This window comes from Mycobacterium shunyiense (genome assembly GCF_058270035.1).
The window spans coordinates 166,849-221,967 of the sequence record NZ_JBZDPT010000001.1 but is presented as its reverse complement, the minus strand read 5'-3'; the positions used below and the strand labels follow the sequence as shown (position 1 = coordinate 221,967).

At 67.5% G+C, this 55,119-nt stretch carries 60 protein-coding genes (2 of these 60 cut by a window edge); 28 read left to right on the top strand and 32 right to left on the bottom strand.

Going from position 1 to position 55,119, the window contains the following annotated elements; all coding sequences use genetic code 11:
• Positions 1-539, top strand: partial view of a macrolide-binding ATPase MABP-1 gene (locus AC4ELS_RS01160; RefSeq protein WP_064878835.1) — the final stretch only. Its footprint begins 796 nt before the window's first position; the window shows 539 of its 1,335 coding nt (coding positions 797-1,335); the start codon falls outside the window, past its left edge; it ends in the stop codon at positions 537-539.
• Between the two features lie 79 nt (positions 540-618).
• On the opposite strand, the gene AC4ELS_RS01155 is transcribed toward AC4ELS_RS01160, so the two are convergent.
• From AC4ELS_RS01155 to AC4ELS_RS01140, 4 genes are all read right to left on the bottom strand, one after another.
• The gene (locus AC4ELS_RS01155; protein ID WP_082941506.1) at positions 619-930 is read right to left on the bottom strand and encodes a WhiB family transcriptional regulator; all 312 of its coding nucleotides are present in this window, start codon (positions 928-930) and stop codon (positions 619-621) included.
• Between the two features lie 158 nt (positions 931-1,088).
• The gene (locus AC4ELS_RS01150; RefSeq protein ID WP_254358780.1) at positions 1,089-1,310 is read right to left on the bottom strand and encodes a hypothetical protein; all 222 of its coding nucleotides are present in this window, start codon (positions 1,308-1,310) and stop codon (positions 1,089-1,091) included.
• 105 nt (positions 1,311-1,415) lie between these two features.
• Entirely contained in the window at positions 1,416-3,530 is a 2,115-nt protein-coding gene (locus AC4ELS_RS01145; protein WP_499045568.1) for an ATP-dependent DNA helicase UvrD2, read from the bottom strand.
• A 54-nt stretch (positions 3,531-3,584) separates the two neighbouring features.
• Complete coding sequence (locus tag AC4ELS_RS01140; RefSeq protein WP_064878831.1) at positions 3,585-4,340, bottom strand: SDR family oxidoreductase; 756 nt, start codon at positions 4,338-4,340, stop codon at positions 3,585-3,587.
• Positions 4,341-4,412: 72 nt separating this feature from the next.
• Between AC4ELS_RS01140 and AC4ELS_RS01135 the strand changes: the two genes are divergently transcribed.
• Entirely contained in the window at positions 4,413-4,889 is a 477-nt protein-coding gene (locus AC4ELS_RS01135; RefSeq protein ID WP_064959489.1) for an RrF2 family transcriptional regulator, read from the top strand.
• Positions 4,890-4,914: 25 nt separating this feature from the next.
• Here the strand turns inward: AC4ELS_RS01135 and AC4ELS_RS01130 are convergent, their stop codons facing one another.
• Genes AC4ELS_RS01130 through AC4ELS_RS01120 form a run of 3 tightly spaced genes read right to left on the bottom strand, consistent with a single transcriptional unit; the run spans position 4,915 to position 7,091 of the window.
• The gene (locus AC4ELS_RS01130; RefSeq protein ID WP_499045344.1) at positions 4,915-5,355 is read right to left on the bottom strand and encodes a hypothetical protein; all 441 of its coding nucleotides are present in this window, start codon (positions 5,353-5,355) and stop codon (positions 4,915-4,917) included.
• A gap of 11 nt (positions 5,356-5,366) precedes the next feature.
• Positions 5,367-6,251 (bottom strand): dihydrodipicolinate synthase family protein, encoded by an 885-nt coding sequence (locus AC4ELS_RS01125; protein WP_064878824.1) that lies wholly within the window; start codon positions 6,249-6,251, stop codon positions 5,367-5,369.
• A gap of 54 nt (positions 6,252-6,305) precedes the next feature.
• Positions 6,306-7,091, bottom strand: a complete 786-nt coding sequence (locus tag AC4ELS_RS01120) for an aldolase (protein ID WP_463790022.1) — start codon at positions 7,089-7,091, stop codon at positions 6,306-6,308.
• Between the two features lie 153 nt (positions 7,092-7,244).
• Here AC4ELS_RS01120 and AC4ELS_RS01115 point away from each other — a divergent pair, with 153 nt between their 5' ends.
• Together AC4ELS_RS01115 and AC4ELS_RS01110 are read left to right on the top strand one after the other, a co-directional pair.
• Entirely contained in the window at positions 7,245-8,183 is a 939-nt protein-coding gene (locus AC4ELS_RS01115) for a carbon-nitrogen hydrolase family protein (protein WP_499045341.1), read from the top strand.
• Positions 8,184-8,327: 144 nt separating this feature from the next.
• Entirely contained in the window at positions 8,328-8,639 is a 312-nt protein-coding gene (locus AC4ELS_RS01110) for a hypothetical protein (protein WP_463790020.1), read from the top strand.
• 7 nt (positions 8,640-8,646) lie between these two features.
• Here the strand turns inward: AC4ELS_RS01110 and AC4ELS_RS01105 are convergent, their stop codons facing one another.
• The 3 genes from AC4ELS_RS01105 to AC4ELS_RS01095 all read right to left on the bottom strand — a co-directional run bounded on the left by AC4ELS_RS01105 (position 8,647) and on the right by AC4ELS_RS01095 (position 11,435).
• Positions 8,647-9,174 (bottom strand): helix-turn-helix domain-containing protein, encoded by a 528-nt coding sequence (locus tag AC4ELS_RS01105; protein ID WP_064888253.1) that lies wholly within the window; start codon positions 9,172-9,174, stop codon positions 8,647-8,649.
• A gap of 114 nt (positions 9,175-9,288) precedes the next feature.
• Entirely contained in the window at positions 9,289-10,302 is a 1,014-nt protein-coding gene (locus AC4ELS_RS01100) for an acyl-CoA dehydrogenase family protein (RefSeq protein WP_499045339.1), read from the bottom strand.
• A complete protein-coding gene (locus AC4ELS_RS01095; protein WP_499045336.1) occupies positions 10,299-11,435 on the bottom strand; it encodes an acyl-CoA dehydrogenase family protein in 1,137 nt (378 codons plus the stop codon). The genes AC4ELS_RS01100 and AC4ELS_RS01095 overlap by 4 nt, the downstream gene beginning before the upstream one ends.
• A 101-nt stretch (positions 11,436-11,536) precedes the next feature.
• Between AC4ELS_RS01095 and mrx1 the strand changes: the two genes are divergently transcribed.
• Entirely contained in the window at positions 11,537-11,782 is a 246-nt protein-coding gene (gene mrx1, locus AC4ELS_RS01090) for a mycoredoxin Mrx1 (protein WP_054601722.1), read from the top strand.
• Between the two features lie 5 nt (positions 11,783-11,787).
• Here mrx1 and nudC read toward each other — a convergent pair whose 3' ends face one another.
• Together nudC and AC4ELS_RS01080 are read right to left on the bottom strand one after the other, a co-directional pair.
• Positions 11,788-12,732, bottom strand: a complete 945-nt coding sequence (gene nudC, locus AC4ELS_RS01085; protein WP_448442659.1) for an NAD(+) diphosphatase — start codon at positions 12,730-12,732, stop codon at positions 11,788-11,790.
• A complete protein-coding gene (locus tag AC4ELS_RS01080; protein WP_055112111.1) occupies positions 12,729-13,823 on the bottom strand; it encodes a potassium channel family protein in 1,095 nt (364 codons plus the stop codon). Before AC4ELS_RS01080 ends, nudC begins: the two co-directional genes overlap by 4 nt.
• 75 nt (positions 13,824-13,898) lie before the next feature.
• On the opposite strand from AC4ELS_RS01080, the gene AC4ELS_RS01075 reads away from it, so the two are divergent.
• Together AC4ELS_RS01075 and AC4ELS_RS01070 are read left to right on the top strand one after the other, a co-directional pair.
• Positions 13,899-14,288 (top strand): DoxX family protein, encoded by a 390-nt coding sequence (locus tag AC4ELS_RS01075; protein WP_064888262.1) that lies wholly within the window; start codon positions 13,899-13,901, stop codon positions 14,286-14,288.
• Between the two features lie 130 nt (positions 14,289-14,418).
• On the top strand, positions 14,419-15,132 hold the full coding sequence (locus AC4ELS_RS01070; RefSeq protein WP_064959656.1) for a VIT1/CCC1 transporter family protein: 714 nt from the start codon (positions 14,419-14,421) through the stop codon (positions 15,130-15,132).
• 11 nt (positions 15,133-15,143) lie between these two features.
• Here AC4ELS_RS01070 and AC4ELS_RS01065 read toward each other — a convergent pair whose 3' ends face one another.
• Together AC4ELS_RS01065 and AC4ELS_RS01060 are read right to left on the bottom strand one after the other, a co-directional pair.
• Positions 15,144-18,470, bottom strand: a complete 3,327-nt coding sequence (locus tag AC4ELS_RS01065) for an ATP-dependent helicase (protein WP_499045333.1) — start codon at positions 18,468-18,470, stop codon at positions 15,144-15,146.
• Positions 18,467-21,622 carry an ATP-dependent helicase gene (locus AC4ELS_RS01060; protein ID WP_499045331.1) on the bottom strand — a complete coding sequence of 1,052 codons (3,156 nt, stop codon included), beginning with the start codon at positions 21,620-21,622 and terminating at the stop codon, positions 18,467-18,469. Before AC4ELS_RS01060 ends, AC4ELS_RS01065 begins: the two co-directional genes overlap by 4 nt.
• 132 nt (positions 21,623-21,754) lie before the next feature.
• Between AC4ELS_RS01060 and AC4ELS_RS01055 the strand changes: the two genes are divergently transcribed.
• Entirely contained in the window at positions 21,755-22,528 is a 774-nt protein-coding gene (locus AC4ELS_RS01055; protein ID WP_499045328.1) for an alpha/beta fold hydrolase, read from the top strand.
• 1 nt (position 22,529) lies between these two features.
• Positions 22,530-22,826, top strand: a complete 297-nt coding sequence (locus tag AC4ELS_RS01050) for an MGMT family protein (protein WP_064959500.1) — start codon at positions 22,530-22,532, stop codon at positions 22,824-22,826.
• A 76-nt stretch (positions 22,827-22,902) separates the two neighbouring features.
• Here AC4ELS_RS01050 and AC4ELS_RS01045 read toward each other — a convergent pair whose 3' ends face one another.
• From AC4ELS_RS01045 to AC4ELS_RS01035, 3 genes are all read right to left on the bottom strand, one after another.
• Positions 22,903-23,757 (bottom strand): TIGR02569 family protein, encoded by an 855-nt coding sequence (locus tag AC4ELS_RS01045; protein ID WP_055112101.1) that lies wholly within the window; start codon positions 23,755-23,757, stop codon positions 22,903-22,905.
• A gap of 36 nt (positions 23,758-23,793) precedes the next feature.
• Positions 23,794-24,972, bottom strand: coding sequence for an adenylyltransferase/sulfurtransferase MoeZ (moeZ, locus tag AC4ELS_RS01040; RefSeq protein WP_088304606.1), 1,179 nt, complete (start codon positions 24,970-24,972; stop codon positions 23,794-23,796).
• A 187-nt stretch (positions 24,973-25,159) separates the two neighbouring features.
• Positions 25,160-26,197 carry a DUF3152 domain-containing protein gene (locus tag AC4ELS_RS01035; protein ID WP_499045325.1) on the bottom strand — a complete coding sequence of 346 codons (1,038 nt, stop codon included), beginning with the start codon at positions 26,195-26,197 and terminating at the stop codon, positions 25,160-25,162.
• A 199-nt stretch (positions 26,198-26,396) separates the two neighbouring features.
• Between AC4ELS_RS01035 and fasR the strand changes: the two genes are divergently transcribed.
• Entirely contained in the window at positions 26,397-27,053 is a 657-nt protein-coding gene (gene fasR, locus AC4ELS_RS01030) for an HTH-type transcriptional activator FasR (RefSeq protein ID WP_055119841.1), read from the top strand.
• A gap of 3 nt (positions 27,054-27,056) precedes the next feature.
• Here fasR and AC4ELS_RS01025 read toward each other — a convergent pair whose 3' ends face one another.
• Complete coding sequence (locus tag AC4ELS_RS01025) at positions 27,057-27,296, bottom strand: DUF3107 domain-containing protein (RefSeq protein ID WP_064878179.1); 240 nt, start codon at positions 27,294-27,296, stop codon at positions 27,057-27,059.
• Between the two features lie 231 nt (positions 27,297-27,527).
• Between AC4ELS_RS01025 and AC4ELS_RS01020 the strand changes: the two genes are divergently transcribed.
• Positions 27,528-28,304 carry an MmpS family transport accessory protein gene (locus AC4ELS_RS01020; RefSeq protein ID WP_064878173.1) on the top strand — a complete coding sequence of 259 codons (777 nt, stop codon included), beginning with the start codon at positions 27,528-27,530 and terminating at the stop codon, positions 28,302-28,304.
• A 39-nt stretch (positions 28,305-28,343) separates the two neighbouring features.
• Here the strand turns inward: AC4ELS_RS01020 and AC4ELS_RS01015 are convergent, their stop codons facing one another.
• The gene (locus AC4ELS_RS01015; protein ID WP_499045322.1) at positions 28,344-29,042 is read right to left on the bottom strand and encodes a ferritin-like fold-containing protein; all 699 of its coding nucleotides are present in this window, start codon (positions 29,040-29,042) and stop codon (positions 28,344-28,346) included.
• Positions 29,043-29,341: 299 nt separating this feature from the next.
• Here AC4ELS_RS01015 and AC4ELS_RS01010 point away from each other — a divergent pair, with 299 nt between their 5' ends.
• Positions 29,342-30,841: a DEAD/DEAH box helicase gene (locus tag AC4ELS_RS01010; RefSeq protein WP_064878169.1), complete on the top strand. Its 1,500-nt coding sequence runs from the start codon at positions 29,342-29,344 to the stop codon at positions 30,839-30,841.
• Positions 30,842-30,868: 27 nt separating this feature from the next.
• Complete coding sequence (locus AC4ELS_RS01005) at positions 30,869-32,095, top strand: Rv3212 family protein (RefSeq protein WP_499045320.1); 1,227 nt, start codon at positions 30,869-30,871, stop codon at positions 32,093-32,095.
• 14 nt (positions 32,096-32,109) lie between these two features.
• On the opposite strand, the gene AC4ELS_RS01000 is transcribed toward AC4ELS_RS01005, so the two are convergent.
• Positions 32,110-33,186: a MerR family transcriptional regulator gene (locus AC4ELS_RS01000; RefSeq protein ID WP_499045317.1), complete on the bottom strand. Its 1,077-nt coding sequence runs from the start codon at positions 33,184-33,186 to the stop codon at positions 32,110-32,112.
• A 45-nt stretch (positions 33,187-33,231) separates the two neighbouring features.
• Complete coding sequence (locus tag AC4ELS_RS00995; protein ID WP_055112086.1) at positions 33,232-34,059, bottom strand: ParA family protein; 828 nt, start codon at positions 34,057-34,059, stop codon at positions 33,232-33,234.
• Positions 34,060-34,087: 28 nt separating this feature from the next.
• On the opposite strand from AC4ELS_RS00995, the gene AC4ELS_RS00990 reads away from it, so the two are divergent.
• Genes AC4ELS_RS00990 through AC4ELS_RS00980 form a run of 3 tightly spaced genes read left to right on the top strand, consistent with a single transcriptional unit; the run spans position 34,088 to position 36,266 of the window.
• Complete coding sequence (locus AC4ELS_RS00990) at positions 34,088-34,699, top strand: acid phosphatase (RefSeq protein ID WP_499045315.1); 612 nt, start codon at positions 34,088-34,090, stop codon at positions 34,697-34,699.
• Positions 34,696-35,781: an isochorismate synthase gene (locus AC4ELS_RS00985; protein WP_499045312.1), complete on the top strand. Its 1,086-nt coding sequence runs from the start codon at positions 34,696-34,698 to the stop codon at positions 35,779-35,781. The genes AC4ELS_RS00990 and AC4ELS_RS00985 overlap by 4 nt, the downstream gene beginning before the upstream one ends.
• On the top strand, positions 35,778-36,266 hold the full coding sequence (locus AC4ELS_RS00980) for a GNAT family N-acetyltransferase (RefSeq protein ID WP_064959505.1): 489 nt from the start codon (positions 35,778-35,780) through the stop codon (positions 36,264-36,266). The genes AC4ELS_RS00985 and AC4ELS_RS00980 overlap by 4 nt, the downstream gene beginning before the upstream one ends.
• Here AC4ELS_RS00980 and AC4ELS_RS00975 read toward each other — a convergent pair.
• Together AC4ELS_RS00975 and aroQ are read right to left on the bottom strand one after the other, a co-directional pair.
• Positions 36,263-36,640 (bottom strand): hypothetical protein, encoded by a 378-nt coding sequence (locus AC4ELS_RS00975; RefSeq protein WP_055112079.1) that lies wholly within the window; start codon positions 36,638-36,640, stop codon positions 36,263-36,265. The genes AC4ELS_RS00980 and AC4ELS_RS00975 overlap by 4 nt on opposite strands.
• Positions 36,637-37,077 (bottom strand): type II 3-dehydroquinate dehydratase, encoded by a 441-nt coding sequence (aroQ, locus tag AC4ELS_RS00970; RefSeq protein WP_499045309.1) that lies wholly within the window; start codon positions 37,075-37,077, stop codon positions 36,637-36,639. Before aroQ ends, AC4ELS_RS00975 begins: the two co-directional genes overlap by 4 nt.
• 208 nt (positions 37,078-37,285) lie before the next feature.
• Here aroQ and AC4ELS_RS00965 point away from each other — a divergent pair, with 208 nt between their 5' ends.
• From AC4ELS_RS00965 to whiB1, 3 genes are all read left to right on the top strand, one after another.
• Complete coding sequence (locus AC4ELS_RS00965; RefSeq protein WP_499045306.1) at positions 37,286-37,672, top strand: YchJ family protein; 387 nt, start codon at positions 37,286-37,288, stop codon at positions 37,670-37,672.
• A 35-nt stretch (positions 37,673-37,707) separates the two neighbouring features.
• Positions 37,708-38,670, top strand: coding sequence for a diacylglycerol/lipid kinase family protein (locus AC4ELS_RS00960; RefSeq protein WP_499045304.1), 963 nt, complete (start codon positions 37,708-37,710; stop codon positions 38,668-38,670).
• 258 nt (positions 38,671-38,928) lie between these two features.
• Positions 38,929-39,183 (top strand): transcriptional regulator WhiB1, encoded by a 255-nt coding sequence (whiB1, locus tag AC4ELS_RS00955; protein WP_003882795.1) that lies wholly within the window; start codon positions 38,929-38,931, stop codon positions 39,181-39,183.
• A gap of 184 nt (positions 39,184-39,367) precedes the next feature.
• On the opposite strand, the gene pdtaS is transcribed toward whiB1, so the two are convergent.
• On the bottom strand, positions 39,368-40,867 hold the full coding sequence (pdtaS, locus tag AC4ELS_RS00950) for a two-component system sensor histidine kinase PdtaS (RefSeq protein WP_064959507.1): 1,500 nt from the start codon (positions 40,865-40,867) through the stop codon (positions 39,368-39,370).
• A 64-nt stretch (positions 40,868-40,931) separates the two neighbouring features.
• Entirely contained in the window at positions 40,932-41,147 is a 216-nt protein-coding gene (locus AC4ELS_RS00945) for a biotin/lipoyl-binding carrier protein (RefSeq protein ID WP_003882798.1), read from the bottom strand.
• A gap of 135 nt (positions 41,148-41,282) precedes the next feature.
• Here AC4ELS_RS00945 and AC4ELS_RS00940 point away from each other — a divergent pair, with 135 nt between their 5' ends.
• A complete protein-coding gene (locus AC4ELS_RS00940; protein ID WP_003882799.1) occupies positions 41,283-41,375 on the top strand; it encodes a 50S ribosomal protein bL37 in 93 nt (30 codons plus the stop codon).
• Positions 41,376-41,457: 82 nt separating this feature from the next.
• Here the strand turns inward: AC4ELS_RS00940 and rsrA are convergent, their stop codons facing one another.
• Positions 41,458-41,772 carry a mycothiol system anti-sigma-R factor gene (rsrA, locus tag AC4ELS_RS00935; RefSeq protein ID WP_055112068.1) on the bottom strand — a complete coding sequence of 105 codons (315 nt, stop codon included), beginning with the start codon at positions 41,770-41,772 and terminating at the stop codon, positions 41,458-41,460.
• The gene (locus AC4ELS_RS00930; protein ID WP_055112066.1) at positions 41,769-42,413 is read right to left on the bottom strand and encodes a sigma-70 family RNA polymerase sigma factor; all 645 of its coding nucleotides are present in this window, start codon (positions 42,411-42,413) and stop codon (positions 41,769-41,771) included. The genes rsrA and AC4ELS_RS00930 overlap by 4 nt, the downstream gene beginning before the upstream one ends.
• Before the next feature lie 226 nt (positions 42,414-42,639).
• Between AC4ELS_RS00930 and ybaK the strand changes: the two genes are divergently transcribed.
• The 6 genes from ybaK (at position 42,640) to AC4ELS_RS00900 (ending at position 49,552) form a co-directional block, all read left to right on the top strand.
• Positions 42,640-43,128, top strand: a complete 489-nt coding sequence (gene ybaK, locus AC4ELS_RS00925) for a Cys-tRNA(Pro) deacylase (protein ID WP_064878151.1) — start codon at positions 42,640-42,642, stop codon at positions 43,126-43,128.
• A gap of 122 nt (positions 43,129-43,250) precedes the next feature.
• Positions 43,251-44,369 carry an acyl-CoA dehydrogenase family protein gene (locus AC4ELS_RS00920; RefSeq protein WP_499045301.1) on the top strand — a complete coding sequence of 373 codons (1,119 nt, stop codon included), beginning with the start codon at positions 43,251-43,253 and terminating at the stop codon, positions 44,367-44,369.
• 2 nt (positions 44,370-44,371) lie between these two features.
• A complete protein-coding gene (locus tag AC4ELS_RS00915; protein WP_064959510.1) occupies positions 44,372-45,568 on the top strand; it encodes an acyl-CoA dehydrogenase family protein in 1,197 nt (398 codons plus the stop codon).
• Positions 45,569-45,571: 3 nt separating this feature from the next.
• A complete protein-coding gene (locus tag AC4ELS_RS00910; RefSeq protein WP_499045298.1) occupies positions 45,572-47,977 on the top strand; it encodes a CaiB/BaiF CoA-transferase family protein in 2,406 nt (801 codons plus the stop codon).
• An 80-nt stretch (positions 47,978-48,057) separates the two neighbouring features.
• The gene (locus tag AC4ELS_RS00905; RefSeq protein ID WP_499045295.1) at positions 48,058-48,978 is read left to right on the top strand and encodes a LysR family transcriptional regulator; all 921 of its coding nucleotides are present in this window, start codon (positions 48,058-48,060) and stop codon (positions 48,976-48,978) included.
• Between the two features lie 133 nt (positions 48,979-49,111).
• Positions 49,112-49,552 carry a M15 family metallopeptidase gene (locus tag AC4ELS_RS00900; protein ID WP_082941473.1) on the top strand — a complete coding sequence of 147 codons (441 nt, stop codon included), beginning with the start codon at positions 49,112-49,114 and terminating at the stop codon, positions 49,550-49,552.
• Between the two features lies 1 nt (position 49,553).
• On the opposite strand, the gene mymT is transcribed toward AC4ELS_RS00900, so the two are convergent.
• Complete coding sequence (gene mymT, locus AC4ELS_RS00895; RefSeq protein WP_082941470.1) at positions 49,554-49,703, bottom strand: copper-binding metallothionein MymT; 150 nt, start codon at positions 49,701-49,703, stop codon at positions 49,554-49,556.
• A gap of 91 nt (positions 49,704-49,794) precedes the next feature.
• Between mymT and AC4ELS_RS00890 the strand changes: the two genes are divergently transcribed.
• Positions 49,795-50,643 (top strand): SDR family oxidoreductase, encoded by an 849-nt coding sequence (locus tag AC4ELS_RS00890; protein ID WP_064878141.1) that lies wholly within the window; start codon positions 49,795-49,797, stop codon positions 50,641-50,643.
• A 105-nt stretch (positions 50,644-50,748) separates the two neighbouring features.
• The gene (locus AC4ELS_RS00885; RefSeq protein ID WP_499045292.1) at positions 50,749-51,558 is read left to right on the top strand and encodes a class I SAM-dependent methyltransferase; all 810 of its coding nucleotides are present in this window, start codon (positions 50,749-50,751) and stop codon (positions 51,556-51,558) included.
• On the opposite strand, the gene AC4ELS_RS00880 is transcribed toward AC4ELS_RS00885, so the two are convergent.
• The 4 genes in view from AC4ELS_RS00880 to AC4ELS_RS00865 are tightly spaced (at most 42 nt apart) and all read right to left on the bottom strand, a layout consistent with a single transcriptional unit that may run on beyond the window.
• A complete protein-coding gene (locus AC4ELS_RS00880; RefSeq protein ID WP_174554264.1) occupies positions 51,555-52,400 on the bottom strand; it encodes an enoyl-CoA hydratase/isomerase family protein in 846 nt (281 codons plus the stop codon). The two genes, AC4ELS_RS00885 and AC4ELS_RS00880, sit on opposite strands and share 4 nt — an antisense overlap.
• The gene (locus AC4ELS_RS00875; protein ID WP_463805785.1) at positions 52,400-52,990 is read right to left on the bottom strand and encodes a TetR/AcrR family transcriptional regulator; all 591 of its coding nucleotides are present in this window, start codon (positions 52,988-52,990) and stop codon (positions 52,400-52,402) included. Before AC4ELS_RS00875 ends, AC4ELS_RS00880 begins: the two co-directional genes overlap by 1 nt.
• A 42-nt stretch (positions 52,991-53,032) precedes the next feature.
• Complete coding sequence (locus tag AC4ELS_RS00870; RefSeq protein WP_499045289.1) at positions 53,033-54,550, bottom strand: DUF7782 domain-containing protein; 1,518 nt, start codon at positions 54,548-54,550, stop codon at positions 53,033-53,035.
• Positions 54,547-55,119 carry the 3' portion of an SOS response-associated peptidase gene (locus AC4ELS_RS00865; protein WP_448442978.1) on the bottom strand. It continues 225 nt past the right edge of the window, so only the last 573 of its 798 coding nucleotides appear in the window; its start codon lies beyond the right edge, outside the window; its stop codon occupies positions 54,547-54,549. Before AC4ELS_RS00865 ends, AC4ELS_RS00870 begins: the two co-directional genes overlap by 4 nt.

Below are 55,119 nucleotides of genomic sequence, written 5' to 3'. Positions count from 1 at the left end.
GCACCCGACTGTCCGAACTCACCTTCGACGCGCCCAAGCGCTTGCAGATGATGCACGGCGATGCCCATCCGGGGAACTTCATGCTTCTGCCCGACGGGCGGATGGGCGTCATCGACTTCGGTGCTGTCGCGCCACTGCCCGACGGCTTCCCGACGGCGCTGGGTGAGTGCATCCGGCTGGCCCGGGACAAGAACTACGACGACCTGCTGCCCACCATGGAGGAAGCCGGTTTCATCCAGAAGGGCCAACAGGTTTCGATCGAAGAAGTCGACGACATGTTGCGCCAGTACGTCGAACCGATCGAGGTCGACGTGTTCCACTACAACCGCCGCTGGATTCAGCGGATGGCGGCCGGTCAGATGGACAACTGGGTGGCCCAGATCAGGACAGCCCGCCAGCTCGATCTGCCGCCGAACCTGGCCATTCCGCTGCGGGTGATCGCCTCGACGATCGCCATGTGCTGTCAGCTGGACGCGCATGTGCCGATGAAAGCCATTGCCACCGAACTGGTTCCGGGCTTCGCGGACGAAGCAGCCTAGAACCGTCGAGCCTGCGCTCAGGGCGCGTTCTTCTCGAACTTTCGCACCCTGAGCGCAGAATCGATGTCGGCGGCCGGCTTCACGCGGCGGCCGGGTTACCTGCGGCGTTCTTCCGCGGACGGCCACGCGGCCGCTTGCGGGCCACAATGGTTCCGCGGTCGAGGATCTCGCCGCCCCAGACGCCCCACGGCTCCTGCCGTTCCAGCGCGGCGGCCAGGCACTCGTTACGGATCGGGCAATCCGCGCACAGTGCCTTGGCCTGCTCCAGATCGACTGGGCTCTCGGCGAACCACAGATCGGGATTCCCGATGTGGCATGGCACCGCCGGCAGCCGCTCTTCGCATGTCATCGGCGCGACGCTCATCTCCGGAGCGGTCATCGCAATGGACATGTGTTTGTCCCCCTGCTTCCTGGTCGTTGTTGTCGGCGATCTGTCTCTTCGAGGGATCTGCGACCAGGTTTCGAGGGTTGGAACAACTCCCAAAAACATTGGCCACGGATCCGGTTGACTGCGGGTCCGTGGCCATTTGGCTGTGATGGGAGCTCTACCTAGTAGGGGCTCCGATCCACGGACGCGCCAGTCGCAGCGGCGGGGCGGCGCTTGTGCTGCGGTGCAATAGCAGCAGCGGCGGCCAGCCATCCAGCGGCGGCGGGGGCAGCGGGTGCGGCATGCCGACGTGCCTCCGGGGCAACCGGGGAAACGACGACAGCGAGCACGGACGACGGCATGCCTGCAACCGCTACACCGCTGAATTCGATGTTGTTATCCATTGCGGGCACCCTCCTTCCGTCTCGTCACCAGAGCTGTGTTACGAGGCTAAAGCCTAACAGCCAGATCGCACAACCTATTTTCTACCTGCGGTTTTGGCACGATCTTTACGAATCTTGGCGGCCGCGTACCAACTCGAGGACGTCCGGGCCGTACTGCTCGAGCTTGCGCGCACCGATCCCGGGAAGCGCCACCAGTGCGGCTTCGTCGGTCGGCAGGGACTCGGCGATCGCGATCAGAGTGTTGTCGGTGAACACCACATACGCCGGCACTTTCATCTCCTTGGAGACGCGTAGCCGCCATTCCTTGAGCTCGGTGAGCAGCTCCTCGTCCAAGTCCGACGGGCACGTTTCGCAGCGACGCAACATGATCGCGGGTGGAGTTGTCAGCGCGGCATTGCAGACCCGGCAGCGCGGCGCAGGCCCTCGCTGACGACGCGACCGGTCCGGGCTTGAGCCGGCCCCGTTCTGCAGCTGCGGCGCGATGCCGTTGAGGAACCGGGACGGCCGGCGGCCCTGCCGCCCGCCCGGGGTCCGGGCCAGCGCCCAGCTCAGCCCCAGGTGTACCCGGGCGCGGGTGACCCCGACATAGAGCAGCCGACGCTCCTCCTCCACCGGTTCACTGTCGGGTCCGTGCGCGAGCGCATGGGAGATCGGCAGAGTGTTGTCGGCCAGGCCGACCAGGTACACCGCATCCCACTCCAGCCCCTTGGCGGCGTGCAGCGACGCCAGCGTCACGCCCTGCACCACCGGTGGGTGGCGCGAGTCGGCCCGCTGGCGCAATTCGGCGACCAATGCCCGCAGATCCAGTTCCGGGCGCACCGCAACCTCTTCGTCGACCAGTTCGGCCAACGCCGTCAACGCTTCCCAGCGTTCCCGCGCCTTGGTGCCGGCCGGCGGCTCGGCCGTCAGCCCCAGCGGTTCCAAAAGCTCACGCACGAGGGCGGGCAGGTTGTCCTCGGGAATGTCCCGTTCGGCGAAGCGTTGCATCGCCACCAGTGACTGGCGGATCTCCTGGCGGCTGAAGAAGCCCTCGCCGCCGCGCACCTGGAATGCGACCCCCGTCTCGGTGAGCGCCTCCTCGTAGACCTCGGACTGCGCATTGATCCGGTAGAGCACCGCGATTTCGGCCGGCTCCGTTCCGTTTTCGATCAGCTTCTTGATGGAGCGGGCGACGGCATTGGCCTCGGCGACCTCGTCGGGATATTCGGAGAACGTCGGCTCGGGGCCAGGATCGCGCTGCCCCACCAGATGCAGCTTGCTGCCGGCCATCCGGCCGCGTGCGGCGGCGATCACCCGGTTGGCCAGCGACACCACCTGCGGCGTCGAGCGGTAGTCGCGCTCCAGCCGCACCACCGCGGCATCGGGGAAACGTCGCGAGAAATCCAGCAGGAACCGCGGGGTGGCCCCGGTGAACGAGTAGATCGTCTGATTGGCATCACCGACCACGGTGAGGTCGTCGCGCTCCCCCAGCCAAGCGTCGAGCACCCGTTGCTGCAGGGGCGTGACGTCCTGGTACTCGTCGACGACGAAGCAGCGGTAGCGGTCGCGGAACTCCTGCGCGACCGCAGCGTCGTTTTCGATGGCCGCGGCGGTGTGCAGCAGCAGGTCATCAAAGTCCAGCAGTGCTGAGCCGTCGCGCCGAGCCTTGAGCGCCTCGTAGCCCGAATAGACCGCCGCCACCTTCGAGGCGTCGAACGGGATGTCTCGCCCCGTCTTCGCGACCGCCGTGCTGTAGGCCTCGGGGGTGATCAAAGATGCCTTGGCCCATTCGATTTCGCCGGCCAGGTCACGGACATCGTCGGTGCTGGTCTGCATCCCGGCCCGGTTGGCGGCCTGTGCGACGACGGAGAACTTGCTGTCGAGCAACTCCCATCCCGTGTCGCCGACCAGCCGCGGCCAGAAGTACTGCAGCTGCCTGCGCGCCGCGGCGTGAAACGTCACCGCCTGCACTGCAGCGGTGTTCACCCCCGACTCCTGGCCCAGCACGCGCAACCGGCTGCGCATCTCCCCGGCCGCGCGCGCGGTGAACGTCACCGCCAGCACCTGGCTGGGCGCCACGTGGCCACCGGCCACCAGATGCGCGATCCGGCGAGTGATGGTGCGGGTCTTGCCGGTGCCTGCACCGGCGAGCACGCACACCGGACCGCGGGCGGCCAGGACTGCCTCCCGCTGCTCATCGTCCAGATCGCCCAGGGCGGGCGAGGGAGCCTCCAACGGCATGCCGTCCATGATGGCAGGAACCTGTGACATCACCGGGCCCGGCGTGCCCCCGACCTACCGCTGCCGGCTCAGCCACTGGTCGAAGGTGGTGGGCGCGATGCGGGCGTTCTCACCGGGCAGCAAGGCATTGCCCGACATCGACAGCCCGAAGATCGACGACCACGTCGGCACCAGCATCACCTCACGGCCGCGCACAGCCAGGGTCCGGCGGGCCAGGTCCACCAGATCCTGGGTCTGCGGACCCGCCACGTCGACGTGGCGGCCCTGCGGGTCGCCCACCACCACCTCCGCGAGCACGGCCGCCACGTCGTCGGGATCGATGGGCTGAACCAGCAGCGGGGCGATTTCGGCGCTGGCACCTTCGGGGCCGGACTGCTCGGTCCAACTCACCACCATCTCGGCGAAATCGTGGAACTGGGTGGCCGGCACGATCGTCCACGGCACGGCCCCGGCCTCGATCAGCCTCTCCTGCTCGCGTTTTCCGGCGTAGTGCGGATTGCCCTCGATGTCGTGAATCCCCACGATGGACAGCAGCACATGATGCGCCACGCCCGCACGCGCTTCGGCCGCCAGCAGGTTGCGGGTGGCGGTGCCCAGATAGTCCACGGTGCTGTCGCGGTCGGCGGGCGGAGCACTGATCGCGTCGACGACAGCCTGCACCCCGGCCAGCGCCGCATCGAGGCCCTCTCCGGTGGACAGATCCACCCCGTTCGAGCGGCTGATAGCCACCACGTCGTGTCCGGCGCCCTGCAGCGCCGCGACCACGCGCGCCCCGATGTTCCCCGTAGCCCCGGCAACTGCGATCCGCATGACGACTCCTGTCCTGGCCGATAGATATCTCGGACTATATAGGTCCTTAATATCTGTAATAAACTACGGGCCGTGAAACTTCCCGTGGCCACCGAGTGGGCGCTGCACTGCGCGACGTCGCTGGCGCAGCTCGAGTCCGGGACCACCGCATCGGCCGCCGATCTCGCCGAATACTTCGACCTTCCCGCGGCCTACCTCGCCAAGCAGCTGCAGGCGCTCACCCGGGCGGGCGTGCTGACCGCGACGACCGGCCCGCGCGGCGGGTTCCGGCTCGGGCGGACACCGGCCGACATCACGCTGCTGCAGATCGTCGAAGCCGTCGACGGCGCGGCCGCTCCCTACGAATGCCGCGAGATCCGCAGGCAGGGCCGCGGTGCCCTACCTGCGGCCTGGTGCCGTCATGAGTGCATCCTGGCGGTGAAAATGGCTGACGCCCACCAGGCTTGGCGGGCCAGCCTCGACGGCGTCACGCTTGCCGACATCCTCGCCGACATCCCGGCCGCGGCGCCGGCACGCACCCGAAAGTTGTTGGGCAGGAGGGACACCTAGCCGGATCGCGCCCCGCCCGGGCAACTCAGCCCCATTGTCCGACCACGAATCCGACGAGCAGAACCGCGAATCCGCCGATCTCACCGACGATCAGCAGCGCCATCGAGACGTGCAGCCCGGCACCCGGGTGTTCGAACTGATTCGTCGTGTCACGCCGGGCGCCGTGCACGATGTAGCTGATGATCGCGGCGAGGAAGAAGAACACCAGCACCATCGCCGAAGTCAGGTTGACCCAGTCCGGCCACGCACTGAGTTCGACGAACACCGCGGTCAGCAGCGTCGCGAACGCGTACAGCAGCGATGCACGATGGGCGATCTCGACATACGGATGGGCGACGTGCTGCGCGGAAGTGGCCATCTGCCGGTACTTCCACACTCCGAGTGCCAATGCCAGCAGGAAGATCAGCCCGGCTGCGAGCAACGTCGTCGCGGTGGCATTGCCCAACGCCGGGGTGGCGCAATCCATGCCGCCGCCCCTCACGACACGGCGAGGAGCCGGCTCAGTTCCTCGCGCCCCTCGCCGTCGAGCGGGAGCAACGGCAACCGCGGCACGCCGACGCCCTGGCCCACCAGTTCCAGGCCGCCCTTGATCGTCGTGGGCAGACCACCGGCGACGATGAACTCCAGGAAGGGCTTGAGTTCGGTGTAGATGGCCTCGGCCTTCGTCCAGTCTCCGACCTGTGCCGCTGCGTAGAGATCCAGGCACGGCTGCGGCAGCAGGTTCGGCGCCGCTGTACACCAGCCCCTCGCTCCCGCCTTGAAGGCCTTGAGAATCATGGGATTACTGCCGTTGTAGAACGGCAACCTGCCGTCGGTGAGCTCGGACAGGCGCTCCATGCGGGTGATGTCACCGGTCGATTCCTTGACCATGGTGACGTTGTCGATGTCGTTGAACATCTGCACCAACAGCTCCGGTCGCATGTCGATGCCACTGGTCGCCGGGTTGTTGTAGACCATGATCGGAATGCCGATCGCAGCGCCGATGGACGCATAGTGCTGGACGATCTCCCGTTCGGACAACTTCCAATACGAGATCGGCAGCACCATGACCGCATCGGCACCGGCCCGCTCGGCATATTGCGCCCGGCGGATGGTGTTGGCGGTGGTCAGATCTGAGGCGCCGATGATGACGGGCACCCGCCGGTTGACCACCCCGATCGTGGTGTCGATGACGGCATCGAACTCGGCTTCGGTGAGGTACGCCGACTCACCGGTGCTGCCCAGCGGGACGATACCGTGCGCTCCCCCGGCCACCAGGCGTTCGACCAGGGCAGCCAGCTTGCCCGTGTCAATCTGATGGTCGTCGGTGAACGGGGTCACCGGATAGGCGAGAATTCCGTGGATCTCAGTGTTGGCGGTCATTCTGGTTGTCCTTTGCGGTTCGAATCCGAATCGGGCTGGGGCGTGCTGGGATGCTCAACTGGTGAGCGCGTCGGGGTGGTTGCGCAGCGCGCGCCGGGCGTAGTAGGCGAAGTTGGCCTGGCTGCGTTTGGGCCGCAGCGTCCAGTCGTGGGCCTCGCGCGCCAGCCGCGGCGGCAATTCGGCGATCGTGCCCGCCGCCATCGCAGCCAGTTGCAGCTTGGCGCCGCGCTCGATCAGCATCGCCAGCGAGCATGATTCCTCGATGCTCGCTCCGGCGATCACATGACCATGGTGGGCCAACAGGATCGCCTTCTTGTCCCCCAGTGCGGCGCTGATGATCTCGCCCTCTTCGTTGCCGACCGGAACACCGGGCCAGTCGGCCAGGAAGGCGCAATCGTCGTACAGGGGCGCGATGTCCATTTGCGATACCTGCAGCGGGACTTCCAGCATGGACAGCGCCGCGACGTGGAACGGGTGCGTGTGCACGATGCACTGGACGTCGGGCCGGGAGCGGTAGATCCAGGTATGGAATCGATTGGCGGGGTTGGCCATTCCCTCACCCTCGAGGACGTTGAGATCTTCGTCGACCAGTAGCAGATTGTCTTCGGAGATCTCGTCGAAGCCCAGCCCCAGTCGTTGGGTGTAGTAGGTTCCGGGCTTGCCGGCCCGCGCGGTGATCTGACCGGCCAGGCCGGAGTCGTGGCCCGCATCGAAAAGTGCTCGACACGTCAACGCCAGTTTTTGCCGCGTTGTCAGGGTGGACTCCTCGATATGGGTCGACAAGCCATCGAGGGCACGCTGCATCAGAACTTGTTTCGAATCACCAAGCGTGGTCGTCATCTCGGTCTGCCTTTCTCTTGAGGGACCAGCGACACAAGAATGACCGTAGGACACATTGTGTCCTCCTGTCAACGGTGCCTGGCGCCAGCTACGCTTGCCAACAGGTGACACCACGTGTCCAGTGCGCAATCACAATCCGAGGAGTGTTCGATCATGGTTCTGGCAGCGGCAGTCCAACTCGACGCGGCACTCGCCGATGTTCCGGCCAACCTGGCCGCCTGCGAACGACTCGGCGATGAAGCCGGGCATGCGGGGGCACGAATCATCGCGTTACCGGAGTTCTTCTCCACGGGAATCGGTTTCGCAGCCTCGCTGGCCGACGCGGCGTTGCCGCCCAACGGCCCGGCGACACAGCTTCTCACCACGCTCGCCCGTCGGCACTCGGCCCTGGTCGGCGGTTCTTTCCTGTGCCGCGACCCCGACGGACACGTCCGTAACGCGTATTTTCTCGCCGATCCGACCGGCGTCGTCGGGCGCCACGACAAGGATCTCCCCACCATGTGGGAAAACGCGTTCTATGTGGGCGGCAATGACGACGGCATCATCGACGCCGGCGGGTATCAGGTAGGCGCCGCCGTGTGCTGGGAGCTGATGCGCACGGGGACAGTCCGACGCCTGCGGGGTCGCGTGGACCTCCTCATGACCGGCTCAGGCTGGTGGTCGATCCCGCGGTGGCGACCACATGCCGTGTTCGACCATCTTGAGCACGCCAACCGACTCACCGCCCGCACAGCGGCGACCTCGTTCTCCCGATACATCGGCGCACCCTGCGTGCACGCGGCCCACGCAGGCCACCTCGAATGCTCAATGCCGTGGCTACCGGCGACATACCGCGGCCACTTCGAGGGCTCGACCATGATCACCACGGCATCAGGCGAGATCGTCGCCGAGCGACGGGCCGAGGAAGGAGAGGGTGTTGTTCTCGGCGAGATCACCGTCGGCCGCCAAGATCCCAACCTGTCCACGCCCAGCGGCTACTGGCTACACAAGCGCGGCCTCCTACCGAGCACAGCCTGGCACTACCAGCGCTGGCACGGCCGCCCCTGGTACCGACGCAATGTGGCCGGCACTCCGTTGGGAGCGTCGGCCTAGGCACAGCTCCGCCGGGCGAAACCCGCTCAAAACGTGCGCCTTTCACGCCGACAGCGGCTGACCAACAATACGTTTCCTTTGTGACATATTGTGTCCTATGGTTGGAGGCGTACTACTCAGACCATCGAGAAGGAGTGGAAAGCCATGAAGCACATCGCAACCATCACGGCGCTTTCTATGGGCGCAGTCGCCGGCGGCCTCACTGTCGGCGCCGCGGTCGCCGCAGCGGCTCCGACCGGACCGTCGGCCGCCGAAACCATCGCGCGACTGCAGGCCGAAGGCAACCGGGTGATCATCAACCGGGTCGGCAGCGGCCCGCTCAGTCAGTGCACGGTGGCCGATGTCCGCTCAGTGGTCCTACGGCCGCAGGCGAAGACCGTCACGATTCACGGCCTGCCAGATCTGGAGCCCATTCCCACCGTGCACGTGAACCTCAAGTGCTCGCGCGGGTCCTGAACTTAAGTCAGCGATTACGGCCGTACTCGGTGTGGGTGATCACCAGCACCTCACTGGGCGTGCTCCCCCGCTGCCGCAGCTGGTGCGGTAACGATGCGTCGAAATACGCGCAATCGCCGGGTTCCAGGGTGACCAGGTCGTCCTGGTAGCGCAGTTCCACGACGCCTGCATGGACGAACACCAGCTCCTGCCCGGCGTGCTCCGGGTGCGGGTGTTCGGCGAACTTGAGTGTCGGTCGCACGATGAACGGCGACATCGACTTTCCGAGCATGCCCGCGGCCACGGCGTGATAGCGGTTGTTGCCCCGCTCGCCCGCACGGTCGATGGACAACGTTGTGACCGCCGGGTCCTCGGAAAACAACTGTGCGACATCGACCTCGAGCGCACGCGCCAACTTCATCGCCACCGCGATCGACGGGGTGGACCGCTGACGTTCCACCTTCGACAGGTAACTCTTGGTCAACCCGGTCGCCTCGGCGAGCCCCTCAAGCGTCATGCCCCGCTGTTGTCGCACAGCACGCAACAGAGCGCTCATAACACCTCCTGCCCACGGCGAAGAATACCCAGTTCCGCTAATAGTCGCATAGGACAGCCGGTGTCATATCGTCGACATTCCGATCGGCGATACGCTCTCCTCGTGGCACGGGAACTATTCGCCGGCACCAGTGACCAACGCCCACAACCCGTCCGCACCCGCCCGAGTGGCGTAATCGGTCAGCTTGTCGTCCCATTGCGCGACCGACCCGTACTCCGAACGCCACGACAATGCCGGCATGGTGAACTCGTGCAGTCTGTGCTCGCGGGTGGTACCGATCGCACCGTGGACCTGATGAGCGTTGCGCGCGACCACTGACGTGGCATGGCCGACGCAGGAACGTGCGACTGCGACAAGGAAATCCAACTGTGGCGATGACCAATCCGAACGCAGCGCCTCGGCCAACGCACCGTCGGTGGCCGCTCGAGCCAGCGCCGCCTCGGCAGCGATGTCGGCCACCAGGTTCTGTACCGCCTGGAACTTCGCCAGCGGCCTCCCGAACTGGATGCGCTCCGTAGCGTGAGCCACCGACATCGCCAGAATCCGATCGAGCGCGGCACACACCTGAATCGCCCGCACCAGTGCGGCGCGACGGGTGAACTGCTCGAAGGTGTTGTCGGACAGGGGCGTTCCACTCAATTCGGCGAGATTTGCTCTGACGTCATCGCGCGGCTCCCCTGCCCGGTTGCAGCCGGGAAGTACCGCCAGCGACGCCGTGTCCACGTCGGCCAGGCGGTAGCCCGCATCGTCTCGCCAGAGCACCACCACCCGTTCGGAGTCCGCCGCCCACGGCACCCCGCGAGCCGCACCGTCGGCGTCGAGCAGGCAGGCGGTGCGTCGCGCATCGTCGACCTCCAGCCCAGCCGTCTCCAAAAGCCAGCAAGCCAGCAGATCGTGTTCGGCCAGCGGGATTCTCACGCCGTGCCCAGCCGCCGCGCGCAGTAACTCGGCGGCCTCGGCCCAGCCGGCCCCGCTACCGCCGCAATCCTCGGCTCCGGTCAGCCGGACCAGCCCGAGTTCCCGCAGATGGTCCCACAATTCAGCGACACCCTCACCGGGCGCGAACTTCTCCCGGTGCGCAGCGAACACCGCCGACATCATCTCGACCAGTTCGGTGTCGACACTCATCTCATCCCCAATCCCCGCGCAATAACCCCACGCAACACCTCGTTGGTACCGCCGCGCAGGGTGAACCCCGGTCGCTGGGCCACGGCATCGGCCAGCATCGCGTCGTAGCTCTCGTCCTCCGTCTCCCCGAGAACGTCGGCGAAATCGGCGATGTCGCCTTCTGTGGACGTTCCGAGCACCTTGACCACAGCCGCCGCAGTGTCGGCCGGCTCGTGCCGCTCCAGTGCTCCCGCGACCGCCATCGACATCTGGTGCAGTCCGGTGACGCGGGCCAGATAGCGCCCCAGATCGGTGTGGCGCGGCAGAGATCCGTCGCGCATGTACGAGGCGATGTCGGCGAGCAGCGGGAAGGTCGACAGGAAGCGCTCGGGTCCACTGCGTTCGAAGCTGAGCTCGGAGGTCACTTGCTGCCAACCGTTGCCGATGGTGCCGAACACCATGGCATCGGGTACGAACACCTCATCGAGGATCACCTCGTTGAAATGGTGCTTGCCGTTCATCGAGATGATGGGCCGGATATCCACGCCCGGCGCGTGCAGGTCGACGATGAACTGGCTCAGGCCGTCGTGGCGGTGTGCGGGGTCCACCGGCGCACTCCGCGCCAGGCAGATGAACGCGTGGGTCAGATGCGCTCCCGACGTCCACACCTTCGCACCGGTGATCGCCCAACCCCCGTCGACCTGCACCGCCTTGGTTCGCACGCTGGCCAGGTCCGATCCGGAATCCGGCTCGCTCATACCGATTCCGAAGTAGCACTCGCCTTTGGCGATGGCGGGTAAGAACTTTCGTCGCTGCTCCTCGGTGCCGTACTTGAGCAGGGACGGGACAATCTGCCGGTCGGCGATCCAGTGCGCCCCCACCGGAGCCCCGGCCGCCAGCAGCTCCTCGGTGACCACGAAGCGTTCCTGGTGGCTGCGTCCGTGCCCGCCGTAGGCGACCGGCACCGTCATGCCCAACCAGCCGTTGGCAGCCAGCGCCCGGCTGAAGTCCTCGTCCCAACCGGTCAGCCAACTGTCGGCATACCGGCCGATCCTGCCGGCCCGCTGTTGCTCGGCGACGAACGCGCGCACCTGTAGCCGCAGCTCGTCGAGCACATGCGGGTCGCCGGCCACCGGCGGTACCAATCGGGTCATGTTCGGCTCCGTCCCATTGCAGATTGGCAACTTACCGCTGCGGGCCGGAGACCTGCGTCACCGCGGGGATCAGGCAGCCGTTCAGCTACGTTATGTGCACTATGACTGCTACACCCACTGTGACCATGTACACCACGACATGGTGCGGCTACTGCTCGCGACTCAAGATGGCTTTGAAGTCAGAGGGCATCGCCTGGACCGAGGTCGACATCGAGCAGGATCCGGCCGCCGCCGAGTTCGTCGGGTCGGTCAACGGCGGTAACCACGTGGTACCGACCTTGAAGTTCGCCGACGGGTCGACGCTGACCAACCCGACCATCAAGCAGGTCAAGGCCAAACTCGGCTAGCTGCCTCAGTCCAGCGCCGCCCAGGATTCGATGATCTCGCGAGCGATCGAAATCGAGCCGGGCAGCAGCAACCGTGACCGGGAATCGCCGTCGGCCGCACCCCAGTCCCCCTGGTCCAGCGCCTCGCGGATCTCGGCCCGGGTGAACCACCCGGCCTCGGCGATCTCGCCGTCGTTGAACGAGAACGGCTGCTCGGGATCGCCGACGGCGTGGAAGCCGACCATCAGCGACCGCGGGAACGGCCACGGCTGACTCCCCAGGTACTGCACATCGGTCACAGTGATACCGATCTCCTCGGAGATCTCCCGCACCACACAGGTCTCGAAGGACTCACCGGCCTCGACGAAACCGGCGAGGATCGAGAACAACCGCTCGGGCCACACCGTCTGCCGGGCCAGTACGGCGCGGTCGAAGCCGTCATGAACCAGGCAGATCACCGCCGGGTCGATGCGCGGGAACTCCTCATGGCCGTTGACCGGGTCGACGCGGGACCAACCGCCTTTTGCCGGTTTGGTCGCGCCACCGTCCACCGCGCTGAACCGGGCCCGATCGTGCCAGTTCAGCAACGCCGTCGCAGTCGCCACCAACTGGGCGCTGACATCGTCGAAGACCTCGCCTGCCCGGCGTAGGTCGAGCACCTCGACCGGCTGGCCCGGGTCCTCGGGCCCCTCCAGAGCGCTGCGAATGCCCCAGACGTGCCGCCCATCGGCGAGCCGTCCCAAAAACACCGCGTGCTCCGGCGGCTTGTCGGTGCCCAGGCTCGAAGCCTTGCCCAGGACCACCTGGCCACCTGAGATCAGCACCTGGTTGCGCCGGTCGACGCGGAGCAGCAGCGCGTCCTTCCAACCTTCGGTCGCGGCGTCGATATCGGTGCGCAGGGCATCGGCACGGTCGGCACCGACCCGCGAGAGCAGAGGAACGTTGCGCAGGCCGAATGTTCTATGCGTCATCGCTCAGCGTCCGCGCTGCGGATGTAGAGCAGCCGGTCGCCCGCCTCCAGCGCATCGACCTCTGGCGCGTCGACCCGTACCAACCGGCCGCCACGCACCACACCCAGCACGATGTCGTGCAGATGGCGCGGAGAGCCCCCCTCCTCCTTGGGCGTGACCTCGCGCTCGGCGATGGCGAACCCGGCGTCGGGAGTCAGCAGATCCTCCATCATCTCCACCACGCTCGGGGTCTGCGTCGCGATACCGAGCAGCCGGCCGGCGGTCTCGGACGACACCACCGTGGAGTCCGCGCCCGACTGTTTGAGCAGGTGCAGGTTGTCCGACTCTCGCACCGCCGCGATGATCTTGGCTTTGGGGGCCAATTCGCGGGCCGTCAACGTGACCAGTACCGCGCTGGCGTCGTTGTCCGCCGCGACGATGATCGACTTAGCGTGCTGGGCACCCGCCAGCCGCAATACACCGGAATTGGTGGCGTCGCCGTGCACGGTCACCAACCCCGCGCCCTTGGCGCGTTCCAACGCGGCCGCGTTCTCGTCGACGACGACGATGTCGGCCGGGGAGACCTCGTCGCCGACCATTGCGGCGACCGCCGTCCGGCCCTTGGTGCCGTATCCGATGACGACGGTGTGGTTGCGCACTTTGTTCCTCCATCGCTGAATCTTCAGCGCCTGCCGGGATTGGGTGGTCAGGGTTTCCACGGTGGTACCGATGAGAACGATCAGGAAGGCCACCCGCAGTGGCGTGATGACGATGACGTTCACCAGCCGGGCCGAATCAGAGTACGGCGTGATGTCGCCGTAGCCCGTGGTCGACAGCGACACCGTCGCGTAGTACAGGCAATCCAGGAACGTCAACGGATTGTCGGGATCCGGGACACTGTCGTTGTCCCGATACCCGTAGCGGTCCGCGTAGACGATGAGCACCGCCGCGAACAGCGCTCCCAACGCGTACAGCACCCGCATGAAGATCTTGCGGGCCGGGCTGACGAACGGCTCGGGGATGCGCAGCACATCGACGAGCGCGGCATCCGGGCGCGAAGTCAGGTTCGGGTCCATCGCGGCGAGCCGGCGCCGCAGCCTGCCTTTAGCCACGCGACCCCATCATCGAGCAAAGCACCCCGGGATGTGCCGGGATCGTTCCGATCAGACGCACGCCACAATGTAACCATGACCGCACCCGAGCCTCAGCGGATCTCCTCCGCACCCACCGCCCAACGCATGGCGGCCCTGCTCCTGGGCATGGGCACGCTGCACTTCGTCGCGCCCAAACCCTTCGACTCGATCATCCCGGCCGAGCTGCCCGGCAGCGCCCGGTTCTACACCTACGCCTCCGGCGTCGGCGAGCTGGCCACCGGCGCGCTGCTCGCTGCGCCCCGCACCCGGCGCCTCGGTGCACTGGCCGCCGTGGCCCTGTTCATCGCCGTGTTCCCCGGCAACGTGAACATGGTCCGGCTGTGGTGGGACAAGCCGTGGCCCATGCGGATCGTGGCGATCGCCCGGCTGCCGCTGCAGATCCCGATGATCACCACGGCACTGCGGGTGTACCGGAACTCGTAGCCTCACCACCAGAACACCTGGCCATCAACGGGTTTCACCGCCTGGCTCGGGTTCTACCCCCTCCCGAGCCAAGGTTTGGCAAGGCTATCGTTGCTGGTGGCGCGCGGTTTCGATCGATATGGTCGGGATCGTGACGAATCCCAGCCATCCCTCCGAGCCGCACGTCGGGTCACTCTCGTCGAAGCTGAACTGGCTGCGCGCCGGGGTTTTGGGCGCCAACGACGGCATCGTGTCCACCGCAGGCATCGTGGTGGGCGTGGCCGCGGCGACGGTGGAGCAAGCGCCGATCCTGACCGCCGGCATCGCAGGCCTGGCCGCCGGCGCAGTCTCGATGGCGTTGGGCGAGTACGTCTCGGTCAGCACGCAACGCGACACCGAGCGCGCCCTGCTGCGTAAGGAACGCCGCGAGCTGCGTGACGACCCGGCCGCCGAATTGGACGAGTTGAGCGCGCTCTACGAGGCCAAGGGCTTGTCCACCGCGACTGCGCGCACGGTGGCCGAGGAACTCACCGACCACGACGCCTTCGCCGCGCACGCCGAGGTCGAATTGGGGATCGACCCCAAAGAGCTGACCAATCCTTGGCAGGCTGCAGCATCCTCGGCGCTGTCGTTCACCATCGGCGCGCTACTGCCGTTGATCGCGATCCTGGTCCCGCCGACAACTTGGCGTATCCCGGTGACCGTGGTGGCGGTGCTGCTGGCGCTGATGCTCACCGGGGCGGTATCGGCCGGGCTGGGTGGGGCGCCGAAGGGACGCGCGGTGCTGCGCAACGTGATCGGCGGCGGCCTGGCCCTCGTGATCACCTATCTGATCGGCCTTCTGGTGGGCACCACCATCACCTGACCGGTATACGCCTAGAACTCCCGCACACCGCTCGACGACGCCGCGGGGTCGGTCAGCAGCGCGACGAGTTCGTCCTCCCCGGGCAGCGATTCGGGGCTGACGGTCCGCCCCGAGCGCACATAGTGGAATGCGGCCCGCACCGACTCCGGTGCACACCCGCGCAGCGACGCCCAGGCCAGGCGGTACACCGCGAGCTGAATCGCGGCCTGCGCCATGGCTTCCGGCGTGGCCGGCGGCTCGCCCGTCTTCCAGTCGACCACGGTGGTCGTGCCGTCCTCGTCTGCGAACACCGCGTCGATACGGCCGCGCACGACGGTCGTCCGGGTCGTTCCGATCGCCATGTCGAAGGGCACCTCCACCTCGATCGGGGTGCGTGCGGCCCACGAGGACATGACGAAGGCATCCTGCAACTCGGACAGTTCGGCGGCGCTCGCGCGTCCGCTGTCACTGTCCACCGCACCGGGGATGTCGTCGAGGTCGAACAGCCGCTCCGAATGGAAGAACCGCTGCACCCACTCGTGAAACGCGGTGCCCAGCAGCGCATGCGGATCCGGGCGTTGCGGCAATCTCCGGTGCAGACGGTGCAACGCAGCGTCCCGATCACGGCTCAACTCCACCAAGGTGCTGACCGACACCTGTCCGGGCAGCGCGAGCGGAGCGACCTGTGGCGCACGATCCCGCTCGGCCAAAAGTGCATCGACGTCGGCGGCCCAGCCCTCCGCATCGGCGTCGACGTGGTCGGGGGTGTCGGCAGCCTGCCCCGAGCCCGCTTCGGTCCGGCTGCCGTCGGCCAACGCCTGCGCCACGAGCGCCGCACCCCGGTCGACGTCGGTCTCCCTGGCCGGGGCCGCCGGCCAGATCGCTTCGACAGCCTTGTCCCGCAACGGGTTGACCTCACCGGCCGACGGCTCGGGAGCCCACTGTTCGATCTCGCCACACAGCTGCCCCTGCGCTGCGGCATCCTCGACGATGGTCTTGATCTCGCACAGGAACTCCGAGGGGCCACGCGGCTTGCTCTCGGTGGCACCCCAGTGATGTCCGGAGATCAGCAGGGTGTCCTCCGAGCGGGTGATCGCGACATAGAGCAACCGGCGCTCCTCGTCGATGCGCCGCTGTTCGAGGCTGCGCTTGTGATCAGAGATCTTGTCCGACAGGATCTTCCGATCGTTGATGTCGGAGGTGTCGAGCACGGGCACACCCAACTCCGACTCGGTCGCACGATCGCCACGCAGCAGTGGAGGCAGATCCGACGAGTCGGTCAGCCAGGTCCGTGCCGATGCCGTCGACGGGAACACCCGGCCGCTCAAGTGTGGCACCGCCACCACCTGCCATTCCAACCCCTTGGCGGCGTGCACGGTCAGGATCTGCACCCGGTCGTGCGACACCGTCAATTCGGCGGGCGCCAGGCCGTTCTCCACCTCGGTCGCCACATCCAGGTAGGCCAGCAGCGCGAGCACCGACCCACCCGACCGCCCGGCGAAATCGGCAACCAGATCACAGAACGTGTCGAGGTTCTCGGTCCCGGTCCACCCCGCCGCCACCGGGCGGGCCGCGCGAGCCTCGGCATCCAGCCCTGCGACCCGTCGCACCTCGGCCACCAACTCGGGCAGCGGGTGGCTCAGATGCGCCCGCAACATGGTCAGCTCACGCCCCAGCGCCTCGATCCGCTGATAGCCCGCAGGCGAATAGTGTTCGGCAGCACCGGGATCGCAGAGCGCGTCGGCCAGGCAGGCTGAATCCGCATCGGGAGCGGCCTGAGCGACGATCTCCGCGGCGCTGGGCTCCCCCACCGGTCGATCGTCGAGTTCCCTGGCCCGGCGCCACAGCGCGGCGATGTCGCGGGCGCCGAACCGCCACCGCGGCCCCGTCAGCACCCGCATCACCGCCGACCCCGCGGCGGGGTCGGCCACCAGCCGCAGCATCGCGACCAGGTCGGCCACCTCGGGTACCGCCAACAGTCCGGCCACCCCGACCACCTCGGCCGGCACCCCGCGCGCGCTGAGCGCCTCGGCCATCGGCGCGGCGTCGGCGTTACGCCGCACCAGCACCGCTGCGGTCGGCGTGGCCGTCCCCTGTGCCACTGCCCCGTGGTAGATCCGGGCCAGATGGTCTGCGACCCAATCACGTTCGGTCTCGACATCGTTGAGCAGCGCACACCGGATGGTGCCCGGCTCGGCATCGGGCCTGGGCCGCAGTTCGTGCACCGTCACCGAACGACGCCGGGCTTCGTCCGATACCGCGTTGGCCAGATGCAGGGCACTCGGCGGATTGCGCCAACTGGTGCGCAGTTCCAGCGTCGGCGCGGGCCTCCCGTCGGTCAGCGGAAAGTCTGTGGTGAACCGGGGCAGGTTGGTCGCCGACGCACCCCGCCAGCCATAGATCGACTGGATCGGGTCTCCCACCGCGGTCAGTGCCAGGCCTTCGTCGACGCCGCCGCCGAACAGCGAGGACAGCGCCACCCGCTGCGCGTGCCCGGTGTCCTGGTACTCGTCGAGCAGCACCACCCGGAAACGCTGCCGCAGTTGCTCACCGACCTGCGGGAAATTCGCGGCCAGCCGCGCCGCCGCGGACATCTGCATACCGAAATCCATCACCTTGTCGGCGCGCATCCGCTGATGCAGCGCGTCGATCAACGGCACCAGCTCGGTGCGTTCGGTCTGGGTGGCCAGCATCTTGAGCAGCCACTGGCTGGGCCCACGGTCACGCTGATAGGGCCCGGCAGGCAGGGTGTGCACCAACCGCTCCAGTTCCACGTGCGTGTCACGCAGTTGATCGGTGTCCACCAGGTGTTCGGCCAGCGCGCCGGCCAGACGCAGCACCATGCCGGTGACAGCGGCCGGCGTCTTCTCGACGGCCAACTCCTCCGGGTGCGCACACACCACGTCGAAGGCCAGCTGCCACAGCTCCGTCTCGCTGAGCAGCCGGGTGTCCGGCTCGACCGGGAGCAGCAGCCCGTGCTCGCGCAGCAGGGTGCCGGCGAACGCGTGATAGGTACTGACCGTGGCGATTTCGTCGGCGCCACCGGACACCGGTGCCAGACCGGCACCGGCAAGGCGGGCCAGCCGGGTCCGTACCCGGCGCAACAACTGGCCCGCGGCCTTGCGGGTGAAGGTCAGGCCCAGTACCTGTGAGGGGGTGGCATAGCCATTGGCCACCAACCACACGACCCGGGCCGCCATGGTCTCGGTCTTACCGGCGCCCGCGCCCGCGATGACCACCAACGGCCCCGGCGGTGCGGCGATCACCGCGGCCTGCTCCTCGGTCGGCGGGAACAGTCCCAGCGCGGAGGACAATTCGGTCGGGCTGTACCGCACCCCGGCCGGCGTGGATTCCGTCATGACCGGTCCCCCGCAGCCTGGGCCGGGCACGACGAACGCACCGGGCAGTTCGCGCAACCGTCGTTGACGCGGGCCACGAACTGCGGCCCGGCGGTGGCCGCCGCTGCACTGCTGACCGTGGCCAACCAATCGGCGCGAGTGTCTGGTGTCATCGGATCCTGTTCGCGTTCGGTGGCGCCCGCCGTGCCCGCCTTGCCCAGGTATACCAACCGGCCCCCGCCCGGCTGATCCCCCTGCGGCAGTAATCCCGCGGCGACCGCCAGCTGATACGTGGCCAGCTGAGCGTGCTTCTGCGCATCGTCCTTGGTGACCGGGCTCTTACCGGTCTTGAGGTCGACCACGACGAGCCGATCCGCCTGATCCCGCTCCAGCCGATCCAGCCGGCCCCGCACCCGAACGCCCGGCCCGTCGGGACCCGGCTCGACGAGCACGCCCTCGACATCGATCTCGGTGGCAACCTCGGTCAACTGTGTCCGGGAGTCCGCGCGCCACCTGGTGAACGTTTCCAGCATCTCCCGGTGACGGGACAACTCGTTGTCCGAGTACCACCTCGCCTCGAAAGGCAGGTCTTCCCAAACCTTTTCCAGATCGTTGACCAGCTGACTCTCGGTCTTTCCGGAGTCGGCGACCAGCGCGTGCAGCAACGACCCGACCGTCGAACGCACGTCGCGCCCGTCACTGCCGCCGTGGCGCTCCAGCAGCCAGCGCAGCGGGCAGTCGGTGAGCATCTGCAGCGTGGACGGGGACAACACAACCTCAGGTGCCACGCCATCGGTTTCAGACCACAGCGGCTCCTCGGTGGACAACGCCGTCATGGTGTGCCATTGCGAAGGATCCGCCCCCGGCACCCCGGCTGCGGCCAGCCTGGCCAATTGGGTTGCCGCGCAGGTCCTGGACTCGTCGTCGACAGCACCCTCCGGCGCGCACACGACAGCCCGCAGTCGGCCGACCACCGCCGACGGCAGCAGCACCCGCGGTGCCGCCAATGGCGGAAGCGGCACGGATTCCGTTGCCACCTCGGCCAGTTCGGCACAGAACAGGGACGGCAACAGCGATTCGTCCCCGCCATCGCTGTCGACCGCGGTCACCAGCAGCCGGGTCCGGGCCCGCCCCATCGCTGCCATCAACAGCCGCCGTTCCTCGGCGAGCAAGGGCGCGCGCGTCGACACCGCGCGGTCATCGGGCGCGGCTACCCCGTCGAGCACATCCACGAGATTTTGCGTACCCAGGATCCCGCCCCGCGGAATGGTATTGGGCCACAGTCCTTCCTGCACTCCGGCGATCACGACGAAGTCCCATTCACGGCCGAGCGCGGCATGCACGCTGAGCACCGAGACCGCGTCAGGCCTTGCGTTCGAATCCGAGGCCGACATCGACGAACCCAAGGTCGCCACGTGGTCCACCAGCCCACGCAGTGATGCCCCCGCCGTGCGGCTCACATACTGATCGGCCACATCGAACAGCGTGGTCACCGCGTCCAGGTCACGGTCGGCCTGGGCGCCGATGGTGCCGCCCCGCTCACTGGCGGACAACCAGCGCGGCTGCAACCGGCAGGCGTTCCAGGCCTGCCACAGGGTGTGACGCGGATCTGCGCCGTCCCGGTGGCTGCGACGGGCGGCGGCCAGCACCGACCGCAGCCGGCGCAGCGGCTTGGCGTGTTCGGCCGACAACCCAACCGGCTCCGCGTCGATCGCGGCAACGAGCAGATCGGTGAAATCCCTTGGTGGCGTGGACCCATCGGCACGCCGCAGCGCCCGCCGCAACTGCCGCAGCGTCACCGGGTCGACGCGTCCGATCGGACCGGTGAGCAGGTTGATCGCGCTGTCGCCATCGAGTCTCCCGGCCGCCGTCACCTCCAACACCGTCAGCAAGGCCGCGACCGCAGGCTGTTGGGCCAGCCCCAGATCGGCACCCGTGGCGTGCACCGGCACCCCGGCCCCGCTCAATGCCCGCGCCAGTGCCGCGCCCACCCGCGGAACCGAACGCACCACCACCGCCATCTCGGACCAGGGCACCCCGTCGACCAGATGAGCACGGCGCAGTGCGTCGGCGATGTAGGCGTTCTCGGCGTGCGGCGTAGCCGCCAACCGCAGCGTCACCTCACCCTGTCCATGCTCCGGGTTGCCTTCCATCGCACGCCCGGCCCCCACCCCGGGCAACCGGCGGGCGATACCCGAGATCGCCGCAGCGACCGCGGGGGCGCAGCGGCGCGACTGGGTGAGGACGATCGCCGGGGCATCCTCCCCGCCGTGATCGCCCAACAACACCGGATCGGCGCCGCGATAGGAGAACACCGTCTGGCCCGGGTCGCCCGCGATGACGGTCAAACCCGCCCCGGCGGCCAGCACCCGCACCAACAACGCGGCCTGCGGGTCGAGGTGTTGGGCGTCGTCGACCAGCAGCAGGCTGATCCGCGCCCGCTCGGCGGCCAGCAGATCCGCGTCGGTCCCGAGCGCCTCCAGCGCCGCTCCGACCAGTTCGGCCGCCCCCAGCGCGGGGACGGTGGCCTGCGGCGCGGCCATCCCGACGGCCGACCGCAACAACATGATCTGCTCGTAGGCCTGGGCAAACCGGCCCGCCGCCAACCATTCCGGGCGCCCCGCCGAACGGCCCAGCCGCTGCAGGGCGCGCGGATCCACGCCGCGCTCGGTGCAGCGGGCCATCAGGTCACGCAGCTCGGTGGCAAAGCCTGCGGTACTCAGTGCGGGCCAGAGCTGCTCCGGCCAGCCCACAAGGGAATCCGCGCCATCCTCGATATCTCCGGCCAGCAGTTCCCGGATGATGCCGTCCTGTTCGGCGGTGGTGATCAGCCGCGGCGGCGGATCGCCATTGCGCTGAGCCGCGAGCCGCAGCAGCGCGAACGCATACGAATGCACGGTGCGCACCATCGGTTCCCGCACGACGCCGTGCGTGCCCGCCCCGAGCAGGCGGGCGGTGATGGCGGCCCTGGCCTCGCCCCGCAACCGGGCCGACCCGGTCAGCAACAGCACCGACTCGGGATCGGTGCCCGCCGCGATGTGCTCGACCGCCGTGTGGATCAACAGCGAGCTCTTGCCGGTGCCCGGCCCGCCCAACACCCGCACCACACCGCCGCGCCCTGGTACCAGCAGCTCGGTGCCGGTCAGTGCCGGTTCGATGTGGTGTGTGGTCATGGAGGAGATGACACCAGACGGGACCGACAAGTAGCGGAGCGGATTGGAGCGAAAGACCCGACAAGTAGCGGAGCGGATTGGAGCGAACAGCCCGACAAGTAGCGGAGCGGCGACTCCTGGCAGCATGAACGAATGTCAGCCGAGAAGTTGCACGTCCACCGTTACGGTCCCGCCGACCCGGCCCGCCTGTTGCTCGTCCACGGTTTGACCGGGCACGGCGAACGCTGGAAGACATTGGCCGAACAGCACCTACCCGAGGTGGCCGTGCTGGCACCGGATCTGCTCGGGCATGGGCGCTCATCGTGGGCCGCGCCGTGGACGCTCGACGCCAATGTCGAGGCGCTGGCGTCGCTGTTGGACGGCCCGACGCTGGTGGCCGGGCATTCGTTCGGCGGTGCGGTGGCCCTCAATCTGGCTGCCGCACATCCTGATCTGGTCAGCGGGCTGGTGCTGTTGGATCCCGCGGTCGAACTCGACGGCGGGTGGATGCGTGACATCGCCGATTCCATGTTGGCCTCGCCCGACTATCCCGACCGCGCCGAGGCGCGCGCGGAAAAGGCCAACGGTTCGTGGGGCGAGGTAGCACCGGAGGAGTTGGACCGTGACCTCGACGAGCACCTCGTCGAACTACCCGGCGGCCGCTACGGGTGGCGGATCAGCATCCCGGCGATGATGTCGTATTGGAGCGAGCTGGCCCGCCCGGTTGCGCTGCCGCGCAAGGGCACACCCACGGTGCTGGTCCGCGCCACCCGCACCAGCCCGCCCTATGCGCGAGACGGTCTCATCACCGCGCTCAGCGGACAACTGGGCCCGGATTTCACGCTGCTGGATTGGGACTGCGATCACATGGTGGCCCAGGCCAAGCCCGCCGAGACCGCGAAGCTGATCCTCGAGCAACTGGGCTGACATGTCTGCCGTCACCGAGGAACAGGTGGAAACCGTGCGCGCACTGGTCGCCGCGATCCCGTCGGGCCGCGTGTGCACGTACGGCGACATTGCCGATGCCGCAGAGCTTTCCAGCCCCCGGATCGTCGGTTGGATCATGCGGACCGACTCCTCGGACCTGCCGTGGCACCGGGTGATCCCGGCGTCGGGGCGACCAGCCCCGCACCTGGCCACCCGGCAGCTGGAACGGCTGCGCGCCGAAGGAGTGCTGGCCGTCGACGGGCGGGTCCGTCTGGCCGAGTACCGCCACCAGTTCTGACCGCGAGCAGACGCCAACTCGCATCGGCGACACCTGATGTGTGCGAGTTTGCGTCTGCTCGCGAGGAAAAGGTGAGCTACAGGATCAGCCGGACCAGCGAGGCAGTGCGGGCCAGGCCCGGGAAAGCCGCGGCGGTGGACCGCGGGTGCAGCGCGTGAACGGCGAGGCGGAACATCAATGCCCGCAACAACATCTGCGGCCATTCGGGCAGCGATTGCCAGCGCTCGACCAGCCCGTCGTCGGCGTCGCCCCAGGACAGTGCGTCGATCACCACGACACCCGCAGCCCACGGGGCAGGGCGCCAGTACGGGGTGATGTCGGTGATTCCGGGCGCCGCCGTCCCGGCGAAAAGCACTGTGCCGTAAAGGTCACCGTGGACCAGTTGACTGGAGCTCTTGGTTGGCCTGCGCAACCCGGCCAACTGATTGATCAGTTCGACCGAGCGTTGACCGTCCGACGAACCGGGCGAGACCCTCGCGCCGGGCGGCAACGAATGCAGCGGCCGGTCCTCCCAGGCCGCCCGGTCGGCGGCGATGAACACGTCGACGTCGGCCCATGGCGCGACGGGCGGCTGGGTGAGGAAGCGGGGCCGCTCCAGTTTCGCGGTCGCCTCGTGCAATCGCACTGCGGCCGACACCACCTCGTCGTGACGGGGCTCGGGAGTCCCGGCGACGAAGGTGTCGGCACGCCAGCCGGCGACCACGTACCGGCCGTCCGTCGAGCGGACCGGGCGGGCCAGCCGCACGCCGTCGATGAACAGCGATTCCCGAACCTTGGCCGACCACGCCGCACGGGCGTGCTCGGGCACCATCGACATCACTACCTCGCCGCAGCGCCAGCCACCCTCCCAGCCTGAGCCGAGCGGTACCGGGCGCACCCCGGACAGGCCGAACGCCGCCAGCACATGTTCCGGCGGCCGTTCCACACTCACAACCTCAGCCTAAGGTGTTGACCGGCAAACCAGCGGTCAGTACATCACCATGTCGGGCTCGAGTTGCTTGGCCCAGGCCACAATTCCGCCCTGCAGATGCACCGCGTCGGAGAAACCGGCCTTCTTGACGATGGCGAGCACCTCAGCCGAACGGATCCCGGTCTTGCAGTACAGCACCGGTGTCCGGTCCACCGGGAGCTTGGCCAGTGCGTCACCCGACTCGAACGTCGGCTTCGGGATGAGCTCGGCACCCTCGATGTGATTGATATCCCACTCGACAGGCTCGCGGACATCGATCAGCGCCAACGGTTTCCCGGAGTCGATGAGCTCCTTGAGCTCCAGCGGGGTGACCGTCGACCCGGCAGCGGCCTCCGCGGCGGCATCCGAGACCACGCCGCAGAAGGCCTCGTAATCGATCAACTCGGTGATCTTGGGAGTCGCCGGATCCTTGCGGATCCGGATGGTGCGGTAGGTCATGTCCAGCGCGTCATAGACCATCAGCCGGCCCAGCAGTGGCTCGCCGATACCGGTGATGAGCTTGATTGCCTCGGTCCCCATCACCGACGCGATCGAGGCGCACAGGATGCCCAGCACGCCGCCTTCGGCGCACGAAGGCACCATGCCCGGTGGCGGCGGCTCGGGATAGAGGTCGCGGTAGTTCAGACCCAGACCGTCGGGAGCGTCCTCCCAGAACACCGACACCTGGCCCTCGAAGCGGTAGATCGAACCCCACACATAGGGCTTGCCTGCCAGCACCGCGGCATCGTTGACCAGGTAGCGGGTGGCGAAGTTGTCGGTGCCGTCGAGGATCAGGTCGTACTGGCTGAACAGCTCCACCGCATTGTCGGGTTCCAACCGGAACTCGTGCAGATTCACCGTCACCAGCGGATTGATCTCCAGAACCGAATCCCTGGCGCTCTGCGCTTTGGACCGCCCGATGTCGGACTGACCGTGGATGATCTGCCGCTGCAGGTTGGACTCGTCGACCACGTCGAACTCGACGATGCCGATGGTGCCGACCCCGGCCGCGGCCAGGTACAGCAATGTCGGTGAACCGAGCCCACCGGCCCCGATCACCAGCACTTTGGCGTTCTTCAGCCGCTTCTGCCCGATCACGCCGACATCCGGAATGATCAGGTGCCGGCTGTAGCGCGTCACTTCTTCCCGCGTCAGCTCGGCGGCCGGCTCGACCAACGGCGGTAACGACACGTCCAAATTCGCGGACACCGGATGTCTCCTCAGTTTCAGATGATCAGTTCATCGTCCCAGCTGCTCGTACCCACAACGGTAATCCGGTGCCGATGCTTCCCGTGCCCCGCCCACCGCGATCGCACCCACCGCGCGTCCAGCCACCGATGTCGATGCGCGTGCCGCGCGGCGAGACCCACCACGGCGGCAGCGGTCAGGCGATCGGGTACGGCCAGGGATTGAACTTGCAGGTCAGACCATCGGCCGTGACGGTTCCGGGGTCGAACTTCGCGGCATCGTCGTTCGAGGTGGAGAACGTCTGCTGCATCATGATCGGCGCCAGCTTGCCGTTGGCTTCACAGGCCTCATGCCGCTGGTAGCCGATGGCGTGACCAACCTCATGGTTGATCAGGTACTGGCGGTAGGACCCGATGTCCCCTTGGAACGGCACCGCACCGCGCACCCAACGGGCCTCGTTGACGAAGACACGGGGCTGATGCCCGTCGTACGACGGGTTGTAGCAGGACGATTCCAGCTCGATGTCGTAGCCACAGCCCTCCCGCACCGTCATCGGAGAAGTCAGTGACACCCGGAAATCGGGTTCGACACCGCTGGTCTCGTCGACCCGGGTGAAGGCGAACAGACCGTTGTGCGTCCAGCTCTTCGGATTGGCCAGGGTCTCGCTGACCATCCGGGCAAAACCGTCGTCGCCTCCGAAGGAGGTGGTGTCCACCCCGTCCTCGACCTCGACGCTGTAGGTGAACGACTTCGTGGTGCCCTGGCCGATCTTCGGGGTGGTGCCCGGCACGATCCGCCAGGTCCGGGCGCCGGCCTCGGTGAACTGGCCGCCGGCGGGCAGGATCCCGGTGGGCAGGTTCGCGTCGAACTGGGTCAGACCCTTGGGCGGCGCGCCGATGATCGAGGTGCTGGCCACGTCGATCGTGGGTGGGCCCTGAACCGGACCCTCCTCTTCCTGCGCGGAGTGCGGCGCGCTGGTACCGGTGATCGTCTGGTACATGACCACCACGGTCAGCACGATGAGGACCGGCAGCGCATACGCGCGCCAGCCGTACGTGGACACGAAACGGCCGATCCACGTCTGCTTACGCCATTGCTGATGGTCGTCGCGGTTGGATCTGGCTCGTCCTGAATCGGAGGCAATCGGATCTCGCTGAGCGCGTAGCGGCTCCCGCCACTCGTTGCGCAGCGCCGGGACACGGCCACCCCCGCGACGTCCCGGGTCGTAGGTCACCGGACCAGAATGGCACAGAGTCCTGTGGATCGGTTCGGAGCGCAGCTATGCCGTGACCTCGCCGGTGTCATTTCGAAATCCATGCCGTTTCGCGTCGCCCGCGCGACGGCAGTGACGCGTCACGGTAGTAGTGTCGGTGCGATCAGCGGCTCGGATGAACATGTTCAAGTGCGCCAGAGCAATACAGATTGAGGACCTGATGAGCGATCTCGCCAACACCGCCGAGAGGAGAGGCGACAAGCCTGCGACCGGTGGTCGACGCGGCAACCGCCTGCCTCGTGACGAGCGGCGCGGACAGCTGTTGGCAGCCGCCAGCGAGGTGTTCGTGGAACGCGGATACCACGCGGCGGGGATGGACGAGATCGCCGAACGCGCAGGTGTGAGCAAACCCGTTCTGTATCAACACTTCTCGTCGAAGCTCGAGCTGTATCTGGCAGTGCTGCAGCGCCATGTCGACAACCTGGTGTCCGGTGTGCGCCAGGCCCTGCGCACCACGACCGACAACCGGCAGCGGCTGCGCGCCGCGGTCGAGGCGTTCTTTGATTTCATCGAGCACGACAGCCAGGGGTACCGGCTGATTTTCGAGAATGACTACGTCAGCGAGCCGCAGGTGGCGGCTCAGGTGAAGGTGGCGACCGAAGCCTGCACCGATGCGGTGTTCGATCTGATCAGCCGCGATTCGGGCCTGGAGGCACACCGCGCCAGGATGATCGCGGTCGGACTGGTCGCCATCAGCGTCGACTCGGCGCGGTACTGGCTGACCAATGAACGGCCGATCGACCGGAATACCGCCGTGGACGGCACGGTGCAGTTCGCCTGGGGCGGACTGTCACACGTGCCACTCACGCGGTCGTAGAACTCAGGCGGATTCCGCCCCCACGCCGAAACCGACCCGACGCACGTCGGCGGCGCCGATCTCCACATAGGCGATCCGGCTGTTCTGCACCAGGAATCGCCGTCCCTTCTCATCGGTCAACGCCAGCACACCCGAATCCGTGGCGAGTGCGTCGGTGACCTGCTGCTCCACCTCAGTGGGTGTCTGCGCGCTGTTGAAGGTGAGCTCGCGCGGGCTGTCCGTGACACCGATCTTGACCTCCACGCTGGACCCTTCTTTCTTTCTCACAACGTTTGTCGACTTCCCTGAGCAGGCTAGTGGACGGGCGGACCCGTCTGCCGCGAGCGGGGCCCGGCCGGAGGTACGCCGTGCGCGAAACACAGATACCGAACCGAGTCCGGACCGTGACCGACACGCACCGAGCTCAACCTCATCTGTCACTTTCGTCTCGATAGCATCAGTTTCGATATTGGACGAGACGACTGGGACAGCCGCATGACCAGGCATTATTCGCCGTATGACACCACCGCCACCGAGCGCTTCGGGGATCACCCGTACGAGCCAGGCGGGTACTCCGGCCGCACCTCCGACGGCTACAACCACAACCCAGAGTCGGACTACCCGGTCGATTACGACAACTACGACGCGGACTACGACGACGAGGTCACGTTCTACGAGGAGCCCATCGACCGGCGCTGGATCTGGGTGGCCGTCGTGGCCGGCGCAGTCCTGCTGGTCGCTGTGATCTGCACCGTGGTGATCCTGGGCGGCGGTGACAGCGGTTCGGTGTCCGCCACCCTGACCTCGCCGGCGGCCCAGCCGACACAGACCACCCAACCGGCCCAGGACGCCACTTCCAAGCCGGTCCCGCCGCGCGCAGCACCGACGGCGCCGCTCTCCCCCGAAACCGTGACCACGGTGACACCGTCGCCCAGCGCCACCGCGGCGCCTGCGCCCGTCGCCCCGCCGGCTGAGGCGGCCCCACCCGCAGCCGCGGTGAGTCCGAACACCATCACCTACCGGGTGACCGGCAACCGGCAGCTCATCGACCTGGTGACCATCGTCTACACCGACGCGCAGGGCGCCTTGCAGACCGACATCAACGTTGCCCTGCCGTGGGCCAAGACCGTGGTGCTCAACCCCGGCGTCACGCTCAAGTCGGTGACCGCGACCAGCGTCGCGGGTCAGCTCAACTGCTCGATCACCGACGCGGCGGGCGCCGTGATCATGGCGCAGAACAACAACACGATGATCACCACCTGCACGCAGTAGAGACAGAACCTCTCAGCGGCGACTGGGTCTGGCGGATGTCTACGCCAGGCCCAGTTCCTGCATCCGGGACTGGTGGGTGTTCTGCAGCCTGCCGAAGAACTCGGCCAGCTGGGTCAGACCCTCGCCGCTGGACATCACCAGGTCGACCAGTTCGTCGTGATCGGCCAGCACGAACTGCGCCTGAGTGACGGCCTCGCCGAGCAGTCGACGCGCCCACAGCGCCAGTCGGTGCCGCTGGCGATCGCTGGCAGTCACCGCCGCGCGCACCTCGGCGACCACGAACTGCGAATGCCCGGTTTCGGACAGCACCGCGCGCACCACTTTGGACACCTGTTCGGGCAACGCGTCAGCGATCTCCAGGTAGAAATCCGCGGCCAGCGCATCACCGATGTAGGTCTTGACCAACGCCTCCAGCCAGGTGCTGGGTGTGGTCATCCGGTGGTAGTTCTCCAACACCGAGGCGTATTTCGTCATCGCTGAAACGACGTCAACTCCCCTGTGCTCCAACGCATCCCGAAGCAACTCGTAGTGACCCATCTCCGCAGCGGCCATGCTCGCCATGTTGATCCGGCCGCGCAGGTTCGGCGCCATACGTGCCTCTTCGGTGAGCCGGTAGAACGCCGCGACCTCACCATAGGCCAGCACCGCGAACAACTCGTTGACCCCGGGATGATCCGCCGTCACGCCCGAATCGACCGGTTCTGCGATCCGTTCCGCGGCAGGCTGAGGCGAATTCATGAAGCCAACTCTAGACGCCGTCGGGAGACCGGGATCGGCTGGCAAATCGGTCGATATCCCGCGACCAGCTACAATGGCAGACGGTAACGGCTTCGAGCCGACTGTTTCAGCGCCCGAACCGCTACCAGGAAATGTGCGTGCACGCAGTTGGCCCGCCCTGTGGAGCTGGGCCCAGCGGATCGGCAGCGCCGATGGATACGACCCGTATCCGGGTGAACCCGACCGTTGTTTCATCGTCAAAACTCCGTGTGCGCTGGATGCCCGTGAGGTTTGACAGTGAAAGGCCACCTCTTCCAACCATGACTCATGTAAATAAAACGTTTGCCGAGCTCGGCGTTCGCGACGAAATCGTCCGTGCACTCAGCGAAACCGGTATCGAACACCCCTTTGCCATTCAAGAACTGACCCTCCCGCTGGCGCTGGCCGGCGACGACCTGATCGGTCAGGCCCGCACCGGCATGGGCAAGACCTACGCCTTCGGTGTCCCCCTGCTGCATCGCATCTCCACCGACGAGACCCGCCCGCTCAACGGCACCCCCCGCGCCCTGATCGTGGTGCCCACCCGCGAGCTCTGCATCCAGGTCTATGGAGACCTCTCCGGAGCAGCCAAATATTTGACCACGGGCGACCGCAAGTTCTCGGTGACCTCGATCTACGGCGGACGCCCGTACGAGCCCCAGATCGAAGCGCTGCGCAAGGGCGTCGACGTCGTCGTCGGCACCCCGGGCCGCCTGCTCGACCTGGCCCAGCAGGGGCACCTTCAGCTGGGCGGACTGTCCGTGCTGGTGCTCGACGAGGCCGACGAGATGCTGGACCTGGGCTTCCTGCCCGACATCGAGCGCATCCTGCGGCTGACCCCGGACGATCGCCAGTCGATGCTGTTCTCGGCGACCATGCCCGACCCGATCATCACGCTGGCCCGCACGTTCATGAACCAGCCGACCCACATCCGGGCCGAGGCCCCGCACTCGGCGGCCACCCACGACACCACCGAGCAGTTCGCCTACCGGGCCCACGCTCTGGACAAGTCGGAGCTGGTGAGCCGGATCCTGCAGGCCGAGGGCCGTGGCGCCACGATGATCTTCACCCGCACCAAGCGCACCGCGCAGAAGGTGTCCGACGAGCTCGCCGAGCGTGGGTTCAAGGTCGACGCCGTGCACGGTGACCTCGGCCAGGGCGCCCGCGAGAAGGCACTGAAGTCGTTCCGCACCGGCGCCGTGGACGTGCTGGTCGCGACGGATGTCGCCGCTCGCGGCATCGACATCGACGACGTCACGCACGTCATCAACTACCAGTGCCCCGAGGACGAGCAGGCCTACGTGCACCGCATCGGACGCACCGGCCGTGCCGGCAAGACCGGTGTCGCCATCACCCTGGTCGACTGGGACGAACTGGGCCGGTGGGAAATGATCGACAAGGCGCTGGGCCTGAACTGCCCCGATCCGGCAGAAACCTATTCCAGCTCGCCGCATATCTACGAGGAGCTGGGCATCCCGACCGACGCCACGGGCACCATCGGCGAGCCCCCCAAGGCCAAGGCCAAGCGCAGCCCCGACGAGAAGCGCATCTCCTCGGCCGACTCCGAGGGCCGGCCGGCCAAAACCCGGACCCGCACCCGTCGGCGCACCCGCGGCGGCGAGTCGGCCACCGGGCATCCCGAAGGCGCCACCCCGGCAGCCGAGGGCACCGATTCCGCACCGGTCACCGAGTCGGAGGACACCACCGGCGACGCGTCGTCCGCCGGACGACGTCGACGCAGGCGCCGCCCCCGCAAGACCGAGACCGCCACGGCCGGCTGACCGGCGCACGCCAGACAAGACCGGTCAGTGGTCAAACCCGAACGCCGCACCCGCGGCGACATGGCCGCCGCCGCGGCAATCGTCGCGATCGTCGCGCTGGCGGCCGGCCTGATCTGGTGGACGAGTGACGCCAGGGCCACCACCAGCAGGCCCGCTGCGGCGCCCGTTCCCTACCTGACGCCGGCCCGCGAGGTACCGGCCGGCCTGCAACAGTTGTGGACCGCCGACAGCCCCCGGACCACCGAGCCCGTGCTCGCCGGCGGATCGGTCGTGACCGCCGAGGGGTCCACCGTCGCCGGCCGTGACCCTGTCAGTGGCGCCGTGCTGTGGAGTTATGCCCGCGACCTCGAACTGTGCGGTGTGACGGCGGTGTACCAGTACGCCGTCGCGGTGTATCCCGATGCTCGCGGCTGCGGCCAGGTCAGCACCGTCGACGGCAAGACCGGCAGGCGCGGCCCGGCCCGCACCGCCTATGCCGACCCCGAGGTCCAGCTGTCGTCCGATGGCTCCACGGTGCTCTCGGCCGGGGACAGTCGCCTTGAGCTGTGGCGCTCGGACATGGTCCGGATGCTGTCCTACGGTGCGCTGGACGCCCGCATCAAGCCCGACGTGCCGGCATCACCGGTATGCCGCCAACTGTCGACAGCAGCGAGTTCCTCGGCGGTGTCGGTGCTGGAATCGTGCCCGAAGAGCAAGTTCATCCGGTTGACGCTGCTGCGCCCCGCCGACGAAGAAGACACTCCCGAGGTGCGCTACGTCGAACTGCAGGACATCACCGACGAGTCCGGGGCCAAGGTGATCGCGGTGTCCGGCACCACGACCGCGGTATACCTGCCCACACCGAGGCCGATGGTCAACGTCATCGACGAGACCGGAAAAACGCTTGCCAGCCTGCCGCTGGCCAAGCCGGCGGCGCCGCAGTCGACGACCACCCGCGCCGGGGACCTGATCACCTGGTGGACCGGCGACTCGGTCCTGGTGTTCGGCACCAACGGAGGCTCCGGCCTTCAGTACAAGTTCACCGTCAGCCCGTCGGGGCCGCACCTTCCCGTCGGTCCCGCCACGGTGATGGCCGGTCGGTTGTTGGTTCCGGTCAGCGACGGTTACGACGTCTTCGATCAGGAGACCGGCGCCGGCCAGCGGCACATCGCGCTGCCGCGTACCCCCAGCGTGTCGCCGGTGGTGCCGGTGGCGGCCGGCGACACCGTGCTCGAACAGCGCGGCACGCAACTGGTGGCCCTCGGCGCGAACTGATCCGGGCGTCCGGCTCAGCCGATATCGATCACAATCACCGTGGTGTTGTCGCTGCCGCCGGCGTCGTTGGCGACCTGCACCAGCCGCTGCGCAACGACCTCGGGGTCGTACTCCGCGGCGGCGTCGATGATGTCGGCATCATCGGCACCGGCGAACAACCCGTCACTGCTGATCAACAGCCGGTCTCCCGGACGACACTCCAGATCGAACAGCTCGGGCCGGATGGCGGGGCCGATACCCAGCGCCCGTGTCAGCAGATGACGGTGCGGGTGGAAGCGGGCCTCTTCGCGGGTGATCTCACCGGCCCGCACCAGTTCCCCGGAGACACTGTGATCGTTGGTCAGCTGACTCATGGCGCCCTCCCGAATCAGGTTGAGCGGCGAATCCCCGATGTTGATGGCCAGTGGCCCGCCCTGCTCGTCGCCGAAGATCGCCACCACGGTCAGGGTGGCGCCCGAACTGGTTCCCGAAGCGCTGACATGTGCGAAGACCTGCTCGTTGGCCTGCTGGACCGCCCCGATCAGGCCGTCGCGGTCGGGTGCGGCGGTGAATCCGGCGGCGAGCGCCTCCACCGCGATCCGGCTGGCGTGGTCACCTTCGGGGCCGAAACCGTCGGCCACCGCGTACAGAATGCCGTCGGCGAGCAGCGAATCCTGATTGCTCTCCCGCACCGGGCCCTGATCGGTGGCCGTCGCGGACCGTAACACCGAAGCCATGGAGATCGTCCTCTCGTCGGACCAGCGGCCCCCTGCCACTGGAGAAGGTTGGGCGAGTAGCACACTGCGGACCACTCCCAGTGCCTCGCGGCGGCGCGCATACTCATCATCGAGCTCCGTCTGCCACGCGGCCAGTTGCTGTTCGGTGGGGCCGCGCAGGAACTCTGCGATGCCTGCGACCGGTATCCGCGCTCCCCGAAGCAACCCCACTGTGCGCGCCTCGGCAACCTGGGCCCGGGAGTAGTACCGGTACCCCGTCAGCGCGTCGACCGCGGCCGGCACCAACACGCCCGATGTCGCATACGAACGCAACATCTTGGGCGACAGCCCCGTCATGGCCGCGAACTCCCCGATGCTCAGCAGGTCTTGGTTCATGTCGTCAGCATCAGGTCTGTCCACGGGGCAAGGTCAAGTAGCGCCCTAGACCACCTCGGGTGCGAAGGTCGGCAGCTTCTTGCCTGACTTCCAGTGTTTGAGCAGGGCCTGGGCGAGCTCGCGGTAGGCCAGCCCGCCTTTGCTCTTGCGGCCGGCCAGTACCGAGGATCCCGATGCGCTGGCCTCGGCGAACCGCACGGTGCGGGGAATCGGTGGGGCCAACACGGGCAGTTCGTACCGGTCGGCGACATCCAACAGCACGTCACGGCTGTGGGTGGTGCGCGAATCGTAGAGCGTCGGCAGCGCGCCGAGCAGCGCCAGCTCGGGATTGGTGATCTGCTGCACGTCGGAGATCGTGCGCAGGAACTGGCCGACGCCGCGGTGCGCCAGCGTCTCGCACTGCAACGGCACGATCACCTCGTTCGCAGCCGTCAGGCCGTTGAGCGTCAATACGCCCAGAGATGGCGGGCAATCGATGATCACCACGTCGAAATCGTCGGAAACCTTGGCCAGGGCCCGCTTGAGCGCATACTCCCGCCCGGCCCGCATCAGCAGCATGGCCTCTGAACCGGCCAGATCGATGTTGGCCGGCAGCAGCGTCATCCCCTCGGCCGTCTCGACCAGCGCCGCCCCCGGCTCGACGTCGCCGAGCAACACCTCGTGTACCGACACCGGCAGCTTGTCCGGGTCATGACCCAATGAAAATGTCAGACAGCCTTGCGGATCCAGATCGACCAGCAGCACCCGCCGACCCTGCTCGGACATCGCCGCACCCAGCGACGCCACCGTCGTCGTCTTGGCTACCCCACCCTTTTGATTGGCGACCGCTAATACTCGCGTCACACCTTCATCCAAGCACGCTCCCGGCGGCATTGCCGGAACGTGCGGCAGAATCGCCGGTGTGAGCGACCGCCTGCACCGCCTGATCCTGCTCCGACACGGCGAGACCGAGTGGTCGGCCACCGGGAGGCACACCGGCCGCACCGAGCAGGACCTGACCGAAACCGGGCGGGAGCAGGCCGTGCTGGCCCGCCCGGCACTCGCCGAGTTGCAGTTGACCGAGCCACTGGTGATCAGCAGCCCGCGGCGCCGCGCGCTGGACACCGCCGAACTGGCCGGACTGCACGTCGACGAGATCGACGCCGAGCTGTCCGAGTGGGATTACGGCGACTACGAGGGACTGACCACACCTCAGATCCGCGAGAGCGTGCCCGACTGGCTGGTGTGGACCCATGGCTGTCCCGGCGGCGAGAGCGTCGACCAGGTTTCAGCCCGTGCCGACCGGGCGGTCGGCACGGCGCTGGAGCATCTGGCCACCCGGGACGTGGTGTTCGTCGGGCACGGGCATTTCTCCCGTGCCATGTTGACCCGCTGGGCGGAACTACCCGTGTCCGAAGGGATCCGGCTGTCGATGGTGCCGGCATCGCTGGCAGTGTGCGGATTCGAGCACGGCGTGCGTCAGATCACCGCGCTCGGGCTGACCGGCCACCCCAACCCGTGTCTGTCGCAGTGAACCCGTCATTCGTGTTGGCCGGGCCGAACGGCGCCGTCCTGGCAGAGGGCGTACGAACCGGATTCGCCGATATCGCCGACGCCCAGGCCGCGCTGCGATCGGGTACGCCAATAGTGCTGGGTGCGTTGCCATTTGATCCGGCCGCACCGTCCGCCTTGTATGAACCCGATGCGGTCCGGTTCACCGATGCGCTCCCGGACTGGCCCGTCAATCCGCCCCCGGCAGTGGTGGAGCGCGAAACTCTGCCGCCGGGATCGGTGCACCGCGCGCGGGTGGCCGAGGCGATCCGGCGCCTGCGGGACCCGCAGATCCCGATCGACAAAGTGGTGCTGGCCCGCTCGCTGCGCCTGTCCGCCGATTCCGCGTGGGACGTCCGGGCCGTGTTGCGCCGACTGGCCGACGCCGACCCGGCCGCCACGGTCTACCTGGCCGATCTGTCCCCGGCGGGCGGCGCGAACGCCGGCACCGCCCTGGTGGGCGCGAGCCCCGAATTGTTGGTGGCGCGCGAGGGCGAGACGGTGATGTGCCAGCCCTTCGCCGGGTCGGCACCACGCTCGCCCGATCCTGCCGTGGACGCGGCCAACGCGACTGCGCTGGCGGCCTCGGCGAAGAACCGTCACGAGCATCAGCTGGTGGTCGACGTGATGCGCCAGGCGCTGGAGCCGTTGTGCGTCGATCTGCAGATCGCCGAGGAACCACAGTTGCACGGCACCGACGCACTGTGGCACCTGAGCACCCCCGTCATCGGCCGATTGCGCGAAAAACGCACGACGGCAATCGATCTGGCGCTCGCACTGCACCCCACCCCGGCGGTCGGCGGGGTGCCGACGGACCGCGCCGCCGCACTGATCGGCGAACTGGAGGGCGATCGCGGGTTCTACGCCGGCGCCGTCGGCTGGTGCGACAGCAGCGGCGACGGACGCTGGGTGGTGTCGATCCGGTGTGCAGTGTTGTCCGCGGATCGATACACGGCCCTGGCCAGTGCCGGCGGCGGTATTGTCGCCGAATCCGATCCCGATGACGAAGTCGACGAGACCACCACGAAATTCAGAACCATCCTGACTGGACTAGGGGCGACATGAGCGAGTTGATCCGCCGGGCGCGACCGGGCGACGAGGTCGAGATCACCGCGATGATCCGCGAGTTGGCCGAGTTCGAACGTGCTTCCGACGAGTGCACTGTCACCGAAAAGCAGATGCACACAGCACTTTTCGGCGACCGACCGGTGGCCTACGCGCACATGCTGGAGGTCGACGGGCAGGTGGCCGCGACCGCGGTGTGGTTCCTGAACTTCTCCACGTGGGACGGTGTCGCCGGGCTCTACCTGGAGGACCTCTACGTGCGTCCGGCCTTCCGGCGCCGCGGGCTGGCCCGAAAGCTGTTGTCCACCTTGGCAGCCGAATGCGTCGAACAGGGCTACACCCGGATGACCTGGGCAGTGCTGAACTGGAACGTCAACGCCATCGCGCTGTATGACGCCGTGGGCGGCAAGCCGCAGACCGAGTGGACCACCTACCGGGTGTCGGGACCAGAGCTTTCCGCCCTGGCCGCCGAGCAGCGCAGCTAGTCGCGGCGGGCGATCCAGTCCACCGAGGACGGGCTGAACAGCAGACCCAGGGTGATCAGGGCGAGCAACCCGACCAGCACGCCGTACACCACGTGGTGCGAGGTGATCACGTACCAGGCCACGGGCAGCAACAGCAGGTTGGCCAACACCGCGATCCCCCGCCCCCAGTACCGCGCGGTGATCAGCGCCCAGCCACCCGCGAGCACCCCGCCACCGATCAGCAGGAACCAGATCGCTGTGCCGTACCCGCTGACGATGTGCTGATCCGCACCGCCCAACGCCCGCACCAGCAGCACGACCGCCATGATCAGCGCGGCGATTCCTTCGGCCGCGGTCAGAAAACCTGCGTACCGGATGGCGGGAGGCTGGATCACGACTTCCGCTCCGCCAGGTACCGCACCGCGTATTCGTAGCCGGCCGGGCCCGCGCCGGCGATGACGACCTCGGCGACGGCCGACACGTACGAGTGATGCCGGAACGCCTCGCGGGTGTGGATGTTGCTCAGGTGAACCTCGACCACCGGCAGTTCGGCGGCGCTGAGCGCATCGCGGATCGCCACCGAGGTGTGGCTAAAGGCCGCCGGATTGATGATGATGCCGACGCAGTCCTGCCTGGCTGCCTGAATGGCGTCGACGAGCGCACCCTCGTGGTTGCTCTGCACGGCGCGGACCTCGAAACCGAACTCGGCCGCCAGTTCGGCCACCCGCTGCTCGATCTGAGCCAGCGTGGTGGAGCCGTAGATCTCGGGCTGGCGGGTGCCCAGCATGTTGAGATTCGGTCCGTTGACGAGCAGTAATCGGCGTGCGGTCACGTCCTGTACGGTACCGACGCCCGCGCCCCTGGCGGCAAGGCACACCGGCGCACGGACCACGCCATTGATGCTGGTTTTCGGCGTCGAGATCGACGCCAGGGTCGCGGCTGGGCAGAAAACACAACCCTCACGTCGATCTCGGCGCGCAGGGCGGCGTGCGGGACCGCGTACAGGGCGGCGCCCGGGACAGACCGGGATACTTGGCCACGTGACCGACCAACCCTGCCCGTGCGGCACCGGCCTGGCTTATGCCGACTGCTGCGGGCCGGTGCACACCGGCGCGCAGCAGGCCCCGACGGCCGTTGCCCTGATGCGGTCCCGGTTCAGCGCGTTCGCCGTCGGCGACGTCGACTACCTGTTGACCTCCTGGCATCCCGACACCCGTCCCGCCGACCTCTCCCTCGACGGGGACATCGTGTGGCGGCGGTTGCAGATCGTCGACGCAGAGTCGGGAGGCGAAGACGACACCGAAGGCGTCGTCGAGTTTCGCGCCCAGTACGTCCACGACGGCAGCCGGCACATCCTGCATGAACGCAGCCGTTTCGAGCGGTTCGGCGATCGGTGGCGCTACCTGGATGGACAGATTCACGAATAACTGCCGTACACCTTGCCCGGTTAGGCTCATGCCCCGTGCGTGCCGTGCTGATCGTCAATCCGAACGCGACCTCGACCACCCCGGCCGGGCGTGACCTGCTCGCCCACGCGCTGGAGAGTCGGGTGACGCTGACCGTCGAACACACCAATCACCGAGGTCACGCCATCGAGATCGCCCGCGATGCCGCACGTGACGGTGTAGACGTGCTGATCGTGCACGGTGGAGACGGGACGGTCAACGAAGTCGTCAACGGCCTGCTCGGTGACTGCGGAACCCGTCCCGACGCCGCCCTGGCGCCCGCGGTCGCCGTCGTGCCCGGCGGTTCGGCCAACGTCTTCGCCCGGGCGCTGGGCATCAGCCCCGATCCGATCGAGGCCACCAACCAGCTCGTCGACCTGCTCGGCGGTTACCGGATGGGACGCCCGTGGCGCCGCATCGGCCTGATGGACTGCGGTGAGCGCTGGGGCGTGTTCACCGCCGGGATGGGCGTGGACGGTGACGTGGTGGCGGCCGTGGAGGCCCAACGCGCGAAGGGACGCAAGGTCACAGCGTCGCGTTACATCCGGGTGGCGGTGCGGGAGTTCCTCACGACCGCACGCCGGGCACCGACGTTGACGTTGCATCTGCCGGGCGCCGAACCGGTTGCCGGGGTGCACTTCGCGTTCGTGTCGAACTCCAGTCCCTGGACGTATGCGAACAGCCGCCCGGTGTGGACGAACCCCGAAACCACGTTCGACACCGGCTTGGGAGTGTTCGCCACCACCAGCATGAACATCTGGTCGAATCTGCGGCTGGTCCGCCAGATGGTGTCCCGCAAGCCCCGCCTCGAAGCCAAGCACCTGATCCGCGATGACAACGTCTCATCGGTCACCGTGACGAGCACCACGCCTGCCGCCTGCCAGATTGACGGAGATTACATCGGCACGCGCGAAACCATGACGTTCACGTCGGTTCCCGAGGCGCTCTGCGTCGTCGCGCCGACGAATAAAAGTGATTGACCTGCGCAAACACACCGCCTAGGGTGGAATTAGGGCGCAGCTAGATCCAGAGTGTAGTACACAGGAGTGAGGGTTCTGGTCACCGCCCCACCCAGTGACATTGCCCACGTGTTAACTCAATGCTATTGACATCTGTTCAGCCTGTGAAAGCATCAATGCAACAGTGCAGAAACATTCGTGTGCACGCGTTAACAGCCGAAGAAAATCTGGTGCGCTTCGCCGCGCACACATGACATGTCTAACGAGGAGTTTGATCTTATGGATTGGCGCCACAAGGCCGTCTGTCGCGACGAAGATCCGGAGCTGTTCTTCCCCGTGGGAAACAGTGGCCCGGCGCTTGCTCAGATCGCCGACGCGAAGCTGGTGTGCAACCGTTGCCCCGTAACCACTGAGTGCCTCACCTGGGCCTTGGACTCCGGCCAGGACGCCGGCGTGTGGGGCGGGATGAGCGAGGATGAGCGTCGTGCGCTCAAGCGTCGCAACGCCCGCACCAAGGCCCGCACCGGAGTCTGACCTTTCGGTTCAGATCCCCGACGCAAGCTATGGCCCCGACAATGTCGGGGCCATAGCTTATTTTTTGAACAATTCGCTACAGCAAATTGCGTAATTGTCATCACATCTTCTATTGACGCAACTGGGTAATTGCTTCAGTGGTACTGGCGTCCCACTGTGAACGCCCTGTGGCCCGCGACCGGACTCACTGGATGCCGCGACTGCGCCTGCCGATCGGCACCCGCAGCACCACATCGGTTCCCCCGGACGGCACATCGTGCATACCCAACGAGCCGTCCAATTCCGCGGTGACCAGCGTTCGCACGATCTGCAGGCCGAGCCGGTCAGACTTCTCCAGGCTGAACCCGTCAGGCACGCCACGCCCATCGTCGTGCACCACGACATCCAGCCAGCGGGCCGAACGCTCGGACCTGATGGTCACGCAACCCTGGGGCGTGTCAGCGTCGAAGGCATGCTCGATGGCGTTCTGCACCAATTCGGTGATCACCATGATCAACGCCGTCGCACGGTCGGCGTCGAGCACGCCGAGGGCGCCATCGCGGTTGATCCGGATCGGGGTGTCCACCGACGCGACATCGTTCATGATCGGCAGAATCCGGTCGATCACCTCGTCGAGGTTGACCTCCTCGTCGACCGACATCGACAACGCGTCATGCACCAGCGCGATCGACGACACCCGTCGCACCGATTCGATCAGCGCCTCGCGGGCCTCCAGGTTGTTGGTCCGGCGCGCCTGCAGTCGCAACAGAGCCGCTACGGTCTGCAGGTTGTTCTTCACCCGGTGGTGGATCTCCCGGATCGTGGCGTCCTTGCTCAGCAGCGCGCGGTCACGCCGTTTGACCTCGGTGACGTCGCGGATCAGGACGGCGGCTCCGACCGCGGCGCCATGCACGACCAACGGCAGGGTCCGCAACAGTACCGCCGCACCGCCGGCGTCGACCTCCATGCGCATGCTGGAGCCTCCGGCCAGCGAGTCGCGGACGTGGTTGGCCAGTTCCTGGGCCTCGAACGGGTCGGAGATCAACGGCCGGGTGACGGTGACCAGATTGTGCCCGTCAAGCTCGGACGCCAGGCCCATGCGGTGATAGGCCGAGATGGCGTTGGGACTGGCGAACACCACGTCGCCGACCTTGTCGAGGCGGATGAAACCGTCGCCCACCCGTGGGCTGGAACGCGACATGGCCAGATCGCCGACGTTCGGGAAGGTGCCCTCGGACAGCATGTGCAGCAGATCGCTCGCACAGTCCAGGTAGGCGCCCTCCAGCGGGCTGGCCATCCGACGGGCGGCCAGCGCGGTCTGGTGGGTCAACACCGCGACCACGTGATCGCGGTGCCGCACCGGAACCGCTTCCACGTTCAGACCGGGAAGGTCCGGCGAATGTCGTTGTGTGCCACCGCTTCCCCGGCCGATCGCACCTGACTGGAAGGCCGTGGTGACGACGGGAAGGTCGGCGGCCGCGGCCAGCGTGCCGACCGAGTCGGCCAACAAGACGGTGGGGGCGGTATTGGGCCGCACCTGCGCGACGCACACCAGCACGCCGTCGTCGCGGCGCACCCACATCAGATAGTCGGCGAACGACAGGTCGGCCAGCAGCTGCCACTCCCCGACCACCGCATGCAGGTGGTCCACGGCGCTGCCGGGCAGCATCGTGTGTTCGGCGAGCAGGTCACCGAGGGTAGACATCAGGCACCGCGCACGCGAGGAGCAGAGAGACCACCGTCCACCGGTAGCAGGGAAACGAACCGAGTCAGTCGATCACCGCGATGAGATCGCCGGCCTGGATCACGTCGCCCTCGGCGACGTTGACCTTGGTGACGGTCCCCGCAACCTCAGCGAGGACCGGGATCTCCATCTTCATCGACTCGAGCAGCACCAGGGTGTCCCCCGCACCGATCTGATCGCCCTCGTGAACCACGACCTCCAGCACACTGGCCACGATTTCGGCGCGAACGTCCTCGGCCATCTTCACCCCACTTCACTCCGGCGCTAACCCGACTACTTCTGCGGCCTATATCGAACCACAACCCCGGGTGGACAGCGCTGCCCCCGGGGCATGAGACACTAGGGAGCAAGTTCTTACACCATCTGGAGGATCATCATGGCCAAGCGTGGCCGCAAGAAGCGGGACCGCAAGCACTCGAAGGCGAACCACGGCAAGCGCCCCAACGCCGGTTCGAAGTCAGTGCGCTAGCCGCTTCGGCAGACTGTGACCGCCCGACTCCCTTCGGAGATCGGGCGGTTTGTCGTCGGTCCCGGCAGGGCCGAGCGCCTGGTCAGCCCCGGATGATGGTGGTCTGGCTGATCTGGATCCGCAGCCGTTCCCGCAGCCCCTCAGGGGCCTTTTCACCGCTGCACTTGGCGGCGATGAGCTTCTTGACGCGCTCCTCGACCCCGTAGTGACGCAGGCACGCCGGGCATTCTTCGAGGTGGTGCTTGAGCTTGTCACGGCTTTCGGCCGTGCACTCGCCGTCGAGCAACGTCCATACCTCGGCGATCACCGCGGCGCACTCCGGATGTTCGGGGTCGACGGGTCCCACCGGCGGGCTCCAGCGCTCGTCCTCGCGATTCGACTCACGGTCCCCGCTCATGAGGACACCTCCTCCGGCTCACCAAGCTGCTGACCTCGGATGAAGCCGCGATCCCTGGCCACATCGGCCAGCAGGTCACGTAGCTGCTTGCGGCCGCGGTGCAGGCGGGACATCACGGTCCCGATGGGAGTATCCATGATCTCGGCGATCTCCTTGTAGGGGAAGCCCTCGACGTCGGCGTAATACACCGCCATCCGGAATTCCTCGGGCAGCGCCTGCAGCGCCGCCTTGATCTCGGTGTCGGGCAGCGACTCCAGCGCTTCGACCTCCGCCGATCGCAGACCGGTCGACGAGTGCTCGGCGTTGGCAGCCAGCTGCCAGTCGGTGATCTCGTCGGTCGGGTACTCGGCAGGTTGGCGCTGCTTCTTGCGGTAGCTGTTGATATAGGTGTTGGTCAGGATGCGGTAGAGCCACGCCTTGAGGTTGGTGCCCTCACGGAATGACCGGAAGCCGGCATAGGCCTTGACCATGGTTTCCTGCAGCAGGTCCTCGGCGTCGGCGGGGTTGCGGGTCATCCGCAGGGCGCCGCCGTACAGCTGGTCCAGCAGCGGAATGGCATCACGTTCGAACCGCGCAGTCAGCTCGGCATCGGTTTCAGTCGGCTGCGGCGTGTCAGGCTCGGCCTGCTCGACGTCAGTCATCGTGGGAAACACCTTCCCTTCTGTCGCGGCGCCACCAACAGGCGCGGAATACCACTGGGTATCCGCCGGCCGTTCCAGGCATACGGTTGGCACCAGAATCCTCCTTAGATCCTAGAGCGTGCTACCGACGAGTAGCGCTGAGCAGGTGTCGAGAGCAATAACAGCATGCAATGGTCACTGTGTTCCCGCACCGTGGTCCACGCGTTGCCCGGCTACGCTGAGCGCCGTGGCACGTGCAGCGACACCCGCGATCGCAGCTCTGGTGGCGGCGGGCATCGACCACGAAGTGGTGGCCTACCAGCACGATCCTCGCAACGAATCGTTCGGCGACGAGGCCGTGGCCCAGCTGGCGGCCGACGGCATCGTCGCAGAACAGGTGTTCAAGACGCTCGTGATCGCGCTGCCCAAAGGGTTGGCGGTAGCGGTCGTGCCCGTACCGCACAAGCTGTCGCTGAAAGCCGCCGCGGCCGCATTGGGGGTTCCAAAGGCGGAAATGGCGGACCCCGTGGCAGCCCAGCGCTCCAGCGGATACGTCGTGGGCGGGATCTCCCCCCTGGGCCAGCGCAAGCCCCTGCCCACCGTCGTCGACACCTCGGCGCTGGCCTTCGACAAGGTGCTCTGCAGCGCGGGTAAGCGGGGCCTGGACGTCGCGCTGTCCCCCGAGGACCTGATCCGCGCGACATCGGCGGTGACAGCCGACATCGCCGTCACCTGAACCATCCGGCCCGTCGTCGGCATCGGCATGTCGCAATCGGAAACGTGCCGGTGTCCGAATCCGTGATTTACATCACGAGCCCCGCCGGATTGCATGGGACCCGACAAGGAAGGCGGGCGCCCATGACGATCAGTGTGGCCGAGCGAGCAGAACTGGCCGCCGCGGTCTCTGCGTTGCTGCACGACGAATGCACCGAACAGGACGTACGCCGGGTGATGGACAGCGACGACGGGTTCGACCGCGAGTTGTGGCGCAAGCTCGCCGCCCAGGGTGTGACCGGTCTGCTGGTCGACACCGAGTACGGCGGCGTCGGCCTGGGCGCCCTCGAACTCGAGGCCGTCGCGGAGGCGACCGGCGCCGCGCTGCTGCCGGCACCGTTCCTGTCCAGCGCGGTGCTGGCGTCGGCACTGATCGACGCGACAGGTTCCGACGCCGACAAGCAGCAGCTGTTGCCGGCCCTGGTCGAGGGCACGTCGGTGGGCACCGTCGCGGTGACCGGCTCCCGGGGAACCTGGGCGCCGGAGGGTGTCGCGGTGCGCGCCGCCTCGGCCACCGACGGCCCGGAAGGCACCGACCACACGCTGACCGGCAACGCCCACTACGTCATGCACGGTCAGGTTGCCGACGTGGTCCTGGTGGTGGCCCGCGTCGACGGAGACTTCGGCGTCTTCCAGATCGCACCCGACGCGGACGGTTTCGAGCGCACGGCCGCAACGGTTTTCGACACGACCGTGCCGCTGTCGACCTACACCTTCGACACCGCACCGGCCCGCCGCCTCGGCACCGCCGGGTGGGACGCGGTGCAGCACGCCCTCGACCTCGGGTTGGTCGCTCTGGCCGGTGAACAGGTGGGCGGGGCCAGGCGAATCTTCGACATCACCGTCGACTACCTCAAGACCCGGATCCAGTTCGGCCGCCCCATCGGCAGCTTCCAGGCCCTGAAACACATGGCAGCCGACCTGCTGGTTCAGGTGGAATCCGCCACCTCGGCCGCCCAGCATGCCGCGGCCGAACTTGCCGCCGGTAGCGAAAAAGCCAGTGGTGCAATCGGTCTGGCCGGGTTTGCCTGCGCCGAGGCCTACCATACGACCGCCCTGTCGGCGATCCAGATGCACGGCGGCATCGCGTTCACCTGGGAGCACCCGGCCCACCTGTTCCTGCGCCGGGCCCGTACCGGCCTGCACCTGCTCGGCGGCTCGGGGCTGCACCGCGAGCGCTACCTCTCGTCGAAAGGCGCCTGACGATGACCGCCAACGAACTGCCCGGCGCCGATCAACTGCGCACCGAGGTGCGCGACTGGCTCGCCCAGAACTGGTCAGGGTTACCGAAATCCACGAATCCGTGGGTCAGCTCCCCCGAGCGGGTGGCTTGGCTGGAGAAGGTGCTCGACGCGGGTTACGCGGTGCCGACCTACCCCGCCGAATGGTTCGGACGGGCGTACCCGAACGCACTGGCGGCGGTGATCGAGCAGGAATTCCGGGCGGTCAAAGCACCCGGTGCGCGCCAGGACAAATACAGCATCCCGGCCAACACCGCGCTCAAGTTCGGCACCGATCGACTCAAGAACGACCTGGTGCGCGAGTTCCTGACCGAGCGGGCCCGCACCTGCCTGCTCTACAGCGAGCCCGGGGCCGGATCCGATCTGGCCGCCGTGCGCACCACCGCGGTCCGCGACGGCGACGAGTGGGTGGTCAACGGCCAGAAGGTGTGGACCTCGGGTGCCACCACGTCCGAGTACGCGCTGCTGATCGCCCGCACCGACTGGGATGTGCCCAAGCACAAAGGCTTGAGCTTCTTCATGATTCCGATGCGTCAGCCCGGTATCGAGGTGCGTCCGCTGGTCCAGATCACCGGCGAATCGCATTTCAACGAGGTCTTCATCACCGACGCGCGGGTGTCCGACGCCTACCTGCTCGGCGGGGAAGGCAACGGATGGCGGGTGCTGCAGACCGCACTGGCCTACGAGCGGTCGATCATGGGCGACGGCGGGCGCGGTTCACGTAACCGCACCCGGGCCGACGACCTCATCGGCCTGGCCCGCGACCACGGCCGCCTGGAGGATCCGGCAGTCCGCAAGGAACTGGCCGACGTGCTGGCGTTGCGCGAACTCAACTCGCTCAACAACGCCCGTGCCAAGGCCGCTGCGGCCCAAGGGACTTCCAGCTCGATCATGTCGCTCGGGAAGCTGGCCATGTCGAACATCCTGCACGCCGAGGCGCGCCTCAAGACCGAGATCATCGGCGCCGAAGCACTTTTGGCCGGCCCCGAGAACCCCGAGGCCGACGACATCAACTTCCTGACCCTCAACGCGTTCTTCACCTCGATCGGCGGCGGCACCGACCAGGTCCAACGCAACATCATCGGTGAGCGCGTACTGGGCCTGGCCAAGGAACCCGAGGTCGATCGGGACATCCCGTTCCGCCAGGCCCGCCGGAGCTGAGCGATGACCAACCCCGACGACTACGACCCGCCGCTGGCGGGGGTATGCATCCTCGACCTGTCCCGCGGCCCGATGACGGCGGTCGGCCGCCTGCTGGCCGACCTCGGCGCCTCGGTGACCCAGGTGCACCTGCCCGGTGTCACCGAGGAACCAGACGATCGCCTCGCAGCGGGTGGCGGAGTCGATCCCGACTCGGTCGGCGCCGCGATCAACCGGTACGGCATGAGCACCGTCGTCGTCGATCTCTCGACCCCCGACGACCGCCGTCGCTGGGTTCACCTGCTGGCCGGGGCCGACATCCTGATCGAGGACACCCCGCCGGGCTCGGCGGCCGAGAAAGCCTTGGCGGCACGCAACATTCACGCCGAGCATCCGGGCCTGGTGATCCTGTCCATCAGTGATTTCGGCCGCGACACCAGCTACCGCGGTTGGCACGCCACCACCCCGGTGCTGCACGCGCTGACCAGCGAGCTGTCGCGCTCGGGCATCCCGGGGCGGGAGCCCCTGGTGCCGCCGGCGGCGCAGCTGCCCTATCACGTGGCGGCAGCTCAGGCCGCGGTGATGACCGTCAGTGTGTACCTGGACCGATTGCGTACCGGCGAAGGCGATCTCATCGATTTCTCGATCCTCGACGGCGCCATGCAGACCCTCGATCCGCCGCACGGGACGGTGGGGACGGCCTCGGCCGGAGTGGCGTTGAGCCGCCAACGACGCAACTGGAACGCCGAACGACTGCGGTACCCGATCATCGCGTGCAAGGACGGACACGTGCGAATCTGCCTCCTGGCAAAACGCCAGTGGCACGGCATGTTCGAGTGGATGGGACGACCCGAGGAGTTCGCCGATCCCTCGTTCGACAGGCTCAAGGTGCGGCTCAGCTCGCCCGAGCTGCTGGCCGGTGTCGGCCGGTTCTGCGCCGGGCAGACCCGGGCCGAGTTGGAGGTCGCCGGCCAGCGCCACGGGGTGCCGACGGCGGCGGTGCTGACGCTGGCCGAAACCCTCGGCACCGATCAGGTCATGAGCCGCGGCTACTTCCACGAAGTGGAGCTGGCCCGGGGAATATCGGCGCCCGTGCCGGCCGGCGTCGTCGAGATCGACGGGCACCGGGCCAACGCGCTGACCCGGTCCGACCAGAGCCCTCGACACATCGATGTGGCACCGCTGCTCGCCGGCCGCGACCGCCGCAACGAAGGCCTTCCGTTGGAAGGCGTGCGGGTGCTGGATCTCGGCGTGATCGTCGTCGGGTCCGACACCGGGCGACTCTTCGGCGATCTCGGCGCCGACGTCATCAAGATCGAGAACTCCGCGTTCCCGGACGGCCTGCGGGGCAACCTCTCGTCGATGTCGCCGACGTACGCTGCCGGCCACCGCAACAAGCGCTCGATCGGCATCGATCTGCGGACGCCGCGGGGCCGGGCGTTGGCGCACCAGTTGGTCGCGATGTCCGACGTCGTGCTGACCAACTTCAAGCCCGGCGTGGCGGAGACGCTCGGAATGGACTACCAGACGTTGCGGGACGTCAACCCCGGCATCGTGGTGGTGGACAGTTCGGCCTTCGGGCCCACCGGACCTTGGGCCAAGCGAATGGGCTACGGCCCGCTGGTACGGGCGGCCGCCGGGTTCACCGATCTGTGGGTGTATCCGGATGAGCCAGAGTCGTTCTGCGACACGGTCACCGTTTACCCCGATCACGTGGCCGCCCGGATCGGCGCGCTCGGAGCGCTGGCGCTGCTGCTGCGCCGTGAACGCACCGGAACCGGGGGGTCGGCCAGCGTTGCGCAGTCCGAGGTGATGCTGAGCCATCTGGCCGGCGAGATCGCGGCGGAGGTCCTGGTGCGCCGCGGCCACGAATCCTCGGCCCGGCCGATCCACGATGCCCCGTGGGGCCTGTTCCCGGCTGCCGGTGAGGACACCTGGCTGGCGGTCACCGTCCGGGATGACGCTGATTGGCAGGCCCTGTGCGGAGTGATCGGCCGTCCCGACCTCGTCGCCGACGCGCAACTGGGCACCCGCAATGGCCGGGACACTCACCGTGGCCGCATCGACGAGGCGGTGCGGTCCTGGACCTCACAGCGCCCGGCGACCGAGGCGATGGAGCAGCTGCAACGTGCCGGTGTGCCTGCCGGCGCCGCGCTGCATGCCGACGACATCGCCGGCTGGGACTACTACGTGCAGCGCCGCGCCTTCCGCGAGGAGTTGCACCCCCACGCCGACGAGCCGTTCACGATGGAGAACGTGCAGATCCATTCGGATCGCGTCGCTGATCCACCGCTGATCCAGGCACCTTTGCTCGGCGAGCAGACCCGCGACATCGCCGTCGAACTGTTGGGCCTCGACGACGCCGACATCGACGAGCTGATCGAAACCGGCGTGCTCGAAGTGCCGCAGAGCGCCGTGCCGGCAAGCTGAACACCACGCCCACGGGCGACTGATCGGGCGTCCCTCGTACGATTCGTGGGTCCCCTCGCCCTCACGCCGGAAAAGACCGCATGGACTTCACCAGACTCAGGTACTTCGTGGCGGTCGCCGAGGAATTGCACTTCAAGCGGGCCGCCGACCGGTTGATGATCACGCCGCCCCCGCTGAGCAAGCAGATCAAGCTGCTGGAGTCAGAACTCGGCGGGCAGCTGTTCGAGCGCAATTACCACGAGGTCCGACTGACGCCACTGGGCGCCAAACTGCTCGGCCCCGCGCGCGAAATCCTGCGCCAGGTCGAGGAATTGAAGGCCACCGCGACCCGGCTCACCGAGGGAGCCGCCACTGTCCGGGTCGGTGCCACCGCCTACGCGCCGTCGGATTTCGTGGCGCAGGTCCAGACGGCCGTCGCCAACTTGCCGGCACCGACCGAGTTCAGCGTTCCGGGGTCGGCCGCCGAGGTGACCGCCAAGTTGGTGTCCGGCCACCTCGACCTCGGCCTGATCCATCTGCCCACCGCCGACAAGCGGCTGCACTACCGCGTGGTGGCCACCTTCCAGGGCGCCGTGGCGGTCCGTTTCGACGATCCACTGGCCACCAGGGACCTGGTGTCCATCGAGGAGCTCCGCGATCGCGACGTGGTCATCGACTTCGCCCGACCCAATCCCGTCATGCTGGCCGGCCTGACCCGTGCGCTCAACGCCCGGGGGGTGACCCGCATCGTGCGGACCACCAACCAGTTCGGCGGTGAACTGGAGATGGCCGCCCAGGTGTTCAATCGCCACCTCGTCGCGGTGGTGCCCTACGCACCCGAGTCACTGATCGGCAAGATCTTCTCGCCACCGGAATTCACGCTGGTGCCGATCGACGAGAGCACCTGGTCGCCGGCCTGGATCGCTCTGGCCTGGGTGCCTGATCGCCTGAAGGACCCCGCCGAGATCGAGGCGCTGGTGGAGGTCCTGGCGGTCGGCCTGGCCCAGGGGCGGGCGCAGTAGTGTGGGCACAGTGATACCGAAGCTGGTGGGCGCCACTGTGGCCTCGAGCGTCGCCGCCCTGGCGGCCCTGCTCGGCCAGCCTGCGCCGGCACCGGCCGGACCGCAGATCCGGCTGGTCGACAACCCCGTCCCGATGACCCAGGGGGACGGCTCGCTGCCCGACGGGCAGGTCCTGACCCCGTACGACGTGCAGAATCCCGCGATCGGCCGGTTGGACCCGCGCCTGCTGGCCGCCATTCAGAACGCCGCCGATGCCGCGGCCGCCGACGGCGTGACCATGACGATCAACTCGGGGTGGCGCTCGGCCGACTTCCAGCAGTCACTGCTCGATCAGGCGGTGCAGACGTACGGCAGCCTGGCGGCGGCCCGTCAGTACGTGCAGACACCGACCGCGTCCCGGCACGTGACCGGCGAGGCGGTCGATGTCGGCGGTCCGCAGGCCGACCACTGGCTGATCGCCAACGGTTCCCGCTTCGGGCTCTGCCAGATCTACGCCAACGAGCTGTGGCATTTCGAACTCGTCGCCGATCCGGCCGGCAACTGCCCGCCGCTGCAACCCAACGCGGCAGGCTGAGCTATTCGGTGACCGGCACCATGTCGGCTCCGCACGTGCACTTGTAACTGCTTTCAGGGCCCTTGCAGTGGCACTCGGACTCGACGCGGATCCGGCATCCACAGCCTTCGTGGGCACAGGTCAGGACGGACCCTGCAGGGACAACACTCATGTCTCCTCCAATTTGTCGACACGTCCATCGTCCCCCTCCCGGAGGCTGAACCGGGCAGATCAATACAACTGGGTCGGCCTATCGTGTCCCTATGACTCTGTCCGGGAAGACCATGTTCATCTCCGGCGCCAGCCGTGGCATCGGCCTGGCGATCGCCAAGAAGGCCGCCGCCGACGGCGCCAACATCGCGCTGGTCGCCAAGACCGCCGAACCGCATCCCAAGCTCGAAGGCACCGTCTACACGGCCGCCAAGGAGATCGAAGAGGCCGGCGGGCAGGCCCTGCCGATCGTCGGAGACGTGCGTGACGGCGACTCGGTGGCCTCAGCAGTAGAACAAGCAGTCGCCCAATTCGGCGGTATCGACCTCTGCGTCAACAACGCCTCGGCGATCAATCTCGGCTCCATCGAGGAAGTTCCGCTCAAGCGCTTCGACCTGATGAACGGGATCCAGATCCGCGGCACCTACGCCGTGTCGCAGGCCTGTATCCCGCACATGAAGGGCCGGGACAACCCCCACATCCTGACGCTGTCCCCGCCGATCCGACTGGAGTCGGAGTGGCTCAAACCGACCGCGTACATGATGGCCAAGTACGGAATGACATTGTGTGCCTTGGGTATCGCCGAGGAGATGCGCGAGGCCGGCATCGCGTCGAACACGCTGTGGCCGCGCACCCTGGTGGCCACCGCAGCGGTGCAGAATCTGCTCGGCGGTGACGAGGCCATGGGCCGTGCCCGCAAGCCCGACGTCTACGCCGACGCGGCCTACGCGATCTTCAACAAACCCGCACGCGAGTACACCGGCCAGAGCCTGTTGTGCGAGGACGTGCTGCTCGCGAACGGCGTCACCGATCTGTCGGTGTACGACTGCGTGCCCGGGTCCGAACTCGGCGTCGACTTGTGGGTGGACACCCCCAACCCACCGGGATACGTCCAGCCGTGATGCCCGCCGTTGATGTCGAATGGCCAGTTATCGCACACCGATACGCGCGCACCGTGCAATAACTGGCCACTCGACGCGCGGCGTACCCCATCTAGGCTCGTCGGCATGCCAGACCCACAACTCCCTGACCCGCGGCCTACCAACTGGGCCGCCGGCCGCTATCAGGCCGTCGCCGAACAGATCGCCGTCATCGCCGGTGAGGTCGTCACCAGCGCCGACCGGCTGCGGCCGGTCCGTGACACCCCCCTGGCCGACCTGGCGTGCGGCACCGGAAGCGCTGCGCTGGCCGCCGCCGAGGCCGGGGCCCACGTCACCGGCGTCGATCTCACCGCTGAGCTGATCACCATCGCCTCAGAGCGCCCGGGGGCCGACGCCGTGCAGTGGGTGGTCGCCGACGCAGCCCACACCGGTTTGCCCGACGGCGGATTCGGCACCGTGGTGTCGAACATGGGGATCATCTTCGTCGAGCCCACCAGCCTGGTCGCCGAGGTCACCCGGCTGTTGACCCCGGGCGGGATCTTCGCGTTCTCCACCTGGATCCGAGACGAAGCCGGCAGCCCGTTCTTCACGCCGATCGTGGAAACCCTCGGTGCGCCGCCGGCGGCCGGCTACTCGCCCGATCAGTGGGGTGATCCCGATGTCGTGCATTCGCGCCTCGATGTCGGATTCGACGATGTCCATTTCGAAACCGACTCACACACATGGCGATTCGACTCTGTCGAATCGGCGGTCCGATTCATCTCGGACGAATCGCCGATGCACGTCAACCTGCTCAGCCAGCTGGATGACGCGACGCGGACCCGGCTGCTCGACGCCTTCACCGCGGCGCTGAGCGCACAGACCGACGACGACGGCCGAGTCGCCTTCGACGCGCCCTATGCGGTGGTGACCGCACGCAAGATCAGAAACACCTAGCGCGCACGCGTCCCGCCGGACAGCATGGTCTCGACGCTGTCGGCGAAAGCCGCGGTGGTGAAACAGGTCGGTTCGGCGAACTCTTCGAGCATGAGCGCGTCGTTCCAACTGGCGTCGGCCGCGGTCCGCAACAGGGGTTTGGTCATCGCGACCGCGTGCGGCGGCAGCGCGGCGACCCGGGAACACCATTCGTCGGCGGTGGCGAGCAGCTGTTCGTGGGCGACGACCTCGTGCACCAGGCCCAGCCGCTGCGCGGTTTCGGCGTCGATGTGCTCGCCTTTGAGGTAGTAGGCCAGCGCACCCTGATAGCCGAGTCGCCGGGTGAGCGCCCAACTGGTGCCGACCTCCGGGATCAATCCGAGGCGGGCGAAGGCAGGCACGATGACCGCCCGCTCACTGGCGATGGTCAGATCGCACGTCAGCGCCCAGGCCAGGCCGACACCGGCGGCCGGACCGTTCAGGGCGGCCACGAAGACGGTGTCCGAACCCGCGATGAGCCGGGCGATACCTCCGAATTCGCGTCGTATCCAGCGCCATACGTCCGCAGTGCCCTCGGCCTGGTACCGATTCTCGATGGCCGCACGCATCATGCGCAGGTCGCCGCCCGCACTGAAGCCCGGGTCCGCGCCCGTCAACACGACAGCGCGAATATCGTTGTCGGCCACCAGCTCCTCCAGAGCCCGGCGGAGCTGCCGGACCAGCGGTGCGGACAGGACGTTCAGCCGATCAGGTTCGTCGAGGGTCACCACCGCGCGATCGCCGCGGCGCTCGACCACAATTCGTTGTGGCGCAGCCGGATCGTCACCTTCGGCCACCATGCCGCGATACAAGGGCTCGTCCATCAAAAATCCTCCTCAATCGGTTTGGCCTGCAATGCATTCCATGCCGCGTCGGCAAATATCTCGACAACCTCGGTGTCCAGCTCCGCAACATCGCCGGCCACCCAGTGGCGGGCGTACTCCTGCGCGGGGCCGAACCACAGCGCGGCCGTGACGCCGAGATGGATGGCAGAAAGCACGCCGTAGGCGCGGTGTGGCCGCCACCAGGCCTGGATGGCTGCGAAGAAGTCCTGGTTGGCCGCCTGCAGTTCGCTGCTGTCGAGCCGGTCGCCCAGCAGGAGTGCGGCTTCGCCGCGGTGCGCCGCGATCCAGTTCAGGTGATGCCGCACCCCGGCGCGGATTCCCTCTTCGGCGGTGTCCTGCCCGCGCAGCATCTCCACGAAACCGGCCTGGTACTCGGCCATGACCTGGGCGTAGACCGCCGCCGCCAGCGCCGGCTTGTCGGGAAAGTGGTGGTAGAGCGATCCGACGCTCACCTCGGCCTCACGCCGCATCTCGTCGAGCGTCGGGGCGATGGTCCCCTCCGACGCGAACCGTCGTCGCGCGACCGCCAGTAGTCGGTCCCGCGCGCCCCTACCCTTTGACGGCGCCACGAGGATTACTCTAACAAAACCGAGCAATCCTCTAAAGAGCTGTCATTCTGCCTGGTAGAGGATTCCGCGGCCGATCGCCTCCCGCACCTCCGGCAGCGCGGCCTGCGCCAGCGCGTCGGCATCCACGCCGTGATGCGTGGCCAGCAGCTGGATCAAGGCACCCAAGGGCACCTCGCCGCGGCAGCCCGCCAGAAGCGCTCGCATCACCTCGTCGACCCCGATGACGGCGGCCGGGCCGCCCGGGCGGCGCACTGCGGCGCCCACCTCCTGCCAGCCATCCGGCCCGGGCAGCGCCTGCGCCTCCAGGAATACCGGCGCCGTGGAGAGCCGGGCTGCGAGCAGCATGTCGTCGGAGGTGTCGCGCAGGAATGCCCGCCGGGCGAAGAACGCGTCCGCCTCGGCTCCGGTGATCGCCTCGTCGGCGCCGGTGATCTCCTCGAGGATCTGCTCGGGCAGTTCCCCGTCCCGCGGGACCCGCAGCGAGATCATGCCCATCCCGACGCCGGCGATCCCCTGCTCGGTGAACCAGTCGAGCCATTCACCACCGCGCTGCGCCTGTCGATCGAGGTCTTCTCCGGCGTCGGCCAGCCACAACGAGACATAGCTGACCGGGTCGGCCAGCTCGCGCTGTACCACCCAGGCGTGCAGGCCGGTGCCGGCCAGCCAACCAGAAACACGTTGGCGCCAGGTCTCGCCTTCTTTACCCTCGCGCACAATCCAGTTCGCCATGATGTGGGCGGTGCCACCCGGGGAAAGATGATCACCGATCTGCTCGATCAGGCTCTGGCACAAGGCATCTCCGGCCACACCCGAATCGCGGTAGATGTAATCGCGGGCACCCGAACCCACCACGAACGGTGGATTGGAGACGATCAGATCGAATCGCTCTCCCGCCACCGGCTCGAAGAGGCTCCCCTGACGCAGATCCCACGACATGCCGTTCAGCCGCGCAGTGATCGCTGCCAGTGCCAGCGCCCGCTCGTTGGTGTCGGTCGCGACGATCTCGTCGCAGTGTGCGTCCAGATGCAGCGCCTGGATACCGCATCCGGTTCCGAGGTCAAGGGCGCGGCGCACCGGGTTACGGGTGACCGCCCGCGCCAATGACACCGACGCCCCGCCGATCCCGAGCACATGATCGTGTCGCAACGGCCCCCGGCGCACCGCGGCGTCCTGATCGGACACGACGTAAAAATCCCGGGCTCCGTCGCTGTGCGGGCGGATGTCGAGGGCGGCCCGAACCTTGTCGCCGGTGAACTCCAGGACGCCGTTGGCAGCCATGGTCTCCAGGCTGGTCGACGGGAGGGCCGCCCCGACCAGATCGCGTGCCTCCTCGGTCCCGAGCAGCAGCAGACGCACCAGCACTGCCAGTCGTTGCCGGTCTGCCGGGGCGGCATGGGTAACCCGCAGGACCGGCCACCACACGCCCCGGCCCAGCGCGGCGTTGGCGTCGGCGCCGAGCAGCTCGGCCACGCGAGAGGTGGTGAATCCGGCCGATCGCAGGTCGGCACCGATTGCGTCGATTAGGTCAGGGTCGACACCACCGGCATCGATGCCGCTCAAAACAACCCCATCTCTTCGGGCTCGGCCGGCTCGATGAGCTCGGGGCCGTTGTTCCGGACACTGTTGACCAGTCGTGACACCTCACGGACGGCGATCCGGTCGAGATCCCCGTGACCGCGCAGCAGGCCCTCATCGATGGGGGCGTCGGGATCCATCCAGCGGTCCCAGTCGGGCGCGCTGATGGTCAGCGGCATCCGGTCATGGATCTCGGCGAGCGGGCCGGCGGAGTCGGTGGTGATGATCGTGCAACTGAGCAGGGGCGGCGCGTCCTTTGGTGCGCCCTGCGGACGCCACGTCGTCCACAGCCCCGCCATGAACAGCAGCTCGCCGTCGGCACCGTACATGTAGAACGGCGTCTTGGCTGCTTTTTTGCCGGCCGTGTCCGCGTTCGGCTTCCACTCGTACCAACCGTCCATCGGGATCAGACACCGCTTGCTCTTGGCGGAGTTGCGGAATGCCGGTGATGTGGTGACCTTCTCCGCGCGCGCGTTGATCAGCAGCGGCCCCTTGGTGTCGGGGCCGCCACCCTCGGCCGTCTTCACCCACGGCGGGATCAGCCCCCAGCGCAT

Coding starts and splice junctions, on each gene's coding strand:
- AC4ELS_RS01105 (WP_064888253.1), bottom strand. CDS start 9,174: ATGAGCGCTCTGTTGCGTGCTGTGCGACAACAGCGGGGCATGACGCTT.
- AC4ELS_RS00890 (WP_064878141.1), top strand. CDS start 49,795: ATGACTCTGTCCGGGAAGACCATGTTCATCTCCGGCGCCAGCCGTGGC.
- nudC (WP_448442659.1), bottom strand. CDS start 12,732: ATGACGCATAGAACATTCGGCCTGCGCAACGTTCCTCTGCTCTCGCGG.
- AC4ELS_RS01150 (WP_254358780.1), bottom strand. CDS start 1,310: ATGGATAACAACATCGAATTCAGCGGTGTAGCGGTTGCAGGCATGCCG.
- AC4ELS_RS01055 (WP_499045328.1), top strand. CDS start 21,755: ATGTCAGCCGAGAAGTTGCACGTCCACCGTTACGGTCCCGCCGACCCG.
- AC4ELS_RS01050 (WP_064959500.1), top strand. CDS start 22,530: ATGTCTGCCGTCACCGAGGAACAGGTGGAAACCGTGCGCGCACTGGTC.
- AC4ELS_RS01065 (WP_499045333.1), bottom strand. CDS start 18,470: ATGACGGAATCCACGCCGGCCGGGGTGCGGTACAGCCCGACCGAATTG.
- AC4ELS_RS01020 (WP_064878173.1), top strand. CDS start 27,528: ATGACCAGGCATTATTCGCCGTATGACACCACCGCCACCGAGCGCTTC.
- AC4ELS_RS00905 (WP_499045295.1), top strand. CDS start 48,058: ATGGACTTCACCAGACTCAGGTACTTCGTGGCGGTCGCCGAGGAATTG.
- whiB1 (WP_003882795.1), top strand. CDS start 38,929: ATGGATTGGCGCCACAAGGCCGTCTGTCGCGACGAAGATCCGGAGCTG.
- AC4ELS_RS01110 (WP_463790020.1), top strand. CDS start 8,328: ATGAAGCACATCGCAACCATCACGGCGCTTTCTATGGGCGCAGTCGCC.
- AC4ELS_RS00995 (WP_055112086.1), bottom strand. CDS start 34,059: ATGCCGCCGGGAGCGTGCTTGGATGAAGGTGTGACGCGAGTATTAGCG.
- AC4ELS_RS01095 (WP_499045336.1), bottom strand. CDS start 11,435: ATGACCCGATTGGTACCGCCGGTGGCCGGCGACCCGCATGTGCTCGAC.
- pdtaS (WP_064959507.1), bottom strand. CDS start 40,867: ATGTCTACCCTCGGTGACCTGCTCGCCGAACACACGATGCTGCCCGGC.
- AC4ELS_RS01000 (WP_499045317.1), bottom strand. CDS start 33,186: ATGAACCAAGACCTGCTGAGCATCGGGGAGTTCGCGGCCATGACGGGG.
- AC4ELS_RS01010 (WP_064878169.1), top strand. CDS start 29,342: ATGACTCATGTAAATAAAACGTTTGCCGAGCTCGGCGTTCGCGACGAA.
- rsrA (WP_055112068.1), bottom strand. CDS start 41,772: ATGAGCGGGGACCGTGAGTCGAATCGCGAGGACGAGCGCTGGAGCCCG.
- AC4ELS_RS00920 (WP_499045301.1), top strand. CDS start 43,251: ATGACGATCAGTGTGGCCGAGCGAGCAGAACTGGCCGCCGCGGTCTCT.
- AC4ELS_RS00885 (WP_499045292.1), top strand. CDS start 50,749: ATGCCAGACCCACAACTCCCTGACCCGCGGCCTACCAACTGGGCCGCC.
- AC4ELS_RS00910 (WP_499045298.1), top strand. CDS start 45,572: ATGACCAACCCCGACGACTACGACCCGCCGCTGGCGGGGGTATGCATC.
- mymT (WP_082941470.1), bottom strand. CDS start 49,703: ATGAGTGTTGTCCCTGCAGGGTCCGTCCTGACCTGTGCCCACGAAGGC.
- AC4ELS_RS01120 (WP_463790022.1), bottom strand. CDS start 7,091: ATGACGACCACGCTTGGTGATTCGAAACAAGTTCTGATGCAGCGTGCC.
- AC4ELS_RS01100 (WP_499045339.1), bottom strand. CDS start 10,302: ATGAGTGTCGACACCGAACTGGTCGAGATGATGTCGGCGGTGTTCGCT.
- fasR (WP_055119841.1), top strand. CDS start 26,397: ATGAGCGATCTCGCCAACACCGCCGAGAGGAGAGGCGACAAGCCTGCG.
- AC4ELS_RS00915 (WP_064959510.1), top strand. CDS start 44,372: ATGACCGCCAACGAACTGCCCGGCGCCGATCAACTGCGCACCGAGGTG.
- AC4ELS_RS01130 (WP_499045344.1), bottom strand. CDS start 5,355: ATGGATTGCGCCACCCCGGCGTTGGGCAATGCCACCGCGACGACGTTG.
- AC4ELS_RS01140 (WP_064878831.1), bottom strand. CDS start 4,340: ATGCGGATCGCAGTTGCCGGGGCTACGGGGAACATCGGGGCGCGCGTG.
- AC4ELS_RS01075 (WP_064888262.1), top strand. CDS start 13,899: ATGACCGCACCCGAGCCTCAGCGGATCTCCTCCGCACCCACCGCCCAA.
- mrx1 (WP_054601722.1), top strand. CDS start 11,537: ATGACTGCTACACCCACTGTGACCATGTACACCACGACATGGTGCGGC.
- AC4ELS_RS00880 (WP_174554264.1), bottom strand. CDS start 52,400: ATGGACGAGCCCTTGTATCGCGGCATGGTGGCCGAAGGTGACGATCCG.
- AC4ELS_RS01115 (WP_499045341.1), top strand. CDS start 7,245: ATGGTTCTGGCAGCGGCAGTCCAACTCGACGCGGCACTCGCCGATGTT.
- AC4ELS_RS00940 (WP_003882799.1), top strand. CDS start 41,283: ATGGCCAAGCGTGGCCGCAAGAAGCGGGACCGCAAGCACTCGAAGGCG.
- AC4ELS_RS01145 (WP_499045568.1), bottom strand. CDS start 3,530: ATGCCGTTGGAGGCTCCCTCGCCCGCCCTGGGCGATCTGGACGATGAG.
- AC4ELS_RS01015 (WP_499045322.1), bottom strand. CDS start 29,042: ATGAATTCGCCTCAGCCTGCCGCGGAACGGATCGCAGAACCGGTCGAT.
- AC4ELS_RS01060 (WP_499045331.1), bottom strand. CDS start 21,622: ATGACCACACACCACATCGAACCGGCACTGACCGGCACCGAGCTGCTG.
- AC4ELS_RS01125 (WP_064878824.1), bottom strand. CDS start 6,251: ATGACCGCCAACACTGAGATCCACGGAATTCTCGCCTATCCGGTGACC.
- AC4ELS_RS00900 (WP_082941473.1), top strand. CDS start 49,112: ATGACCCAGGGGGACGGCTCGCTGCCCGACGGGCAGGTCCTGACCCCG.
- AC4ELS_RS00980 (WP_064959505.1), top strand. CDS start 35,778: ATGAGCGAGTTGATCCGCCGGGCGCGACCGGGCGACGAGGTCGAGATC.
- AC4ELS_RS01155 (WP_082941506.1), bottom strand. CDS start 930: ATGTCCATTGCGATGACCGCTCCGGAGATGAGCGTCGCGCCGATGACA.
- AC4ELS_RS00930 (WP_055112066.1), bottom strand. CDS start 42,413: ATGACTGACGTCGAGCAGGCCGAGCCTGACACGCCGCAGCCGACTGAA.
- AC4ELS_RS00945 (WP_003882798.1), bottom strand. CDS start 41,147: ATGGCCGAGGACGTTCGCGCCGAAATCGTGGCCAGTGTGCTGGAGGTC.